This window comes from Curtobacterium sp. 1310 (assembly GCF_017834105.1).
In the GTDB taxonomy this organism is placed as follows: domain Bacteria; phylum Actinomycetota; class Actinomycetes; order Actinomycetales; family Microbacteriaceae; genus Curtobacterium.
Genome location: NZ_JAFICY010000001.1, coordinates 230,687 through 288,357, shown reverse-complemented (window position 1 = coordinate 288,357; position 57,671 = coordinate 230,687). Strand labels below are relative to the sequence as shown.

At 72.2% G+C, this 57,671-nt stretch carries 52 protein-coding genes (2 of these 52 running past the window's edge); 6 read left to right on the top strand and 46 right to left on the bottom strand.

Annotated elements, in window-relative coordinates:
• On the top strand, positions 1-525 hold the 3' portion of the coding sequence (locus JOD95_RS01300; RefSeq protein WP_209682471.1) for an HdeD family acid-resistance protein. 48 nt of this gene lie to the left of the window's left edge; 525 of the gene's 573 nt are visible here — the last part of the coding sequence; its start codon lies off the left edge, out of view; it ends in the stop codon at positions 523-525.
• An 88-nt stretch (positions 526-613) separates the two neighbouring features.
• On the opposite strand, the gene JOD95_RS01295 is transcribed toward JOD95_RS01300, so the two are convergent.
• From JOD95_RS01295 to JOD95_RS01205, 19 genes are all read right to left on the bottom strand, one after another.
• Entirely contained in the window at positions 614-1,690 is a 1,077-nt protein-coding gene (locus JOD95_RS01295) for a VIT1/CCC1 transporter family protein (RefSeq protein WP_066654492.1), read from the bottom strand.
• A 325-nt stretch (positions 1,691-2,015) separates the two neighbouring features.
• Positions 2,016-3,461, bottom strand: a complete 1,446-nt coding sequence (gene pyk / locus JOD95_RS01290) for a pyruvate kinase (protein WP_066654495.1) — start codon at positions 3,459-3,461, stop codon at positions 2,016-2,018.
• 139 nt (positions 3,462-3,600) lie between these two features.
• Positions 3,601-5,058, bottom strand: a complete 1,458-nt coding sequence (locus JOD95_RS01285) for a glutamate synthase subunit beta (protein ID WP_066654496.1) — start codon at positions 5,056-5,058, stop codon at positions 3,601-3,603.
• A gap of 95 nt (positions 5,059-5,153) precedes the next feature.
• Positions 5,154-9,629: a glutamate synthase large subunit gene (gltB, locus tag JOD95_RS01280; protein WP_245171223.1), complete on the bottom strand. Its 4,476-nt coding sequence runs from the start codon at positions 9,627-9,629 to the stop codon at positions 5,154-5,156.
• Between the two features lie 347 nt (positions 9,630-9,976).
• Positions 9,977-10,972, bottom strand: a complete 996-nt coding sequence (gene lgt, locus JOD95_RS01275) for a prolipoprotein diacylglyceryl transferase (RefSeq protein ID WP_209682468.1) — start codon at positions 10,970-10,972, stop codon at positions 9,977-9,979.
• 202 nt (positions 10,973-11,174) lie between these two features.
• The gene (gene trpA, locus JOD95_RS01270; protein ID WP_209682465.1) at positions 11,175-11,978 is read right to left on the bottom strand and encodes a tryptophan synthase subunit alpha; all 804 of its coding nucleotides are present in this window, start codon (positions 11,976-11,978) and stop codon (positions 11,175-11,177) included.
• Positions 11,975-13,189, bottom strand: a complete 1,215-nt coding sequence (trpB, locus tag JOD95_RS01265) for a tryptophan synthase subunit beta (RefSeq protein ID WP_066654498.1) — start codon at positions 13,187-13,189, stop codon at positions 11,975-11,977. The genes trpA and trpB overlap by 4 nt, the downstream gene beginning before the upstream one ends.
• A 62-nt stretch (positions 13,190-13,251) precedes the next feature.
• Positions 13,252-14,052: an indole-3-glycerol phosphate synthase TrpC gene (gene trpC / locus JOD95_RS01260; protein ID WP_066658277.1), complete on the bottom strand. Its 801-nt coding sequence runs from the start codon at positions 14,050-14,052 to the stop codon at positions 13,252-13,254.
• A gap of 13 nt (positions 14,053-14,065) precedes the next feature.
• A complete protein-coding gene (locus tag JOD95_RS01255; RefSeq protein WP_066654504.1) occupies positions 14,066-14,305 on the bottom strand; it encodes a DUF6704 family protein in 240 nt (79 codons plus the stop codon).
• Positions 14,302-15,006 carry a Trp biosynthesis-associated membrane protein gene (locus tag JOD95_RS01250; protein ID WP_066654506.1) on the bottom strand — a complete coding sequence of 235 codons (705 nt, stop codon included), beginning with the start codon at positions 15,004-15,006 and terminating at the stop codon, positions 14,302-14,304. Before JOD95_RS01250 ends, JOD95_RS01255 begins: the two co-directional genes overlap by 4 nt.
• Entirely contained in the window at positions 15,003-16,547 is a 1,545-nt protein-coding gene (locus tag JOD95_RS01245) for an anthranilate synthase component I (RefSeq protein ID WP_066654508.1), read from the bottom strand. Before JOD95_RS01245 ends, JOD95_RS01250 begins: the two co-directional genes overlap by 4 nt.
• Entirely contained in the window at positions 16,544-16,993 is a 450-nt protein-coding gene (gene hisI, locus JOD95_RS01240; RefSeq protein ID WP_066654510.1) for a phosphoribosyl-AMP cyclohydrolase, read from the bottom strand. The genes JOD95_RS01245 and hisI overlap by 4 nt, the downstream gene beginning before the upstream one ends.
• Before the next feature lie 40 nt (positions 16,994-17,033).
• Positions 17,034-17,831, bottom strand: a complete 798-nt coding sequence (gene hisF, locus JOD95_RS01235; RefSeq protein ID WP_066658289.1) for an imidazole glycerol phosphate synthase subunit HisF — start codon at positions 17,829-17,831, stop codon at positions 17,034-17,036.
• A gap of 20 nt (positions 17,832-17,851) precedes the next feature.
• Positions 17,852-18,691 carry an ATP phosphoribosyltransferase gene (gene hisG / locus JOD95_RS01230; RefSeq protein ID WP_066654512.1) on the bottom strand — a complete coding sequence of 280 codons (840 nt, stop codon included), beginning with the start codon at positions 18,689-18,691 and terminating at the stop codon, positions 17,852-17,854.
• Positions 18,692-18,766: 75 nt separating this feature from the next.
• Positions 18,767-19,030 carry a phosphoribosyl-ATP diphosphatase gene (locus tag JOD95_RS01225; protein ID WP_058726551.1) on the bottom strand — a complete coding sequence of 88 codons (264 nt, stop codon included), beginning with the start codon at positions 19,028-19,030 and terminating at the stop codon, positions 18,767-18,769.
• Between the two features lie 92 nt (positions 19,031-19,122).
• Entirely contained in the window at positions 19,123-19,782 is a 660-nt protein-coding gene (rpe, locus tag JOD95_RS01220; protein WP_066654514.1) for a ribulose-phosphate 3-epimerase, read from the bottom strand.
• Positions 19,783-19,791: 9 nt separating this feature from the next.
• Positions 19,792-20,667, bottom strand: coding sequence for an Abi family protein (locus JOD95_RS01215; protein WP_307810340.1), 876 nt, complete (start codon positions 20,665-20,667; stop codon positions 19,792-19,794).
• 183 nt (positions 20,668-20,850) lie between these two features.
• Positions 20,851-22,416, bottom strand: coding sequence for an RsmB/NOP family class I SAM-dependent RNA methyltransferase (locus JOD95_RS01210; protein ID WP_066654518.1), 1,566 nt, complete (start codon positions 22,414-22,416; stop codon positions 20,851-20,853).
• Positions 22,413-23,348, bottom strand: coding sequence for a methionyl-tRNA formyltransferase (locus JOD95_RS01205; RefSeq protein ID WP_066654520.1), 936 nt, complete (start codon positions 23,346-23,348; stop codon positions 22,413-22,415). The genes JOD95_RS01210 and JOD95_RS01205 overlap by 4 nt, the downstream gene beginning before the upstream one ends.
• Before the next feature lie 93 nt (positions 23,349-23,441).
• Between JOD95_RS01205 and JOD95_RS01200 the strand changes: the two genes are divergently transcribed.
• On the top strand, positions 23,442-23,897 hold the full coding sequence (locus tag JOD95_RS01200; RefSeq protein WP_174234689.1) for a DUF4383 domain-containing protein: 456 nt from the start codon (positions 23,442-23,444) through the stop codon (positions 23,895-23,897).
• Between the two features lie 94 nt (positions 23,898-23,991).
• Here the strand turns inward: JOD95_RS01200 and JOD95_RS01195 are convergent, their stop codons facing one another.
• The 16 genes from JOD95_RS01195 to JOD95_RS01120 all read right to left on the bottom strand — a co-directional run bounded on the left by JOD95_RS01195 (position 23,992) and on the right by JOD95_RS01120 (position 42,771).
• On the bottom strand, positions 23,992-25,173 hold the full coding sequence (locus tag JOD95_RS01195) for a glycine C-acetyltransferase (RefSeq protein ID WP_066654521.1): 1,182 nt from the start codon (positions 25,171-25,173) through the stop codon (positions 23,992-23,994).
• Complete coding sequence (gene tdh / locus JOD95_RS01190; protein WP_066658292.1) at positions 25,173-26,225, bottom strand: L-threonine 3-dehydrogenase; 1,053 nt, start codon at positions 26,223-26,225, stop codon at positions 25,173-25,175. The genes JOD95_RS01195 and tdh overlap by 1 nt, the downstream gene beginning before the upstream one ends.
• Positions 26,226-26,381: 156 nt before the next feature.
• A complete protein-coding gene (locus JOD95_RS01185; RefSeq protein ID WP_066654522.1) occupies positions 26,382-28,364 on the bottom strand; it encodes a hypothetical protein in 1,983 nt (660 codons plus the stop codon).
• Between the two features lie 7 nt (positions 28,365-28,371).
• The gene (gene metK / locus JOD95_RS01180; RefSeq protein ID WP_066654523.1) at positions 28,372-29,586 is read right to left on the bottom strand and encodes a methionine adenosyltransferase; all 1,215 of its coding nucleotides are present in this window, start codon (positions 29,584-29,586) and stop codon (positions 28,372-28,374) included.
• A gap of 5 nt (positions 29,587-29,591) precedes the next feature.
• A complete protein-coding gene (rpoZ, locus tag JOD95_RS01175) occupies positions 29,592-29,855 on the bottom strand; it encodes a DNA-directed RNA polymerase subunit omega (protein WP_022906709.1) in 264 nt (87 codons plus the stop codon).
• Positions 29,856-29,970: 115 nt separating this feature from the next.
• Complete coding sequence (gene gmk / locus JOD95_RS01170) at positions 29,971-30,864, bottom strand: guanylate kinase (RefSeq protein ID WP_066658295.1); 894 nt, start codon at positions 30,862-30,864, stop codon at positions 29,971-29,973.
• Positions 30,865-30,920: 56 nt separating this feature from the next.
• Positions 30,921-31,805: an orotidine-5'-phosphate decarboxylase gene (gene pyrF, locus JOD95_RS01165; protein WP_081984888.1), complete on the bottom strand. Its 885-nt coding sequence runs from the start codon at positions 31,803-31,805 to the stop codon at positions 30,921-30,923.
• On the bottom strand, positions 31,802-35,080 hold the full coding sequence (carB, locus tag JOD95_RS01160; protein ID WP_209682462.1) for a carbamoyl-phosphate synthase large subunit: 3,279 nt from the start codon (positions 35,078-35,080) through the stop codon (positions 31,802-31,804). Before carB ends, pyrF begins: the two co-directional genes overlap by 4 nt.
• Complete coding sequence (gene carA / locus JOD95_RS01155; protein WP_209682459.1) at positions 35,080-36,309, bottom strand: glutamine-hydrolyzing carbamoyl-phosphate synthase small subunit; 1,230 nt, start codon at positions 36,307-36,309, stop codon at positions 35,080-35,082. Before carA ends, carB begins: the two co-directional genes overlap by 1 nt.
• Positions 36,309-36,851 (bottom strand): hypothetical protein, encoded by a 543-nt coding sequence (locus JOD95_RS01150; protein ID WP_209682457.1) that lies wholly within the window; start codon positions 36,849-36,851, stop codon positions 36,309-36,311. Before JOD95_RS01150 ends, carA begins: the two co-directional genes overlap by 1 nt.
• Positions 36,852-36,867: 16 nt before the next feature.
• Positions 36,868-38,241: a dihydroorotase gene (locus JOD95_RS01145; protein ID WP_209682454.1), complete on the bottom strand. Its 1,374-nt coding sequence runs from the start codon at positions 38,239-38,241 to the stop codon at positions 36,868-36,870.
• Entirely contained in the window at positions 38,238-39,200 is a 963-nt protein-coding gene (locus JOD95_RS01140) for an aspartate carbamoyltransferase catalytic subunit (protein ID WP_066654539.1), read from the bottom strand. Before JOD95_RS01140 ends, JOD95_RS01145 begins: the two co-directional genes overlap by 4 nt.
• Entirely contained in the window at positions 39,197-39,793 is a 597-nt protein-coding gene (pyrR, locus tag JOD95_RS01135; RefSeq protein WP_209682451.1) for a bifunctional pyr operon transcriptional regulator/uracil phosphoribosyltransferase PyrR, read from the bottom strand. The genes JOD95_RS01140 and pyrR overlap by 4 nt, the downstream gene beginning before the upstream one ends.
• A gap of 57 nt (positions 39,794-39,850) precedes the next feature.
• The gene (gene nusB, locus JOD95_RS01130) at positions 39,851-40,336 is read right to left on the bottom strand and encodes a transcription antitermination factor NusB (protein WP_209682449.1); all 486 of its coding nucleotides are present in this window, start codon (positions 40,334-40,336) and stop codon (positions 39,851-39,853) included.
• 11 nt (positions 40,337-40,347) lie between these two features.
• Positions 40,348-40,911, bottom strand: coding sequence for an elongation factor P (gene efp / locus JOD95_RS01125; RefSeq protein WP_058729119.1), 564 nt, complete (start codon positions 40,909-40,911; stop codon positions 40,348-40,350).
• 171 nt (positions 40,912-41,082) lie between these two features.
• The gene (locus JOD95_RS01120; protein WP_209682446.1) at positions 41,083-42,771 is read right to left on the bottom strand and encodes an AarF/ABC1/UbiB kinase family protein; all 1,689 of its coding nucleotides are present in this window, start codon (positions 42,769-42,771) and stop codon (positions 41,083-41,085) included.
• A gap of 126 nt (positions 42,772-42,897) precedes the next feature.
• On the opposite strand from JOD95_RS01120, the gene JOD95_RS01115 reads away from it, so the two are divergent.
• Together JOD95_RS01115 and JOD95_RS01110 are read left to right on the top strand one after the other, a co-directional pair.
• Positions 42,898-43,206, top strand: coding sequence for a hypothetical protein (locus tag JOD95_RS01115; RefSeq protein WP_209682443.1), 309 nt, complete (start codon positions 42,898-42,900; stop codon positions 43,204-43,206).
• A complete protein-coding gene (locus JOD95_RS01110; protein ID WP_209682440.1) occupies positions 43,203-43,385 on the top strand; it encodes a hypothetical protein in 183 nt (60 codons plus the stop codon). Before JOD95_RS01115 ends, JOD95_RS01110 begins: the two co-directional genes overlap by 4 nt.
• Before the next feature lie 17 nt (positions 43,386-43,402).
• On the opposite strand, the gene aroB is transcribed toward JOD95_RS01110, so the two are convergent.
• The 9 genes from aroB to JOD95_RS01065 form a co-directional block, all read right to left on the bottom strand.
• The gene (aroB, locus tag JOD95_RS01105) at positions 43,403-44,500 is read right to left on the bottom strand and encodes a 3-dehydroquinate synthase (RefSeq protein WP_200884091.1); all 1,098 of its coding nucleotides are present in this window, start codon (positions 44,498-44,500) and stop codon (positions 43,403-43,405) included.
• Positions 44,497-45,183: a shikimate kinase gene (locus JOD95_RS01100; protein ID WP_307810339.1), complete on the bottom strand. Its 687-nt coding sequence runs from the start codon at positions 45,181-45,183 to the stop codon at positions 44,497-44,499. Before JOD95_RS01100 ends, aroB begins: the two co-directional genes overlap by 4 nt.
• Positions 45,180-46,415 carry a chorismate synthase gene (aroC, locus tag JOD95_RS01095; protein ID WP_066658306.1) on the bottom strand — a complete coding sequence of 412 codons (1,236 nt, stop codon included), beginning with the start codon at positions 46,413-46,415 and terminating at the stop codon, positions 45,180-45,182. Before aroC ends, JOD95_RS01100 begins: the two co-directional genes overlap by 4 nt.
• Positions 46,416-46,470: 55 nt before the next feature.
• The gene (mltG, locus tag JOD95_RS01090; RefSeq protein ID WP_245171055.1) at positions 46,471-48,051 is read right to left on the bottom strand and encodes an endolytic transglycosylase MltG; all 1,581 of its coding nucleotides are present in this window, start codon (positions 48,049-48,051) and stop codon (positions 46,471-46,473) included.
• A gap of 89 nt (positions 48,052-48,140) precedes the next feature.
• Entirely contained in the window at positions 48,141-48,584 is a 444-nt protein-coding gene (gene ruvX / locus JOD95_RS01085) for a Holliday junction resolvase RuvX (RefSeq protein ID WP_066658313.1), read from the bottom strand.
• An 8-nt stretch (positions 48,585-48,592) separates the two neighbouring features.
• Complete coding sequence (gene alaS, locus JOD95_RS01080; protein WP_209682437.1) at positions 48,593-51,250, bottom strand: alanine--tRNA ligase; 2,658 nt, start codon at positions 51,248-51,250, stop codon at positions 48,593-48,595.
• Positions 51,251-51,306: 56 nt separating this feature from the next.
• On the bottom strand, positions 51,307-51,489 hold the full coding sequence (locus tag JOD95_RS01075) for a hypothetical protein (RefSeq protein WP_066654557.1): 183 nt from the start codon (positions 51,487-51,489) through the stop codon (positions 51,307-51,309).
• Positions 51,490-51,625: 136 nt separating this feature from the next.
• The gene (gene rpsD, locus JOD95_RS01070; protein WP_066654559.1) at positions 51,626-52,255 is read right to left on the bottom strand and encodes a 30S ribosomal protein S4; all 630 of its coding nucleotides are present in this window, start codon (positions 52,253-52,255) and stop codon (positions 51,626-51,628) included.
• A gap of 236 nt (positions 52,256-52,491) precedes the next feature.
• Positions 52,492-53,904 (bottom strand): replication-associated recombination protein A, encoded by a 1,413-nt coding sequence (locus tag JOD95_RS01065; RefSeq protein ID WP_209683326.1) that lies wholly within the window; start codon positions 53,902-53,904, stop codon positions 52,492-52,494.
• A 129-nt stretch (positions 53,905-54,033) separates the two neighbouring features.
• Between JOD95_RS01065 and JOD95_RS01060 the strand changes: the two genes are divergently transcribed.
• Both JOD95_RS01060 and JOD95_RS01055 read left to right on the top strand, forming a co-directional pair.
• Entirely contained in the window at positions 54,034-54,846 is an 813-nt protein-coding gene (locus JOD95_RS01060) for a peptidylprolyl isomerase (RefSeq protein WP_209682435.1), read from the top strand.
• A 149-nt stretch (positions 54,847-54,995) separates the two neighbouring features.
• The gene (locus JOD95_RS01055; RefSeq protein WP_200884092.1) at positions 54,996-56,228 is read left to right on the top strand and encodes a DUF349 domain-containing protein; all 1,233 of its coding nucleotides are present in this window, start codon (positions 54,996-54,998) and stop codon (positions 56,226-56,228) included.
• Between the two features lie 241 nt (positions 56,229-56,469).
• On the opposite strand, the gene JOD95_RS01050 is transcribed toward JOD95_RS01055, so the two are convergent.
• The gene (locus JOD95_RS01050; RefSeq protein WP_209682432.1) at positions 56,470-57,432 is read right to left on the bottom strand and encodes a bifunctional riboflavin kinase/FAD synthetase; all 963 of its coding nucleotides are present in this window, start codon (positions 57,430-57,432) and stop codon (positions 56,470-56,472) included.
• An 8-nt stretch (positions 57,433-57,440) separates the two neighbouring features.
• Positions 57,441-57,671, bottom strand: the 3' portion of a protein-coding gene (locus JOD95_RS01045) for a hypothetical protein (protein ID WP_066654565.1). It continues 210 nt past the right edge of the window; the window shows 231 of its 441 coding nt (coding positions 211-441); its start codon lies off the right edge, out of view — the gene reads right to left on this strand; it ends in the stop codon at positions 57,441-57,443.

Below are 57,671 nucleotides of genomic sequence, written 5' to 3'. Positions count from 1 at the left end.
GCCGTCGTCGCGATCGTGCTCGGCATCGTGGCCGTCGTCTGGCCCGCGCCGTCGATCGTGCTCGTCGCCCTCGTCTTCGGCGTCTACCTCGTGGTCGCCGGCACGATGCGCGTGGTCGCCGCGGTCCGCGGGCACGGGACGTCCGCGGTGTGGCGGTGGACGGCGGGTGCCGTCGGCGGGCTCGTCGGGGTGGCGGGACTCGTCGCGCTCCTCGCTCCCGCCGTCCCGCTCCTCGTCTACGCGGTGCTGGCCGGGGTGGGGTTCCTCGTGGAGGGCGTCGCCGCGCTCGTCGGTGCCGTCGTGGGCCACCCCGGTTCCTCGCGATCGCCGACCGTGGTGAGCGGCCTGCTGTCGTGCATCGGCGGCGTGGTCGTGCTCGTCGCGCCGGTGCTCGCGCTGTCGGTCTTCACGGTGTTCTCCGGCATCGCGCTGATCGGCGTCGGCGCGGCCGCGCTCCTCCTGCTGCCGCCGCGCGCTGCGGTCCGCCGTGAGGCGGTCGGCACCGGTCGCACCGACCGGCGATGAGGGTCGCCAGCCCCGACGACCGGTGACCGCCGACCGGGTGCCGACTCCGCGCTGCCGGTCCCGAACAGCAGGCCTGGCCGGGTGACGGCTACGCGCTGCCCGTCCCGAACAGCAGGCCGAGGCCGTACGTCACGACGGCGGCGCCGAAGCCGATCGCGAGCTGGCGCAGCGCCCGCCGCAGCGGCGACGCGCCGCTGAGCACGCCGACGACCGCGCCGGTGCCGAGGAGCGCGATGCCGACCAGCACGGCCGCGAGCACGATCGCCGGCCAGCCCTCGAGCCCGAACAGGTACGGCAGCACGGGGATGATCGCGCCCGAGGCGAAGAAGCAGAAGCTCGACACCGCCGCACTCGTGCCGCTCCCCACCGCCTCGTGGTCGTCGGTCGCGGCGGCTGCCGAGACCGTTCGACCGCCGAGGACCTCGGCCGCGTGCTCCTGTGCCGCGGCCTCGTCCATGCCACGAGCCCGGTAGACCAGCGCGAGCTCGTTCGCGTCGACGTCGAGGTCGGCGACCGCTCGCCCGGCCTCGGGGTGCGGTGCGGAGGCGTCGAGCAGCTCGCGCTGGGACCGCACCGAGACGTACTCCCCCGCCCCCATGGACAGCGCGCCGGCGAGCAGCCCGGCGATGCCGCTGAGCAGCACGAAGTGCCGGTCGGCGCCCGAGGCACTGATGCCGATGATCAGCGCGAGGTTCGAGACGAGTCCGTCGTTGGCGCCGAACACCGCTGCGCGGAAGGTGCCGGACAACCGCATGCGCCCGCGGTTCGCGAGGCCGCGGACGACCTCGCCGTGGATCCGCTCGTCGGCCGCCATGCGCGCGGTCGCGTCGTCGTCGTCGGCGTAGGGCGAACGATCCTCGGCGCGCTGCATGAGCGCCAGGACGAACACGGAACCGAACCGCTTCGCGAGCGCGGCGAGGACCCGGGTGCGGAGGCTGCCGCGGAGCGGCCGCCCGACGTCGTCACCGAGCAGGTCGAGCCAGTGCTGCTCGTGACGGCCCTCGGCGTCGGCGAGTGCGGCCAGGATCTCGCGTTCCTCACCGGTCCTGCGGGTCGACAGGTTCCGGTAGACCGCGGCCTCCGCCCGCTCGTCCGCCAGGTAGCGGCGCCAGCGGCGGACGTCCGCTGCGGTGGGTGCGGTGGGGCGGTCGTCCTGGAGGCTCACAGCACCGATCCTGCCCGCTCGGCCCGACACGTGGTCGCGCCGCACCGCGGGTGGCCGGTCCCTGCGTGTCGAGACCACCGAGGACCGGGCGAGACGCCGCCGTCCCCACGAGACGCCGCCGTCCCGACGAGACGCCGCCAGATCCGGCGGCGTGTCGCTCGCTCCGGCCCGTCTCGCGGCGACGCCGGCGTGTCGGCACGCCGGTGACTCGACGCGACGCACGGGCGGACACGCGACAGGGCGCGGACCGGAGGCCGTGCGCGGTGTTGCGCCGTGCCTCCCGTCCGCGCCCTGTCGGCGTGGTGACCGGGTGCGGTGACCGGTGTCAGTCCCGCACGTAGGCGGGAGCCGCCTCGGCGTGCGCGTCGCCGACGCGGTGCACGCGCAGGTCGTTCGTCGAACCCTCGAGTCCGGGGGGCGAACCGGCCGTCACGATGACCCGGTCGCCGGGGGCGGCGAGGCCGTTCGCGAGCAGCACGTCGTCGACCTGCGAGAACAGCTCGTCGGTGTGCGTCTTGCGCTCCACGAGGAACGAGCGGACGCCCCAGGTGAGCGCCATGCGGCGACGCGTGGCCTCGTTCGGGGTGAAGGCGATGATCGGCAGGCCGTGGCGCAGTCGGGACATGCGGCGGGCCGAGTCGCCGGACTCGGTGAAGACGCAGAGGTACGACGCCTCGGTGAACTCGGCGATCTCGACCGCGGCGAGCGTGATCGCGCCACCGAGCGTGCGCGGCTTCGTGCCGAGCGGCGCGATGCGCTCGAGGCCGTGGTCCTCGGTCGACTCGACGATGCGGGCCATGGTGCGGACCGTCTGCACCGGGTACTCGCCGACGCTGGTCTCGCCCGAGAGCATGACGGCGTCCGCGCCGTCGAGGACGGCGTTCGCGACGTCGGAGGTCTCGGCGCGGGTCGGGATCGGCGACGAGATCATCGACTCGAGCATCTGCGTCGCGACGATGACCGGCTTCGCCATGCGGCGGGACAGCTCGACGGCGCGCTTCTGCACGATCGGGACGGCCTCGAGCGGGAGCTCCACGCCGAGGTCACCACGGGCGACCATGATGCTGTCGAAGGCGTCGATGATCTCCTCGAGGGCGTCGACGGCCTGCGGCTTCTCGACCTTGGCGATGATCGGGAGGCGCTTGCCCTCCTCGTCCATGATCTCGTGGGCGCGGACGACGTCCGAGGCGTTGCGGACGAACGACAGCGCGATGAGGTCGGCGCCCTGACGGATCGCCCAGCGGAGATCCGCCTCGTCCTTCTCGCTCAGCGCGGGGACGTTGACGGCGACGCCGGGCAGGTTGATGCCCTTGTTGTTCGAGACCGTACCGGCGACGACGACCTCGGTGCGGACACGAACGCCGTCGGTGTCGAGCACGCGCAGGCGCACACGGCCGTCGTCGATGAGCAGCGGGTCACCGGGCTTGACGTCCTGCGGCAGGCCCTTGAACGTCGTGCCGCAGATCTCCTTCGAGCCGGGGACGTCCTCGGTCGTGATCGTGAAGACGTCACCGACCGCGAGCTCGTGCGGACCGTCGGCGAACTTCGCCAGACGGATCTTCGGACCCTGCAGGTCGACGAGGATCGCGACCGGCTTGCCGAGGTCCTCCGCGGCGCGACGGACGTTCTCGTAGTTGGCCTCGTGGACGCTGTAGTCACCGTGGCTGAGGTTGAGGCGGGCGACGTCGACGCCCGCTTCGATGATCTCCTTGACGGTCTCGTAGTCCGACGTAGCCGGACCGAGCGTCGAAACGATCTTTGCGCGTCTCAATGGATTCCTTCGTGTGGTGGGTGGTGCCGGTTTCCGCGCTGTGGGGCCGCGCGGAACGAGAGCAGGCCACCAGCACCCTATCGAGTGCCGGTGGCCTGCTGCTCATCGGTGGACCGGTGTTCCGGGGGCGTTCACGGCGTCAGACCGTGAGCGCGCGGTCGGTGGCCTTGACGGGCGCCGGCAGGATCGTCGAGCCCTCGAGGTACTCGTCGACCTTGGACGCAGCCGCGCGTCCCTCGGCGATGGCCCAGACGATGAGCGACTGGCCACGGCCGGCGTCGCCCGCCACGAACACGCCCGGCTCGTTCGTCGAGTAGTCGGCCTGGCGGGCGACCGCGCCCGACACCGTGGCGGGGAGCCCGAGCTGCGGCTCGATCGTGTCGGTCTCCGGACCGGTGAAGCCCATCGCGATGAGCACCAGGTCGGCGGGGATCTCGCGCTCGGTGCCCGCCTTCGGCACGCGCCGGCCGTCGAGGTACTCGGTCTCCGCGACCCGGAGCGCGCGGACCTCGCCGGCGGCGTTGCCGAGGAACTCGACGGTCGACGCCAGGAAGTGCCGCTCGCCGCCCTCCTCGTGGGCGCTCGTGACCTCGAACACCGTCGGGAACATCGGCCACGGCTGCTCGGACGGACGTTCGAGCGGCGGCTGCTTGCCGATCGCCAGGTTCGTCACGCTCAGGGCGCCCTGACGGTGGGCCGTGCCGATGCAGTCGGCGCCGGTGTCGCCACCGCCGATGACGACGACGTGCTTGCCCTCGGCGGTGAGCTGGTTGTCGACGGTGGTCCCCGCGTTCGCCTTGTTCTGCTGGACGAGGTAGTCCATCGCGTAGTGGACGCCCTCGAGGTCGCGCCCCGGGATCGGCAGGTCGCGCGGCACCGTGGCGCCCGTCGCGACGACGACCGCGTCGTAGCGGGACTTCAGGTCGTCCCAGGTGATGTCGACGCCGATCTCCACACCGGCGCGGAAGCGGGTGCCCTCGGCCTGCATCTGGGCGAGGCGCGCGTCGATCTGGCGCTTCTCCATCTTGAAGTCCGGGATGCCGTAGCGCAGCAGGCCGCCGATGCGGTCGTCGCGCTCGTACACGGCGACCGTGTGCCCGGCGCGCGTGAGCTGCTGTGCGGCAGCGAGACCGGCGGGGCCGGACCCGACCACCGCGACGGTCTTGCCGGTCAGGCGCTCCGGCGGGTGCGGGGTGACCCAGCCGTTCTTGTACGCCTCGTCGATGATCGAGACCTCGACCTGCTTGATCGTGACCGGCGGCTGGTTGATGCCGAGCACGCAGGACGCCTCGCACGGGGCCGGGCAGAGCTTCCCGGTGAACTCCGGGAAGTTGTTGGTCGCGTGCAGACGCTCGATCGCCTGTCGACCCTCACCGCGCCAGGTCAGGTCGTTCCACTCCGGGATGAGGTTCCCGAGCGGGCAGCCCTGGTGGCAGAAGGGGACGCCGCAGTCCATGCAGCGACCGGCCTGTCGCTTCAGGGCACCGGACTCCTGCTGCTCGTAGACCTCCTTCCAGTCCATGAGGCGCACGGGCACGGGACGGCGGGGCGGGAGCTCGCGCTCCTGCACCTTGAGGAAGCCCTTCGGGTCAGCCATGGTTCGCCTCCTGCTCGGTCTGGGTCTGGACGGGGGTGTGGGTGTGGATGTCCGCGTCGGTCGGGATCGGGGTCCGCACGGCGGCCCGGGTCGTGTCAGCCACCGGTGACCTCCAGGATGCGGTTCCAGACGACGGTGCCGTCGGGGTCGAGGCCCTCGTCGACCGCCTGCTGGCGGGTCGCGAGCACGGCGGCGTAGTCCCGCGGGAGCACCTTGACGAAGTCGCCGAGGTCGCTGGAGTCGAGCAGGTCGCCGGCCACGGTCGACCCGGTCTCGGCGAGGTGCTGCCGGAGCAGGTCGGTGACGATCTCGACGTCGGCGCTGTCCAGTTCCTCGAGCCGCAGCTCACCGGTCGCCAGCGCGTCGGCGTTCACGTGTTCCCGACGGAGGCCGCGCACGTACGCGGTGCCGCCGGACATACCGGCGCCGAGGTTGCGTCCGGTCTCGCCCAGGATCAGTGCGAGCCCGCCGGTCATGTACTCGAGTGCGTGGTCGCCGACGCCCTCGACGACCGCGGTCGCGCCGGAGTTGCGGACGAGGAAGCGCTCGCCCACGATGCCGCGGATGAACATGCTGCCCTGGGTCGCGCCGTAGCCGATGACGTTGCCGGCGATGACGTTCTCCGACGGTTCGAACGCCGACTCGGTGTCCGGACGGACGACGATGGCGCCGCCGGACAGGCCCTTGCCGACGTAGTCGTTGCTGTCCCCGACCAGGCGGAGCGTGATGCCGGCGGGCAGGAACGCACCGAGGGACTGCCCGGCCGAGCCGCGCAGCGTGATGTCGATCGACCCTGCGGGCAGGCCGTGCTCGCCGTGCCGCAGCGTGACCTCGTGGCCGAGCATGGTGCCGACCGCGCGCTCCGTGTTGCGGATCGGCAGGTCGAGCGCGACGGAACCACCGTGCTCCAGCACGTCCGCCGTCTGCTGGACGAGCTGCACGTCGAAGTGCTCGTCGAGCTCGTGGTCCTGCTCACGCAGGTGGCGTCGGGGCTCGTCGCGGCCGAACTCCGGTCCGTGCAGCACCGGCGCGAGGTCGAGACCGGAGGCCTTCCAGTGCTCGACGGCACGGTCGGTGTCGAGCGCGTCGACCTGCCCGATCGCCTCGTCCAGCGTGCGGAAGCCGAGCTCCGCGAGGAGCTCCCGGACCTCCTGCGCGATGAACTCGAAGAAGTTGACGACGAACTCCGGCTTGCCCGTGAAGCGCTTCCGGAGCTCCGGGTTCTGCGTCGCGACGCCGACCGGGCACGTGTCCAGGTGGCAGACGCGCATGAGGATGCAGCCCTCGACGACGAGCGGAGCCGTCGCGAAGCCGTACTCCTCGGCGCCGAGCAGCGCCGCCACGACGACGTCACGGCCGGTCTTCATCTGCCCGTCCACCTGCACGACCACCCGGTCGCGCATGCCGTTCAGCATCAGGGTCTGCTGGGTCTCGGCGAGACCGATCTCCCACGGGGTGCCCGCGTGCTTCAGCGAGTTGAGCGGGGACGCGCCGGTGCCACCGTCGTGGCCCGACACGAGCACGACGTCGGCCAGCGCCTTCGTCACGCCCGCTGCGACCGCGCCGATGCCGGACTGGCTCACGAGCTTCACGTGGACGCGCGCGGCCGGGTTCGCCCGCTTGACGTCGAAGATCAGCTGCTTGAGGTCCTCGATCGAGTAGATGTCGTGGTGCGGCGGCGGCGAGATGAGTCCGACGCCGGCGGTGGCGTGCCGCGTGCGGGCGACCCACGGGTACACCTTCGTCGGCGGCAGCTGCCCGCCCTCGCCCGGCTTCGCGCCCTGCGCCATCTTCAGCTGGATGTCGGTCGCGTGCGTCAGGTACATGCTCGTGACGCCGAACCGACCGGAGGCGACCTGCTTGATCGCACTGCGACGCTCGGGGTCGAGCAGACGCTCGACGTCCTCGCCGCCCTCGCCCGTGTTCGAGCGCGCACCGAGGCGGTTCATCGCGATCGCGAGGGTCTCGTGGGCCTCTTGTGAGATCGACCCGTAGGACATCGCGCCGGTGTTGAACCGCTGCACGATCGACTCGATCGGCTCGACCTCGTCCAACGCGATCGGCTTCCGGACGCCGTGACGGAACCGGAACAGACCGCGGAGCGTCATGAGCTCCTCGGACTGGTCGTCGACCGCCTGCGAGTACTCGCGGAAGATGTCGTACCGACGGGCACGGGTGGCGTGCTGGAGCCGGAACACCGTGTCCGGGTTGAACAGGTGCGGCGGACCCTCACGGCGCCACTGGTACTCGCCGCCGGTCTGCAGCCGCTCGTGCGACAGCACGGCGCCGTCCTGCGGGTACGCCTGGGCGTGCCGCTCGGCGTTCTCCTTGGCGATGACCTCGATCCCGACGCCACCGAGGATGGACGACGTCCCGGTGAAGTACCGGTCGACGAACTCCTGGCTGAGCCCGACCGCCTCGAACGCCTGGGCGCCGGCGTAGCTGGACACCGTCGAGATGCCCATCTTCGACATGATCTTGAGCACGCCCTTGCCGAGCGCCTTGATGACGTTCCGGACGGCCTGCTCCGGGGTGATCCCGGTGATCATCCCCGAGCGCACGAGGTTCTCGCAGGTCTCCATGGCCAGGTACGGGTTGATCGCCGAGGCGCCGTAGCCGATCAGGGTCGCGACGTGGTGGACCTCGCGCACGTCGCCGGCCTCGACGATGAGGCCGACCTTCATACGCTGCTCGGTGCGGATGAGGTGGTGGTGCACCGCAGCGAGCAGCAACAGGCTCGGCACGGGTGCCTGCTCGGCGTTGCCGTCACGGTCGGACAGCACGATGAACTGCTTGCCCGACTCGATCGCCTGGTCGACCTCGTCGCAGACCGCGGCGATGCGCTTCTGCATCGCCTTCTTGCCCGCGTCGACGCGGTACAGGCCCTTGATCGTCACCGTTAGGTGGCGACCGGACTCCGTCTCGAAGTGCTGGATCTTCGCGAGCTCGTCGTTGTCGATCACCGGGAAGTCGAGCACGATCTGCTTCGCGTGCTCGGGCCCGGCGCTCAGCAGGTTGCGCTCCGGCCCGAGGCCCATGCCCATCGAGGTGATGACCTGCTCGCGGATCGAGTCCAGCGGCGGGTTCGTCACCTGCGCGAACTGCTGCGTGAAGTAGTCGAACAGCAGGCGCGGGCGCTCGGAGAGCACGGCGATCGGCGTGTCCGAGCCCATCGCGCCGAGGGGCTCCGCACCCGTCTGCGCCATCGGGCGGAGGAGGATGCGGACCTCTTCCTCCGTGTAGCCGAACGCGCGCTGTCGCCGGGTCACCGACGCCGGGGTGTGGACGATGTGCTCGCGCTCCGGAAGGTCGCTCAGGTTGATGCGCCCCTCGTCGAGCCACTGCGCCCACGGCCCCGCGGTCGCCAGCTCGCGCTTGACCTCGTCGTCCTCGATGATCCGCCCGGCCTCGGTGTCCACGACGAACATCCGACCCGGACGCAGGCGGCCCTTGCGGACGACCTTGCCCGGCGGCACGTCGATGACGCCCGTCTCCGAGCCCATCACGATGAGGCCGTCGTCGGTCACCAGGAATCGCCCGGGACGCAGGCCGTTGCGGTCGAGCGTCGCGCCGACGACCGCGCCGTCGGTGAACGTGATGGCCGCAGGGCCGTCCCACGGCTCCATGAGCATCGAGTGGTACTCGTAGAACGCCCGCAGGTCGGGGTCCATCCCGACCTGGTTCTCCCAGGCCTCCGGCACCATCATCGACACCGCGTGCGGCAGGCTGCGGCCGGTCAGCGTGAGCAGTTCGAGGGTCTCGTCGAACGACGCCGAGTCGCTCGCGCCCGGGCTGACGATCGGCAGCAGCGGTGCGAGGTCGCCGAGCAGCTCGCTCTCGAGCTGCGACTGGCGCGCCCGCATCCAGTTCCGGTTGCCGCGGACGGTGTTGATCTCGCCGTTGTGGGCGAGCGTCCGGAACGGTTGCGCCAGCGGCCACGACGGGAAGGTGTTCGTCGAGTAGCGGGAGTGCACGATCGCGAGCTTCGAGGCGAAGCGCTCGTCGCTGAGGTCCGGGTAGAACGGCTCGAGCTGGAGCGTCGTGACCATGCCCTTGTAGACCATGGTGCGGCTCGACAGCGACATGAAGTAGACCTCGACACCGTGCTCCGCGCGCTTGCGCAGTCGGAAGGCCTGCCGGTCGAGGGCGATGCCGCTCCAGGCGGCGCCGTGCACGTCGTGACGGGTGGAGGCGACGAACAGCTGCTCGAACGCCGGCATCGCGGCGCGCGCGAGCGTCCCGAGGACCTCCGGCCGCACCGGGACCGCACGCCACCCGAGGACCTTCAGGCCCTCCTCGCGGGCCAGGCGCTCGACCGCACCCTTCACCGCGTGGCGCTCGTCCTCGTCGACGGGCAGGTAGGCCGTCCCGACGGCGTACTCCCCCGCGGCGGGCAGGTCGAACGGCACCTCGTCGCGCAGGAACGCGTCCGGCACCTGGCACAGGATGCCCGCGCCGTCACCGGTGCCCGCGTCGGAACCGACGGCACCGCGGTGCTCGAGGTTCCGGAGTGCACCCAGCGCGGCGTCGACGATGTCGTGCCCCGCGGTACCGCGGAGCGTCGCGACCATCGCGAGGCCGCAGGCGTCCTTCTCGTTCGCCGGGTCGTACGCACCGGTCGCCTCGGGCACGGCCGAGAATCGTCGGTGCGCCGGCTGCAGGGAGCGCGTCGAACGGGGGGCAGGGTCTGGCTGGAGCGCCATGGGGAACCGTCCTCACGAGGGAGTGGAACAGGGACGTCGGTGGCCCGGTGGTGCGTTCCGCCCGAGCGGGCGGACCTGGTGCCCGTGCGCGTCGCCGTGGAGGGTGCGCAGACGACGCGCGAGGTGGCGGGGCCGCTCGTGGCGACCCGACCGTTCGGATGGTGCCCCGCGGCCGGCGGGTGCCGTCCGAGGAGCCGGTGCTGCCGGTCGCGGAGTTACCGCGCGCGGCCTGCTGCTGGGACCGGATCGGCATCGTCGGCGACCGCCGGAGCGTCGTCGTCGTGTTCCGACCAGGTGTCGTCCGAGTCTACATCGGAGGACCGACGCGGCTCGCGACCCGGCAGGTACGGGCTGGGCTCGTTGCCGGTGTGCCGACGGTTCTGCACGAGGAAGATCACGATGCCGAGCAGGATCGCGGCGAAGGACATCCAGACGTTCGTGCGGATCCCGGCGAAGGTCTCGCTCGTGTCGACGCGGATGGACTCGAGGACCGAGCGACCGGTGCCGTACCAGATCAGGTAGAGCGCCATGACCTTGCCCCACTGCAGCCGGAACCGCTTGTCGAGCAGCAGGATCACGACGACGCCCACGACGTTCCAGATGATCTCGTAGAGGAAGGTCGGGTGGAACAGGGTGCCCTCGGGCAGCCCCTTCGGGAACGCCGCGTTCGACGACTCGATCTCGAGCCCCCACGGCAGGCTCGTCGGCATGCCGAAGAGCTCGTGGTTGAAGTAGTTGCCGAGGCGACCGAACGCCTGGGCGAGCAGGACGCCGGGAGCGATCGCGTCGATCAGGGTCGAGAAGCGCAGGCCCACCTGACGGCACCCGATGTACGCACCGACCGACCCGAGGATGAGCGCGCCGAAGATGGCCAGCCCGCCCTCCCAGATGTAGAGGAACGAGAGCGGGTCACGCCCCGGCCCGAAGTAGTCGCTGACGTGGCTGAACACGTGGAACAACCGACCGCCGATGATGCCGGCGGGCACCGCCCAGATCGCGATGTCGATGATGATCCAGCGCTCGACCCCGCGGGCGTTGAGCCGCCGGTTCGCGAGCACGACGGCCGCGACGATGCCCAGCAGGATGCAGATCGCGTACGCGTGGATGCGGAAGTCGAGCGGCAGCGACCACCCGAAGACGTCGCGCAGCCAGGCGGTCAGGTCGAAGTACTGCCACGCGGTGCTCGGGCTCGGGATGCTCAGGAGGGGCATGGAGGTGCTGTCGCCTTTCGGTGCTGGACGGCCGCGGTGCCGCTGGAGGGTCGGCCCCGCTCACTGTAGCGCGGGAACCGCGCCGACCAGGAACGGGGTGGTTCGACCTGTGGGAACTGGGAGCACGGTGCACGGGAGGCGCGGGGCCGGTGCGCCGGTCGACCCACTGACACCGCGCCTCCCGTCCGGACCGGTGCTCGCCTCAGCTGCGCGCGGCGCCGCTGGTCAGGTCGGCCGCGCGGTCCGCGACCCCCTGCACGCCGAGGTCGGCGAGGGCGCGCACGAAGGCGGACCCGACGATCGCCCCGTCGGCGTACTCGAGGACCTCGCGCACCTGGTCTGCCGTCGAGATGCCGAGGCCGACGCACGTGCGCTCCACACCGGCGTCGCGCAGTCGCGACACGACGGTGCGGGCGGCGGTGTCGACGCCGACGCGGGCGCCGGTGACGCCCATCGTCGACACGGCGTAGACGAAGCCGCGGCTGGAGCGGACCGCCTGCTCCATGCGGGTGTCCGTCGAGGACGGCGCCGCGAGGAAGACCCGGTCGAGCCCGGTGCGCTCGGAGGCGTCGATCCAGGCGCGACCCTCGTCCGGGATGAGGTCCGGGGTGATGAGCCCGGACGCCCCGGCCGCGACGAGGTCGTCGGCGAACCGGTCGACCCCGTACCGGAGCACCGGGTTCCAGTAGGTCATGACGAGCACGGGCACGTCGACACGGCTCGTGATCTGGTCGACGGCGTCGAAGACCTGCGCGACACGGAAGCCGTTCGCCAGGCTCTCCTCCGCGGCGCGCTGGATCACCGGACCGTCCATCACCGGGTCGGAGTACGGCAGGCCGAGCTCGATGACGTCGACGCCGTTCTCGGCGAGGGCGACCGCCGCGTCCACGCTCGTCTGCAGGTCGGGGAAGCCGGCGGGCAGGTACCCGACGACGGCTCCGGCGCGCTCGGCGTTGGCGGTGTCGATCGTCGTCGCGACCGAGGTGGAGCGACCGGGGTTCGTCACAGCTGCACCGCGTTCTCGTCGAGGATGCCGAAGTAGCGACTGGCGGACGCGACGTCCTTGTCACCACGTCCGGACAGGGACACCAGCACGACGCCGTCGGGGCCGAGCTCCTTGCCCAGCTTGATCGCCCCTGCGAGCGCGTGCGCCGACTCGATGGCCGGCAGGATGCCCTCGGTCCGGCCGAGCAGGCGGAAGGCCTCCATCGCCTCGGCGTCGGTGATCGGCGAGTACTGCGCGCGGCCGATCGAGGCCAGGTAGGCGTGCTCGGGACCGACGCTCGGGTAGTCGAGGCCCGCCGAGATGCTGTGGCTCTCGATGGTCTGGCCGTCCTCGTCCTGCATGAGGTACGACATCGTGCCCTGGAGGACACCGGTGCGCCCGAGCGAGATGCTCGCGGCGTGCCGCCCCGTCTCGATGCCGTCGCCGCCGGCCTCGAAGCCGTGCAACCGGACCGACTCGTCGTCGAGGAAGGCCTCGAAGATGCCCATCGCGTTCGAGCCGCCGCCGACGCACGCGGCGACGGCGTCCGGCAGGCGACCGATGCGGTCGAGGACCTGCTGTCGGGCCTCTTCGCCGATCACCTTGTGGAACTCGCGGACCATCTCCGGGAACGGGTGCGGCCCCGCGACGGTGCCGAGCAGGTAGTGCGTCGAGTCGACGTTCGCCACCCAGTCGCGCAGCGCGTCGTTGATGGCGTCCTTCAGCGTGCGCGAACCCGTCTCGACCGGGATCACCTCGGCACCGAGCAGCCGCATCCGCGCCACGTTCAGTGCCTGGCGCTCGGTGTCGACGGCGCCCATGTACACGACGCAGTCCATACCGAAGAGCGCAGCGGCGGTGGCCGTCGCGACGCCGTGCTGCCCGGCTCCCGTCTCGGCGATGAGCCGGGTCTTGCCGAGCCGCTTCGCGACGAGGGCCTGACCGAGCACGTTGTTGATCTTGTGCGAACCGGTGTGGTTGAGGTCCTCGCGCTTGAGGATGATCCGGGCACCACCGGCGTGCTTCGCGAACCGCGGCGCCTCGGTGATGATCGACGGGCGGCCGGTGTACTCGCGCTGGAGCGTGTCGAGCTCCTCGCGGAACGCCGGGTCCGCCCAGGCCGCGCGGAAGGCGGTCTCGAGCTCGTCGAGCGCGAGCACGAGCGACTCGGGGACGAAGCGTCCGCCGAAGTCGCCGAAGTACGGGCCCTGCAGGTCACGGAGTGAGGTCACGGTGGGTCTCCCGGGGTGTTCGGACGCCCCGGTGTGCGGGGCGACCGGTGGGACGGTGTCGGTCAGGCGCGCGGGCGGCCGGAGCCGTCCGCGGCGGCGATGAACGACGCGAGGGTGGTGGCGGGGTCCGCGCCCGTGACGAGCGCCTCCCCCACCAGGACGACGTCGGCACCCGCTGCGCGGTAGTGGGCGACGTCGGCGGGCGCGGCGACGGCCGACTCGGCGACGCGCACGACCCCGTCGGGGATGCGGTCGGCGAGGGAGCCGAAGAGGTCGCGGTCCAGCGAGAAGTCGGTGAGGTCGCGGGCGTTGACGCCGAGGATCCGCGCGCCGGCGTCGAGGCCACGGGAGACCTCGTCACCGGAGTGGGCCTCGACGAGCACGCGCATGCCGAGCTGCTCGGCGAGCTCGTGCAGCTCCACGAGCTGTCGCTGCTGGAGCGCCGCCACGATGAGCAGCACCAGGTCGGCACCGGCGGCGCGGGCCTCGAGCACCTGGTACGGGTCGGCGATGAAGTCCTTGCGCAGCACCGGCAGCGACACGCGCGCCTTCACCGCCTCGAGGTCGGCGAGGCTGCCGAGGAACTTCCGCCCCTCGGTGAGCACGCTGATCGTCGACGCTCCGCCACGCTCGTAGTCGGCGGCGAGGGCGGCCGGGTCCTCGATGGGCGCCATGGAGCCGCGCGACGGGCTCGCACGCTTGACCTCGGCGAGGATCTTCACGCGGTCGCCGGGCGACAGGAAGTCGAGGGCGTCGAGCGGCGACGCCACCCGGTCCAGGTCGCGCTCGACGTCCGAGAGCGGACGGTCGACACGACGGGCGGCGGCGTCCTCGAGCGCGCCCGCGACGAGGGTCTCGAGCACGTTCGGCACGGGACTACTCCGCGTGGTGCTTGGCGACGTACTTCGGACCGTTGACGCCGTAGCCGGCCTTCGCCATCACGGCGCCGACGACGAGGCCGATCACCACGACGACGGCGGACGCCCAGACGCCCCACGCCAGGTCGAACCAGAAGAACAGCGTGCCTGCCGCGAAGCCGATCAGCATGATCACGACGGCGGTCCAGGCGGCGGGCGAGTGGCCTTCGCCGAGTTCTGCGGGCTCAGTGTTGCTCACGGTGCTCCTCGTTCTGCTCCGGCGCCGTCGTCCGATCGGCGCCGATCCGATCCTACCGTGTCGGTCGTGGGCGGTTCCCCCACCGCACCGTCCCCGGCGGTCGGGTCGTCACCCGCGCTGAGGTCGTCCCAGTCGGTGATCGCGTCGCGTTGGGTCGGGGCGGCCGCACGGGCGTCGGCGGCGGCCCCGGCGGTCGCCGCGGCGTACTTCCGGGTCGGCCCGGGCCACTGCCGCTGCACCACGAACACGACGATCCCGAGCACCACGGCGAGCACGCCACCCGCGATGCCGACGGCGGGCCACGCGGTGACGTCGACCCGGTCGACGACCTGGCGCACCGCGCCGGTGTCGCTGACGCCCGCGACCTCGCCCACCGCGCCCTTCGACGCCGCGACGGGGTCCGCCAGGGCGCCGATGCCGGTCGCCACGACGGCGATGCCGAGCAGCACCTCGACGGCCGCGAGCACGACGCGCAGCACACGGCCGGCGATCGTCAGCGCGAGGAACAGCGCCAGGCTCGCGATCGCGAGCGCCGTGTACTGCGGGACGACCGCGGCACCGTCCGCCACCACGCGCGGCACCACCGCGGTGCCGGCGTGCAGGTGCACCGTGAACCACGTCTGGGTCCACGACAGCATCACGATGCCGGCGACCGCGAGGCCGGCGACGACGACGAGCGGGCGGGAGCGCCGGGCCGTCACGCGCGCACCTCGCGCATCCGGTTCGCGGTCGCGACCGCGCGCAGCGGGGCGGCCGCCTTGTTCACGGCCTCCTCGTGCTCGGTGCGCGGGTCGGAGTCGGCGACCAGGCCGGCACCGGCCTGCACGCGTGCGACCCCGTCCTTGATGAGCGCCGTACGGATGGCGATCGCCAGGTCGGCGTCGCCGGCGAAGTCGAAGTAGCCGACCACGCCCGCGTACGCTCCGCGCTTCGCCGGTTCCAGCTCGTCGATGATCTCGAGCGCACGCGGCTTCGGTGCCCCCGACAGGGTGCCGGCCGGGAAGGTCGCGCGGAAGACGTCGATCGCCGACGCCCCCGGTCGGACCGATCCCTCGACGCTCGACACCAGGTGCATGATGTGGCTGAAGCGCTCGACGGTCATGAACTCGGTCACCGCGACGGTCCCCGGCTCGCACACCTTCTGCAGGTCGTTCCGGGCGAGGTCGACCAGCATGAGGTGCTCGGCGCGCTCCTTCGGGTCGGCGAACAGCTCGTCACCCAGGCGGACGTCCTCGACCGGGCTCGCGCCGCGTGGGCGCGAGCCGGCGATCGGGTGGGTGATCGCCCGCCCGTCCTGCACCTTGACCAGGGCCTCGGGCGAGGCGCCGACGATCCAGAAGCGCTCGTCGGCGCTGTCCGCCAGCGCGAGGAAGTACATGTACGGGCTCGGGTTCAGTGTCCGGAGCACCCGGTAGACGTCGAGCGGGTCGGCGGTGACGTCGTGGTCGAACCGCTGCGAGACGACGACCTGGAAGACGTCACCGTCGCGGATGAAGTCCTTGGACCGCTCGACCGCGGCCATGTAGTCCTCCGGCGACGTCCGGTGGCGCGGGGTCGGCTCGGCGATCTCGAACGCCTCGGCGACCGTCGCCGCGCTCGGCTGCACCAGGTCCGCCTGCATCCGGTCGAGCCGGGACTGCGCGTCGGACCACATCGTGTCCGGGTCGTCGGTGCCGTCGTTGAGGACGCTCGCGACGAGGAGCACGAGGCCGGTGCGGTGGTCGAGCGCCGCGAGCTCGGACACGAAGGCGAGGGCCTGCCCGGGCACCTCGAAGTCGGCCGCGGGCACGTTCGGCAGGTGCTCGAGCTGCCGCACGGCCTCCCACCCGATGAACCCGACCGTGCCGCCGACCAGGGGCGGGGTGCCGGGAACGCGGGGCGTCGCCCACCGGTCGTGCAGGCGGGCGAGGACGTCGAGGGGGGCGCCGTCGAGCGAGCCGACGGCCCGCGACGCCGGGATGCCGGTGTCGATCCAGGACGCCCGGTCGCCGTCCTGGGTCAGGACGCCGAAGCTCCGGACGCCGACGAAGGACCAGCGCGACCACAGGCCGCCCTGGCCGGCGGACTCGAGCAGGAACGAACCGGGGCGACCGTCCGCCAGCTTGCGGTACACACCGACCGGCGTCTCGCTGTCGGCGTAGAGCGCGCGGACGACGGGGACGACGCGGTGGCCGTCGAGCAGGTCGTCGAAGGCCTGCCGGGAGGTCGTGCGCGGCTCCTCCGCGCGGCTCGCGCCGGTCATCGGATCGCCTCCGCGGTCGTGGTCGCCGACGTCGGGTCAGTCGCGTCCGTCCCGGCCTGCGCCGGCGCGGCCTGCACCGGCGCGGTCGCGGTCACGGGCTCGAGCGGGTCGACCTCGAAGCAGCTGTGCGCACCGGTGTGGCAGGCGGCCCCGACCTGCTGCACGGTGACGAGCAGCGTGTCGTCGTCGCAGTCGAGTGCGGCAGCCCGGACGTACTGCGCGTGCCCGGACGTGTCGCCCTTGCGCCAGTACTCCTGTCGGGAGCGCGACCAGAAGGTCACGCGGCCCTCGGTCAGGGTGCGGCGGAGGGCTTCGCGGTCCATCCAGCCGAGCATGAGGACGTCCTTCGAGGACTCCTCCTGCACGACTGCGGGGAGCAGGCCGTCCGCACCGAACCGTGCGCGGTCGAGGACCGCTTCCGTGCTGGTGCTGGTGCTGTCGGTCATGAGACTCCTAGCCTACGGCGGGGTGTCGGCGGACGGGGTGTCAGCGGACGGGCTGGCCGGCGGCGCGCAGCGCCGCCTTGACGTCCCCGATGGTCATCTCGCCCCGGTGGAAGACGCTGGCAGCGAGCACGGCGTCCGCGCCCGCCTCGACGGCCGGGGCGAAGTGCTCGAGGCGACCGGCGCCTCCCGAGCCGATGACCGGGACCGACGACACCGCACGCACCGCGGCGATGAGCTCGAGGTCGAAGCCGTGCTTCGTGCCGTCCGCGTCGATCGAGTTGACGAGCAGCTCGCCCGCGCCGCGCTCGACGCCCTCGCGTGCCCACGCGATCGCGTCGAGGTCGGACTCGGTCCGTCCGCCGTGGGTCGTGACGACGAAACCGGAGGGCATCCGGTCCGAGCGCTTGACGTCGAGCGACAGCACCACCGCCTGCGCGCCGAAGCGGTCGGCGATCTCGCTCACGAGCTCCGGCCGCGCGATCGCCGCGCTGTTGACGCCGATCTTGTCCGCGCCGCACTGCTGCAGGCGGGAGACGTCGTCGACGCTCCGGACGCCACCGCCGACGGTGAGCGGGATGAAGACCTGCTCCGCCGTGCGCGTCACCGTCTCGAACATGGTCGCGCGGTTCTCGACCGTGGCACCGACGTCGAGGAAGGTCAGCTCGTCGGCACCCTGCTCGTAGTAGCGGGCCGCGAGCTCGACCGGGTCCCCGGCGTCCTGCAGGTCGAGGAAGTTGACGCCCTTGACGACGCGACCGCCGGACACGTCGAGGCACGGGATGACCCGGACCGAGACGCCACCGGCGACACCGGCCGCGCCGCTGTCGGGTCCGGTCACGTCGGCTCGCACCGCGTCGTTCACAGGCGTGCGGCGTGGATCGGGCTGACCAGGATGGCGCGCGCACCGAGGTCGTACAGCGCGTCCATGATGAGGTTCGCGTCCTCGCGCGGGATCATCACGCGGACGGCCGACCAGTCGCGGTCGTGCAGCGGGGAGACCGTCGGCGACTCGATGCCCGACGCCACCGCGGTGGCCTGCTCCAGCAGGTCGGTCGGGATGTCGTAGTCGAGCATGACGTAGCCGCGGGCGACGAGCACGCCCTGCAGGCGGCGACGCAGGACGTCGATGCCCGGGATGCGCTCGTCGTTGGAGATGAGCAGCGCGGTCGACTCGAGGATCACCGGACCGAAGATCTCGAGCCCGGCGGCACGGAGCGTGCTGCCGGTCGAGACGACGTCGGCCACGGCGTCCGCGACACCGAGGCGCACGGCGCTCTCGACGGCGCCGTCGAGCTTCACGAGGGTCGCGGTCACCCCGTGCCGGGCGAGGAACTCGCCCACGAGTCCCGGGTAGCTCGTCGCGACGCGGACGCCGTCGAGGTCCTGCAGCTCGGTGAACCGGCCGGGCGTCCCGGCGAACCGGAAGGTCGAGTCGGCGAACCCGAGCGCGTCGACCTCGTGCGCCGCCGACCCGGAGTCGAGCAACAGGTCGCGGCCGGTGATGCCGACGTCGAGTGCGCCGGAGCCGACGTACGTCGCGATGTCGCGCGGACGGAGGAAGAAGAACTCGACACCGTTGCGCTCGTCGAGCAGGTGGAGCGCCTTCGGGTCGCGGCGACCGGCGTACCCGGCCTCCTTGAGCATCTCGGAGGCGGTCTCGGACAGCGAACCCTTGTTGGGCACGGCGATGCGGAGCATCAGGTGGTCTGCTTTCTGCTGGAGGTCGGGACGGCTGCGGGTCGCGGTGGCGCTCGGTGAGCGCGACACGCGTTCCTACAGATGTCGCCAGACGTCCGCCGGGGTGAGCCCCTTCGCGACCATGAGCACCTGGAGGTGGTAGATCAGCTGCGAGATCTCCTCCGAGGTGCGCTCGTCGCCCTCGTACTCAGCCGCCATCCAGACCTCGGCGGCCTCCTCCACGATCTTCTTGCCGATCTGGTGCACGCCGGCGTCCAGTTCGGCGACGGTGCCGGAGCCCTCGGGGCGCGTGCGCGCCTTCTCGGTCAGCTCCGCGAACAGGTCGTCGAACGTCTTCACGGGGACCAGGCTACCGTCCTGCGCGGCTGCACCGGACGCACCGTCCGGACGGGAGGCGCCGGTCGCCCCCGACGCGCCGCCCACCTGGGCGGTCACGCGCGTGCCGCCGCAGCCGCCTCGCGCAGGTCGGCGATGCGCTGCGCGGGCTCACCGCCGTAGACGGCGGATCCGGCGACGAGCGTGTCGGCGCCGCTGCGGACCGCCTCGGGCACGGTGTCGACCGCGATGCCGCCGTCGACCTCGAGCCAGACGTCGAGCCCCGAGGCGTCGACTGCGCCACGGGCGTCGGCGAGCTTCGGCATGACGGAGGGCATGAACGACTGCCCGCCGAACCCGGGCTCGACGGTCATGAGCAGGATCATGTCGTACGCGTCGAGGTGGTGGAGCACCTGCGTGATCGGGGTGCCGGGCTTCACGGCGACGGCGGCGCGGGCACCGTTCGACCGGATCGCCGCGGCGGTCGCCACCGGGTCGTCGGCGGCCTCGAGGTGGAACGTGACGCTCGAGGCACCGGTCTCGGCGTACTTCGGCGCCTGGGTGTCGGCGTCGGTGATCATGAGGTGCACGTCGAGCGGCACCGGCGAGACGTCCTGCAGGCGCTGCACGATCGGCAGGCCCAGGGTGAGGTTCGGCACGAAGTGGTTGTCCATCACGTCGACGTGCACCATGTCGGCGCTCTCGATGCGGTGCAGCTCCCGCTCGAGGTTGGCGAAGTCGGCGGACAGGATGCTCGGCGAGATGCGGATCGTCACCCGGCAACCCTACCGAGCGCCGCTGCCCGTCCAGACGGCGGTCTCCCACTCCAGCGGGGCTCCCGTGTCGGAGAACGGGACGAGCGGCACGGTCGGGAACTCGCGCAGGACACCGGTGAGCTGCGTCGCGGTCCCCAGTCCGCTCCGGACACGGAGGTACTGCACCAGGGTGAGCTGCCCGTACGTGCGGTTCATCGATGCGCGTGCGGTGTCCAACGAAGGGTCGGCGCCGACCGGGGGCAGCTTCGGTCGGATGGCGTACGCGCGGTTGAACAGGCGTCCGTGGTGGGCACATGCGTTGCGCACCACGTTGAGCGCGCGCAACCACGAGGTCAGCTGCGGTGCTCGGAGACCGAACCGTCCGCTCACCTCGGTCTGGACGCTCGGCGGCGCGAAGCCGAGCAGCCTCGAGACCGTCCCCCAGTCCATCACCTCGACCGCGGCCCACACCGGCAGGACTCCCCCGTACCCGGACCGGTGGTGCTCGACGAACTCCTCCCGGCTCCTGGCGACCTCACCGCGGTGCCGCTCCAGCCAGTTGCGGTGGCCGTCGCCGGCGCGTGCCAGCGGACCGAGCAGATCGGGACGCAGATGGGCGCTCGGGTGGAGCCGCCCGAGTGCGTGCCCCAGCGCGGCTCTCAGTGCGAGCTCGACCGGAGCGAGGGCGTCGAACACCGTCGTCCGCAGACGCTCGTCGAAACGGTGGAGCGCGAGGACGTCCTCGAGGTGGGTCCCCGGGCGGAAGCGATCACCCCGCGCACCGCCCGTGGTCTCGCGGAACGCGTACCAGTAGCCACTCAGCCGGTAGTAGTTGACGAGGCGCAGTTCGCGGACGGCGGCGTCCTCGTCGGGCACGTGCATCCCACGTCCTCGCAGGAGTGCCACCTGCTCTCGGTACGGCCGGAACGGCTTGGGTTCCACAGCGGGCCTCCCCCGGGCCGAGAACGAAGAGGACCGGCCCTGGACCTGCTCTCGCAGGCGGAACCGGTCGTGTTCCTCCAACATATCAGATCGTTCCTGGGCCGACAACCCGCGAGCAGACGCCGAGGTTGCGTGTTGCGGGAGGGGTCAGGGGCGACGACGGAAGAGTGCGACGAACATCGCGTCGGTGCCGGTCCGGTGCGGCCAGAGCTGCGCCGTCGGACCGTCGGCGACCTGCGGGTCCCGGGCCGCCACCGACCGGACCACGCCGGCGGTGTCGAGCTGTTCGAGCACGTCGCCGTGCCGCTCGAGCAGCGCGTCGACCTGCCCGCGCGTCTCGGCCAGGTGCGGCGAGCACGTCACGTACGCGAGCGTGCCACCCGGGGCGAGTGCACGGACCGCCGCATCGAGCAGCTCGGCCTGCAGCGCCGCGAGCTCGGGGACGTCCTCGGGCTGCTTGCGCCACCGCGCCTCGGGACGCCGACGGAGCGCGCCGAGGCCCGTGCACGGAGCATCGAGCAGGATCCGGTCGAACAGCTCGTCGCCCGGCTTGCCGAAGCGCCGTCCGTCGCCCTCGACGACCGTGACGGTGTCGTCACCCGCCACGGTGGACAGGGCCTTGCGCACGAGTCCGGCGCGGGCGGGCACGAGCTCGTTGGCGACCAGGGACGCTCCGCCCTGGGCGGCCTCGGCGGCGAGGAGCGCGGCCTTGCCCCCGGGCCCGGCGCACATGTCGAGCCACCGCTCCCCCGGACGGACGGCGGACGACCGCGTGAGGGCGAGGGCCGCGAGCTGCGACCCCTCGTCCTGCACCCGGAGCCGACCGGCGGCGACGCCGGGGACCCGTGCGGGGTCGCCGGTCGTCCCGCGGATGCCGACCGGGGACACCGGGCCGGCGTCGGCCCCGGCGACCCGGCCGGGAGGCGCGGTGCCGGTCTCGTCGTCGGCTCCGGCTCCGTCGTCGGTGCGGGGCTGCTCGTCGGCTCCGGCCCCGCCGTCGGCTCCGGCCCCGTCGTCCGCTCCGGATCCGTCCTCAGCAGCGGTCGCCGTCGCGGTGCGGACGTCCTCGTCGGTGGCGAGCCCGGGCAGCGCGACGAGCTGCACGCGGGGCGCGACGTTGTCGGCCGCGAGCAGGGCAGCGAGCTCGTCCCGCGACCGCTCGGCCGCCAGGGCGTCACGGAGTGCGGCGACCACCCACGACGGGTGCGACCAGCGGGTGGCCAGCAGCGCGTCGCCGCTCCGACCCTCGGTCACCAGGGCGTCCCACTCGTCGTCGGTCCTCGCGGCGACCTTGCGCAGGACCGCGTTGACGAAGCCGGTGGCCCGGCGGGCGCCGACCTCGCGTGCGAGCTCCACGGTCGCCGAGACCGCCGCGTGCGTGGGTGTGCGCATGCCGAGCAGCTGGTGCACGCCGAGGCGCATCACGTCGAGCACGTCGGACTCGATGTTGTCGACCCGGCGACCGGATGCGACCCCGACGATCGCGTCGTAGCGGCCGAGCATGCGGATCGACCCGTAGGTGAGCTCGGTGGCGAAGGCGGCGTCGCGGGCGGACAGACCGGCGCGACGGATGCGCGTGGGCAGGAGCAGGTTGGCGTAGGCGTCGTCGACCTGCACCGCGCGGAGCACGTCGAACGCGACCCGCCTGGCGCTGGTCGGACGGGGGCGACGGTCGCCGCGCGACCGCCGGGAGGACTGCTGCGCCGCGCTCACGAGAGCACCACGCCCTCGAGCGAGCCGAGGCCGCGTGCCCACGCGGCGCCGTCCATCGCCTTCTTGCCGGCGGGCTGGACCTCGGTGAGCACGAGCGGGACGTCGGCCGTGCCGACGAGGAGTCGTCCGTCGACCAGTGCGAGCGCACCGGGCGCGAGGTGCGGGGTGGAGGAGGCCGCGCCTCCCGGCAGGAGCGCGCTGCGGAGCAGCTTCACCCGCGTCTCGCCGAGGTGGGCGAACGCGCCGGGCTCGGGCGTCACACCGCGGACGCGGGCACGGACGGCCACGGCCGGCTCCGTGAAGGCGACGTGCGCGTCGTCGGCGGTCGGCTTCGGGGCGAGGGTCACCGTCCCGGACTGCTCGGTGGCGACCGCGCTGCCGTCGGCCAGGGCGTCGACGACCCGCAGGACGGTGTCCGCTCCGGTCTCGGCCATCGCGGCGAGGACCTCACCGCTGGTGGCGTCCGGGTCGATCGTGAACGGGTCGGCGGCGTACACGGGACCGGCGTCGAGCGCCTCGACGAGCTGGAAGACGGTCGCGGCGGTCCGGGTGTCGCCCGCCATCACGGCACGCTGGACGGGTGCGGCGCCGCGGTACGCCGGCAGCTCGGAGAAGTGCAGGTTGACCCAACCGAGACGTGGAGCGTCCAGGGCGGGACGACGGAGGAGCGCACCGTACGCGACGATGACGCCGAGGTCGGCCTGCAGTTCGACCAGCTGCGCGGTGACGGCGTCGTCCACCCGGGTGGCCTCGATGACGGGCAGTCCGAGCTCCTCGGCGACCTGCGCCACCGGGGTCGGCGTGAGGACACGCTTCCGACCCTGGGGTGTCGGGGGTCGGGTGAGGACGGCCGCGATCTCGTGGTCGGAGGCGGCGAGACGTCGGAGGGTGGGGACGGCCGCAGCGGGGCTGCCGGCGACGACGAGACGCATGGGGTCCATCGTCCCACGGCCGACGGTGTCCGACGCGCGCGGGACGCTGCCGGCCGGGAACGGACTGCGAGCGGGCTGGGTAACGTCCGGACCATGAGTGACGTCACCACCTCCACCAACCGCTACGCCGGCTCGTCGATCCAGAAGGTCGCGCTCGTCGTCGGCATCGTGTTCCTGCTCGTCGGGATCGCCGGGTTCGTGCCGGGGCTGACCTCCGGCGACCTCGGCGGTGCCGGGCACCACTCGATGGCGATGCTGCTCGGGATCTTCCAGGTGTCGGTCCTGCACAACATCGTGCACCTGCTGTTCGGCGTCGTCGGCCTCCTCGCGGCGAACCGGGCGACGGGGTCGCGGATGTACCTCGTGATCGGCGGCGTCGTCTACTTCGTGCTGTGGGTCTACGGCCTGTTCACGGCGGGCACGATGTCCGGCGCGAACTTCGTCCCGCTCAACTGGGCGGACAACTGGCTGCACCTGGTGCTCGCGATCGGCATGGTCGCGCTCGGCGTCGTCTTCCCGCGGGAGCGCCGCCGTCCGGTCGGCGCCTGACCCGGGGCCGAACCCGCTGGACGCAACGTCGGCGGCTCCTCGCAGCGGTACTCCCCTGCGAGCGGCCGCCGTCGTTGCGTTCCGCGGGAGGTCGTCAGGCGTCGACGGCGGCGCGGGCCCCGACGAAGGCGTCCACGCAGCGGCGCACCTGCTCCTCGGTGTGCGCCGCGGAGAGCTGCACCCGGATCCGGGCTCTCCCCTGCGGCACCACCGGGTAGCTGAACGCCGTCACGTAGACGCCCCGCGCCTGCATCTCGTCCGCGATCCGCGCGGTACGGCCGGCCTCGTGGAACATCACGGGCACGATCGGGTGCTCCCCCGGCAGCAGCTCGAAGCCCGCGTCCGACATGAGCGTCCGGAACGTCCTGGCGTTGGCTGCGAGCCGGGCGCGGGCGTCGTCCGACCGTTCGACGAGGTCGAGCGCCGCGACGGTCCCCGCCGCGATCACCGGCGCGAGCGAGTTCGAGAACAGGTACGGGCGTGAGCGCTGCCGCAGCAGGTCGACGATCTCCCGGCGCGAGGCCACGTACCCGCCGGACGCCCCGCCGAGCGCCTTGCCGAACGTGCCGGTGTAGACGTCGACGCGGTCCGCGACGCCGCACAGCTCGGGGGTGCCCCGCCCGTGCTCGCCGACGAACCCGACGGCGTGCGAGTCGTCGACGATGACGAGTGCGTCGTACCGCTCGGCGAGGTCGCAGATCTCGGCGAGCGGCGCGATCGAGCCGTCCATGGAGAAGACGCCGTCGGTGACCACCGCGCGGAACCGGGCCGACGATGCGGCGGCGAGCTGCGCCTCCAGGTCGGCCGTGTCGCGGTTGCGGTACCGGAACCGCTGCGCCTTCGAGAGCCGGATGCCGTCGATGATCGACGCGTGGTTGAGCTCGTCGGAGATGATCGCGTCCTCCGGGCCGAGCAGCACCTCGAACAGCCCACCGTTCGCGTCGAAGCACGACGAGTACAGGATCGCGGCCTCGGTGCCGAGGAAGCCGGCGACCCGACGCTCGAGGTCGAGGTGCAGGTCCTGCGTGCCACAGATGAACCGCACGCTCGCCACCCCGTAGCCCCAGCGGTCGAGGGCGTCCTTCGCCGCGTCGACGAGGTCGGTCGAGTCCGCGAGCCCGAGGTAGTTGTTCGCACAGAAGTTGAGCAGGTCGGTGCCGTCCGCCGCGATCGCCGCACGCTGCGGACCGGCGATGCCGCGCTCGCGCTTCGTCAGCCCCGCGGCCTCGATCCCGGCGAGCTCCGTCGCCAGGTGGTCCTTGATCGCGCCGTACATCAGGTCTCCGTCCAGTCGATGACGACCTTGCCGCCGTCCGCGCTCGCCGCCGCGGCGAACGCTGTCTCCCAGTCGCGCGCCGGGTGGCACGCCGACACGATCGAGCCGATGCGCTCGCGCAGGACCGCACTCGTGGCGAGCATCGAGCTCATCGCCTGCCACGTCTCGTACATCTCACGGCCGTAGATGCCCTTCACCGTGAGCATGTGCGTGACGACCTTGGCCCAGTCCACCGCGATCGGGCCGCTCGGCAGCCCGAGCATCGCGATCCGCCCCCCGTGGTTCATGTTCTCGACCATCGCGGGCAGCGCGGTCGGGGCGCCGGACATCTCGAAGCCGACGTCGAAGCCCTCACGCATGCCGAGCCGCTCCTGAGCCGCACGGACCGTGGCCGCCCCGTCGTGACGCACGTCCACCCCGAGGTCGGCGCCCATGCCCTCCGCGAGGCGCAGCCGCTCCGTGCTGACGTCCGTCCCGACGACGAACCGCGCACCGGCGTGTCGGGCCACCGCGATCGCCATGAGGCCGATCGGTCCGCACCCGGTGACCAGCACGTCCTCGCCGACCAGGGGGAACGCGAGCGCGGTGTGCACGGCGTTGCCGAGCGGGTCGAAGAGGGCACCCACCTCGGGTTCGACGGGGCCGTGGTGGACCCACACGTTCGTGCCCGGCAGCGTCAGGTACTCCGCGAACGCGCCGTCGCGCTGCACGCCGAGCCCCTTCGTGCGGATGCACATCTGCCGACGTCCGGCGCGACAGTTCCGGCAGGTGCCGCAGACGACGTGCCCCTCGCCGGACACGAGGTCGCCGACGGCGACGTCACGCACGGCGGCGCCGACCTCGACGACCTCGCCGGAGAACTCGTGGCCGGGCACGAGCGGTGCGGTCACGGCCGACGCGGCCCAGTCGTCCCACCGCTCGATGTGCAGGTCGGTCCCGCAGATCCCGGTCCGCAGCACGCGGACGAGGACCTCGTCCTCGGTCGGGACCGGCACCGGCCGGTCGGTCATGATCAGTCCCGGACCGGCGTCCGGCTTCCAGAGCGCCCGCATCGGCGTCACCTCGTCACTTCGTCGTGCGTGTGGTGTGGTCGTCGGCGGCTCGTGGCCACCACCGACCAGCCTGGCACACCGTCCGGACGGACGGGAGGCTCGGTGCGCGCCCGGCGCGTCGCGGCACCTCGACTCCGTGGGCGCGTCCGCGGCGGGTCAGACCTCGGTGAACGGCTCGGCGTCGTCGAGTCGCACGCGCAGGGTCGGCGCCGCGCGACGTCGGTTGCCGCCCGGGAGCACCCGGCGCGTCGACGAACGACGGATGACCTCGGCCTTGAGCGTCGCCGCGACCTCGGCCCCGTGCGCGTAGGCGAAGCGCACGATCGCACGGACCGTCCCGGGCACCGGGTCGTCGGGTACCGGAACCGGCCCGAGCACCGCCCCGACCACCGCGTCACCGAGGGCCTCGACCGCCTCGGTCACCGCCTCGTCCGTACCGGTGAGCGTCGCCACCCGGACGGCCGGCGGGAAGTGCAGGGCCCGTCGGTCGACGAGCTCGTCGTGCGCCGGCCCGTCGAGCCGCCAGAGGGCCATCGCCGTGGCGAGCTTGCCGCCGATGCCGACGAGGTACACCTCGGCGCCGGGTGCGCCCTTCGCGGCGGCGTTCGTCCAGAAGCGGAGCACGTCCTCCTGCACCCGGAGGCCCTCGCGGGCCAGGAGCCGTTCGCCGTCGAGCAGCAGTACGCACGCGTACCCGCCCGGCGCGCTCGGCTCCGCGCCGCGTGTGGCGACGACGACCGCGGGGCGGGCGGGGACCTCGTCGAGCGGTCGGGAACCGTCCGCCACCACGATCCGGGTGCCGGGGAACGCCCGGCCGAGCTCGTCGGCGGTCCGCTGGGCCCCCTGCCCGACGGGCTTGAGCCGCCCACCGCCGCACGTCGGGCACCGGAACCCCACGGCGAGGGCACCGCAGAACCGGCACTGCGGGGTCGCGTTCCGGTGCGGGCTCCCCAGGGGGCCGCCACACACGCGGCAGTGCGCGCGTTCCCCGCAGTCGGCGCAGACCAGCCCGGTGCCGAAGCCCGGGTTGGCGACCTGCACGAGGACGGGCCCGTGCTGGCTGGCCTCCCGCGCGGCGCGCCACGCCGTGCTGGGGATGCGGGCCTGGGCCGCGAAGCCCTCGGCCCCCGCCTGCTGCGCGGTCGGGATCACCTTCGGCGTCGGTACCCGGTACGGCGCGAGCTCCTGGAGCCAGTGCAGCTCGACGAGCCGCTGGACGTCGGTCGACCTGGCGTGCGCGACGAAGAGGAGTGCGGCGCCGGACTGCGCGGTCCGCACGAGGGCGACGTCGCGCGTGTGCACGTACGGGGCCCGCGGCTCGACGAAGGACGCGTCGCCGTCGTCCCACATCGCCACGAGCCCGAGCTCGGACGCCGGTGCGAACGCCGCGGTCCGGTTGCCGATGGCCACGACGGCGTGCGTCCGCGCCTGCAGCAGCGCCTTCGCACGCTGCCCGTTCGTCTGCTTGGCGTCGAACCGGACGACGCGCTCCGGCGGGAGCACGGCGAGGAGCGCGCGTTCGAGGTCCGTGACGTCGCGGAAGTCCGGGACCGCGAGCACGGCCGACTGCTCGCGGGCGACGACGTGCGACGCCGCCTGTGCGAGCGTCGCGGCCCAACCGGGCACCCACACGGGGTCGTCGACGGTCCCGAGGTCGACCGGGTGGGGCACGGCGTCGACCGCAGCCCGTCCGTGGTCGGCGAGCAGGGCCTCCAGGACGCCCTCGGCGTAGCCCGTCACCGGGGTCGGCTCGACTGTCGGCGGTGACCACGAGGTGTCGCGGGCGAGCCAGGCCTTCTCGGCACGGACCTGACGGGTCGGCACGGCGAGCCGGAGCACGTCGGAGGCGACACCGGCGGCGCGGTCGGCGACGGCACGCGCGAGCGTCCAGATCTCCGGGGCCAGCACGGGCACCGGTGACACGACCTGTTCGACGGGACTGAGCTCCCCCGGCCAGTCTCCCTCGGAGACGACCTCGACGACGTACGCGTCGGACATCCGGGCGCCGGTGCGCAGCGGCACCTTGACCCGGACCCCCGGCACGCAGTCGTCCTCGAGCTCGGCCGGCACCCGGTAGTCGAACAGACGGTCCAACTGCGGGAGCGGCGAGTCGAGGACGACGCGCGCGACGGTGGTCACACGGCGCCTAGACGGCGGCGGTGACGAGTCCTGCTGCGGCGCGGAGCTCCTCGACGCGGTCGAGCTGCTCCCAGGTGAAGCCCGGCAGCTCGCGGCCGAAGTGGCCGTACGCCGCGGTCTGGGCGTACCGGGGCTTGAGCAGGTCGAGGTCGCGGATGATCGCGGCGGGACGCAGGTCGAACACCTCGGTGATGGCGGCCTCGATCGTGGCGTCGTCGACGTGTCCGGTGCCGAACGACTCGACGTACAGACCGACGGGCTTCGCGCGGCCGATCGCGTAGGCGACCTGGACCTCGAGCCGGTCCGCGAGCCCCGCGGCGACGGCGTTCTTCGCGACCCAGCGGAGCGCGTAGGCGGCCGAGCGGTCGACCTTCGACGGGTCCTTGCCGCTGAACGCGCCGCCACCGTGGCGGGAGGCCCCGCCGTACGTGTCGACTATGACCTTGCGTCCGGTGAGTCCGGCGTCACCCTGCGGGCCGCCGATCTCGAAGCGACCGGTCGGGTTCACGATCACGTCGACGTGCGACGAGTCGAGGTCGACCAGGTCGAGCACCGGACGGATGACGTGCTCCGTGATCTGCGCGGTGAGCTCGTCGAGCGTGACCGCGGGCGAGTGCTGCGTGGAGAGGACCACCGTCTCGACGGTCTTCGGCACGACGCCGTCGTAGCCGACGGTGACCTGGGTCTTGCCGTCCGGGCGGAGGAAGTCGAGCTGCCCGCTCTTGCGGACCTCGGCCAGCCGCTCCGCCAGGCGGTGCGCGAGCCAGATCGCGACGGGCATGTACTCGGGCGTCTCGTTCGTCGCGAAGCCGAACATGATGCCCTGGTCGCCGGCGCCCTGGCGGTCGAGCTCGTCGATGCCCGCGCCGGACCGGCTGTCGAGCGACTCGTCGACGCCCTGGGCGATGTCCGGCGACTGCGCGCCGATCGACACCTCGACACCGCAGGTGCGGCCGTCGAAGGAGACCTCGGACGAGTTGTACCCGATGCCCGTGATGACGTCGCGGACCAGCTTCGGGATCTCGACGTAGCCGGACGTGGTGACCTCGCCCGCGACGTGCACGAGCCCGGTGGTGACCATCGTCTCCACGGCGACGCGCGCGTGCGGGTCGACCGCGAGCAGGGCGTCGAGGATCGTGTCCGAGATCTGGTCGCAGATCTTGTCGGGGTGCCCCTCCGTCACCGACTCGGACGTGAAGAGGCGCAGGTTGGTGCCGCTCACCGGGGTCAGTCGGTGGGCTGCTGCTGCTTGGTGACGGTCAGCTTGTCCTCGTTGATCTCGTGCAGAGCGACGGACAGCGGCTTGTCGTCGATCGTCGAGTCGACGAGCGGACCGACGTTGTCGAACAGCGACCCCTCGTGCAGGTCGGCGTAGTAGTCGTTGATCTGACGGGCGCGCTTCGAGGCGAAGATGACGAGCGCGTACTTCGACTCCACCTTGGCGAGCAGGTCGTCGATGGGCGGGTCGATGATGCCCTGGGGGTTGGCCATGGTGTCTCCTGTCGGCTGCGGGTGCGTGGGGCGCGGGTCCGACCGGATCGGACCGCCCGACCGCGGTCGGGCTGCGCGGGCGCGACGCCGAGGAGGCGCGCGCGGGTGCGCCGTGTCAGGGCGCAGAGAACAAGTCTACGACCTCGCGTGCCGCGGTGCCGACATCCGAGTTCACGATGCGCACGTCGAACTCGTCCTGCGCGGCCAGTTCGACCTTCGCGGTCTCGAGTCGGCGTGCCTGTTCCTCGGCGGACTCGGTCCCGCGTCCGATGAGCCGTCGGACGAGTTCCTCCCACGTCGGCGGCAGCAGGAACACGAGCACGGCCTCGGGCATGGCGTCGCGGACCTGCCGAGCACCCTGCAGGTCGATCTCGAGCAGCACCTTGTCGCCGGCGTCGAGCGCGCGGTCGATCGGCGGCCGTGGCGTGCCGTACCGGTAGGAGTTGTGCACCACGGCCCACTCGAGCAGCTCGCGGTCCCGGATCATCCGGTCGAACTCGGCGTCGTCCACGAAGTAGTAGTGCACGCCGTCGACCTCGCCCGGGCGGGGCTTCCGGGTCGTCGCCGACACGCTGAGGTCCACGTCGGGGAAGTGCTCGCGGATGTGCGCGCTCACGGTGCCCTTGCCGACGGCGGTCGGTCCGGCAAGCACGACGAGCTTCGACGCACCGCGCTTCCGGCCGCGGGCGGCGAGCCAGTCGGCCAGGGCGGAGCGCTGCCGGGTGCCGAGCCCGCCGAGCCGCTTCGACGGGGCGATGCGGAGCTCCCCCATCACGGCCTCGGCACGCGCCGGGCCGATCCCGGACATGCTCGTGAGCAGATCGCGCACGCGCAGCGACTTCTCGGCGGGCAGGTCCGCGTCGGACCACGCGGCGCGAGCGACCTCGAGGGCGCTGCGCTCCCCCGACGCCACCTGCGCCTTGACGGCAGCACGGGCGCGCCGAGCGGCGACTGCCGCGCGGGCGGCGGCGACGCGGTCGACCTCCGGCGGGTTGCGGTGCGCGGGCAGGTCGCTGCGGTCCGGGGTCCCGGAGCCGGGCGTCTGGTCCGTGGGCGTCTGGTCCGTCACGCGGCGGCCCCGAGTGCGGCGTGGATGCGGTCCACGCGGTCCTGCACCAGCGCGGCGACCCCGTCCGGGCCGTCGGTCAGCAACCCGCGCGACTCGTTCACCAGGACCTGCTCGGCCCGCGCACCGTACCGGGCGCGCAGGTCCTCGATCCGGGCACCCTGGGCACCGAAGCCCGGGGCGAGCACCGGCGCGTTGCCGATGGCGCCCGCGTCGATGCCGAAGTCGTCGAGGTCGAGGGTGGCGCCGAGCACGAGCCCGACGTCCCCGAGCGGCTGCTCGCCGCCGGTCCGGTTGTCGTCTGCCACAGCAAGGACGATACCGGCAGCGACGGACCGTCCGGCACGCGGCCCCTCGGCGAGCACGGCCGTCTGGAGCACGCGCGCCTCCGGATTGCTCGTCGCCGCGAGCACGAAGACGCCCGCACCGTTCCGTCGGGCGACGTCGACCGTGCCGGCGAGGGACCCGTACCCGAGGTACGGCGAGACCGTCATCGCGTCCGCCCGGAACGGCCCGTCGCGGTCGAGCCACGCGAGCGCGTAGTCGTCGCCGGTCGAGCCGATGTCGCCCCGCTTCACGTCGGCGACGACCAGGAGGCCCGCATCGCGTGCCCGACGCAGGGTCGCGTCGAGCGCGCGGTAGCCGGGGACCCCGGCCGCCTCGAAGAAGGCGATCTGCGGCTTCACGATCGCGGCGCGGCCGGCGGCCGCGTCGACCAGGGTCGCGCCGAAGGCGGTGAGGCCCTGCTCGTCGCGGCCGAGCCCCCACGCCGCCAGGGTGGCGGCGTGGGGGTCGATGCCGACGCACAGGGGAGAACGCTCCCCCACGGCGGCGGCGAGGCGGACACCGAAGGAGGCCGGGCCTCCCGTCCGTCCGTCGCTCACCAGGTCGCGCGCTCGAGCGCGTAGTCCTGCAGGCTGCGGGCGCTGAGCGGGGTGCCGATCGTCTCGATCGCGGCGACGGCCGCACCGAGCTGCGCGATCGTCGTGAAGAGCGGCTTGTCCGCGGCGACCGTGGCCGCACGGATCTCGTAGCCGTCCGCACGACCGGCGGCGCCGGAGGGCGTGTTGATGACGATGTCGACCGCGTCGCGGGCGAGCAGGTCGACCACGCTCTCACCGCCCTCGCTGTACTTGCCGACCAGGGTGACCTCGATGCCGTTGCGGCGCAGGACCTCGGCGGTCCCCTCGGTCGCGGTGATCGTGAAGCCGAGCTGCTGCAGGCGGTGCACGGGCAGGACGACCTGGCGCTTGTCGGTGTCCGCGACGCTCACGAAGACCGTGCCGCTCGTCGGCAGGCCGCCGTACGCGGCGTCCTGCGACTTGAGGAACGCCCGCGGGAAGTCGCGGTCGATGCCCATCACCTCGCCCGTGGAGCGCATCTCGGGGCTGAGCACCGAGTCGACGACCTGGCCGTCGTGGGTGCGGAAGCGGCGGAAGGGCAGCACGGCCTCCTTGACGGCGACCGGTGCCTGCGGCGGCACCGAGGAGCCGTCCCGCTCCGGCAGCATCCCCTCGGCGACGAGCGCGTCGATCGAGGTGCCGGTCATCACGCGGGAGGCCGCCTTGGCGAGCGGGATGCCGAGTGCCTTCGACACGAACGGGACCGTGCGGCTGGCGCGCGGGTTCGCCTCGAGGACGTAGAGCACGCCCGCACCGATCGCGAACTGCACGTTCAGCAGGCCCTGCACGCCGATGCCGCGGGCGATCTTCTCGGTGGCCTCGACCACGCCGCGGATCTCCGCCTTGCCGAGTCCGACCGGCGGCAGGGTGCAGGCCGAGTCGCCGGAGTGGATGCCGGCCTCCTCGATGTGCTCCATGATGCCGCCGACGTAGAGCCGCTCGCCGTCGAAGAGCGCGTCGACGTCGATCTCCACCGCGTCGTCGAGGAACCGGTCGACCAGCAGCGGCAGGTCCGGACCGATGATCGCCTGGTCGGCCATCCGGTCGAAGTAGTCCGCCAGGGCGGCCGGGTCGTAGACGATCTCCATGCCGCGTCCGCCGAGCACGAAGGACGGGCGGACGAGGACCGGGTAGCCGATCTCCTCGGCGACCGCGGTCGCGCTCGCGAGGTCGTGGGCTGTGCCGTTCCGCGGTGCGAGCAGCCCGGCCTGCTCGAGGATCGCGGCGAACTGGCCACGCTCCTCGGCGGAGTCGATCGCGCTCGGGGTCGTGCCGAGGATCGGGATGCCGACGGCCTCGAGGGGCTTCGCCAGGCCGAGGGCGGTCTGCCCGCCGAGCTGGACGACGACGCCGACGAGCTCACCGGAGGCCGCCTCGGCCTCGATGACCTCGAGGACGTCCTCGGTGGTGAGCGGCTCGAAGTAGAGCCGGTCCGAGGTGTCGTAGTCGGTGGAGACCGTCTCGGGGTTGCAGTTGATCATGATCGTCTCGTAGCCGGCGTCGCTCAGTGCGAACGAGGCGTGCACGCACGAGTAGTCGAACTCGACGCCCTGACCGATGCGGTTCGGGCCGGAGCCGAGGATGACGACCTTCTTCCGGTCGCTCGGGGCGACCTCGGTCTCGGCGTCGTACGACGAGTAGTGGTACGGCGTGAGGGCCGGGAACTCACCGGCGCAGGTGTCCACCGTCTTGAAGACCGGGCGGATGCCGAGCGCGTGACGGGCGTCGCGCGCCTCCTGCTCGGAGATGCCGCGCAGGGACGCGATCTGGGCGTCGCTGAAGCCGTGCTCCTTCGCCCACCGCAGGGTGTCCGCGTCGAGCGTCTCCGCAGCACGCACCTCGTCGGCGACCTCGTTGATGAGGACGATCTGGTCGATGAACCACGGGTCGATCTTCGTGGCCTCGAACACCTCGTCCGCGGTGGCGCCGGCGACCAGGGCCTGCTGCACGGTCACGATGCGGCCGTCGGTCGGCACCTGGGCCTTCGACAGCAGCGCGTCCTTGTCGAGCTCGGCCGCCGGGGTGTCCCAGTGGAAGCTCGACCCGCGCTTCTCGAGGCTCCGCAGGGACTTCTGCAGCGCCGTTGCGTAGTTGCGGCCGATGGCCATCGCCTCGCCGACGCTCTTCATGGTGGTGGTCAGGGTGGCGTCGGCCGCCGGGAACTTCTCGAACGCGAACCGCGGGGTCTTCACGACCACGTAGTCGAGCGTCGGCTCGAAGCTCGCCGGCGTCACACGGGTGATGTCGTTCTCGATCTCGTCGAGGCGGTACCCGATCGCGAGCTTCGCGGCGATCTTCGCGATCGGGAAGCCGGTCGCCTTCGACGCGAGCGCGGACGAGCGCGACACGCGGGGGTTCATCTCGATGACGATCAGGCGCCCGTTCGACGGGTCCACGGCGAACTGGATGTTGCAGCCGCCGGTGTCGACACCGACGCGACGGATGATGTCGATGCCGATGTTCCGCATGTTCTGGTACTCGCGGTCGGTCAGCGTCAGCGCCGGGGCGACGGTGATCGAGTCGCCCGTGTGCACGCCCACGGGGTCGACGTTCTCGATCGAGCAGATCACGACCGTGTTGTCGAAGTTGTCCCGCATGAGCTCGAGCTCGTACTCCTTCCAGCCGAGGATCGACTCCTCGAGGAGCACCTCGGTGGTCGGGCTCGACTGCAGGCCGTCGCCGACGAAGCGGACGAGCTCCTCCTCGTTGTACGCGAAGCCGGAGCCGAGACCACCCATCGTGAAGGACGGCCGGACGACGAGCGGGTAGCCGAGGTCCTGCGCGAACGCCTTCGCCTCGTCCAGCGTGTGCGCGATGTGGCTGCGGGCGACGTCGGCACCGGACTCGAGCACGAGCTCCTTGAAGAGCTGGCGATCCTCGCCGCGCTGGATGGCGTCGACCTTGGCGCCGATGAGCTCGACGTCGTACTTGTCGAGGATGCCCTCGGAGTCGAGCTTGATCGCCGCGTTGAGCGCCGTCTGCCCGCCGAGCGTCGGCAGGACCGCGTCCGGGCGCTCGATCTTGATGATCTCCTCGAGCGAGGCGCTCGTGATCGGCTCGATGTACGTCGCGTCGGCGAAGTCGGGGTCGGTCATGATCGTCGCCGGGTTCGGGTTGACGAGGATGACCCGGACGCCCTCGGCGCGGAGGACGCGGCACGCCTGGGTGCCGGAGTAGTCGAACTCGGCGGCCTGACCGATGACGATCGGGCCCGAGCCGATGACGAGGACGGAGTTGATGTCTGCGCGCTTCGGCATCAGTTGCTGCTTTCGTTCTGCGCGGCCGACGCGCCGGCGTCGGTCGTCGGGTCGGCTGCGGGGGTCGTGGCGGTGGCGGTCGCCGCGTCGAGCGGCTCCCCGTCGCGTCGCGCACGGACCAGGTCCGCGAACCGGTCGAACAGGTACATGGAGTCGTGCGGGCCGGCCGCCGCCTCGGGGTGGTACTGCACGCTGAACGCGGGCACGTCGAGCGCGCGGAGGCCCTCGACCACGTCGTCGTTCAGGGAGTAGTGCGAGACCTCGACCCGCCCGAACCCGGCCGGCGACTCGAGCACCTCGCCCAGGGGCGCGTCGACCGCGAAGCCGTGGTTCTGGCTCGTGATCTCGACCTTGCCGGTGGCGGTGTCGAGCACGGGCTGGTTGATGCCGCGGTGGCCGAACGGCAGCTTGTACGTGCCGAAGCCGAGCGCGCGACCGAGGAGCTGGTTGCCGAAGCAGATGCCGAAGAACGGGCGGCCGGTCCGCAGGGACTCCTGCAGCAGGGACACCTGCGCGTCGCTCGCGGCGGGGTCACCCGGGCCGTTCGAGTAGAACAGCGCGTCCGGGTCGAGCTGCTGCAGCGCCTCGGACGTGATGTCCTGCGGCACGACGTGCACCTCGAACCCGCGCTCGGCGAGGTAGCGGGTGGTCGAGGCCTTGACACCGAGGTCGAGCACGGCGAGCCGGCCGATCTGCTCGCCGACGGCGGGGACCACGTAGGTCTCCGGGGTCGACACGATCGACGAGAAGCTCGCGCCGGTCATCGCGGCCTGCTCGCGCACGGCCCGGAGCTGCTCCTCGGCGGACAGGTCCGCGTCGGCGCCGCTGAACACGCCGCCCTTCATGGCGCCGGCGTCGCGGATCCGGCGGGTGAGCGCGCGCGTGTCGATCCCGGAGATGCCGACGATGCCGTCGCGCACCAGGTGGTCGTCCAGCGTCGCGTTCGCGCGGTGGTTCGACACGACGCGGCTGGGGTCGCGCACCACGTACCCGGCGACCCAGATGCGACGGGACTCGGGGTCCTCGTCGTTGACACCGGTGTTGCCGATGTGCGGCGCGGTCTGCACCACGATCTGTCCGGCGTAGGACGGGTCGGTCAGCGTCTCCTGGTAGCCGGTCATGCCGGTGGCGAAGACGACCTCTCCCAGGGATCGGCCTCGGGCGCCGTACGCCCGTCCGTCGTAGCGGGTGCCGTCCTCGAGGACCAGTACGGCCCGTTCGCGTGTCATCAGTTCGTCCCTTCGCCCGCGGTGTGCGGGTGTTCGTGCGTCGTCGTCAGTCCCTGCAGGGCGGCGAGTGCTGCTGCGCCGCCCTCCGGGAACCGGAAGTAGGTGTCGAGGTCCGTCGCTGCTGCGGCGCCGGTCGCCGTCCATCGCAGACGGACCAGTCCCCCGGGTTCGACCACGCGGTCGATGGCCGCGGTGGCCCGGTCGGCGCCGCGGACGGCGGTCGCGGCGATCCACCGGTCCTCGGCTCCGGCGTGGTGCAGGACCACGCCGGTGTCGTGCACGGTCACGCCGCCGCGGCCCCGGAACCCGAGACCGCCTGCCATGATCCGCTCGAGCGGCGCGTCGGCGCGGGTCGTCGCGACCGTGAACCCGTCCCACGACCCGACCGCCGGTCCCAGCCCGGTCGGGACCGGGACCGGAGGCACGGCTGCCGTCTGCGCGCGGGTCCGGGTCCGCCAGGTGCGCGCCATCGCGACGAACAGCGCGGCCACCAGGAGCAGGATCGCCGCTCCGGTCAGCCAGCGCAGCGCGTCGCCGCTCACCGTGTCACCGCCCGGCTCACGCGGACGCCGCCTTCGTCGACCGCGCCGACGGGGTCGCGGCTGCGGCCGCGGCGACGGTCTCGGTGTCGACGAGCACGCCGTCGAGCAGCGTCGGGTAGCCGTGGTGGAAGGTCGCGACCACCCTGCCGGGCAGCCGCATGCCGAGGTACGGCGAGTTCTGCGACTGGCCGTGCAGGTCGTCGACCGAGAACTCCCGCACCGCCGCGGGGTCGTACAGCGTCAGCTCGGCGGGGGCACCCTCGGTGATGCGCTGACCGTGCCCCTCGACCTGGCCGATGCGCGCCGGTGCCTCGGACAGCACGCGGGCGACGTCGGCCCAGTCGAGCCGGCCGTCCTCGACCACGGCGGCGTGCACGACGCTCAGCGCGGACTCGAGCCCGACCATGCCGTTCGCCGCGGCCGGCCACTCGCAGCACTTCGCCTCGGCGGTGTGCGGCGCGTGGTCGGTCGCGACGATGTCGATCGTGCCGTCGGCCAGTGCTCCGCGCAGCGCGTCGACGTCCTCGCGGGAGCGCAACGGTGGGTTCACCTTGTACCGGGCGTCGTACCCGGGTGCGCCGTCGATCCCCGCGATGAGGTCCTCGGTCAGGGTCAGGTGGTGCGGTGTGACCTCGGCGGTGACGTCGATGCCGCGGGACTTCGCCCAGCGGATCACCTCGACGCTGCCGGCGGTCGAGACGTGGCAGACGTGCAGCCGTGCGCCCACGTGGTCGGCGAGCAGGACGTCGCGGGCGATGATCGCCTCCTCGGCGACGGCCGGCCACCCGGCGAGCCCGAGCTCCGACGAGAGCCGGCCCTCGTTCATCTGCGCGCCGATCGTCAGCCGGGGCTCCTGCGCGTGCTGTGCGAGCACACCGCCGAAGCCCTTGACGTACTCGAGCGCCCGGCGCATGAGGAGCGGGTCCGACACGCAGGAGCCGTCGTCCGAGAACACCCGGACCCGGGCGCGCGAGGTCGCCATCGCGCCGATCTCGGACAGGTGCGTGCCCTGCAGCCCCTGGGACACCGCGCCGATCGGGCGGACCGTCACGTACCCGGCGTCGTCGCCGAGCGCCTGCACCTGCTCGACCACACCGGCGGTGTCGGCGACCGGCGACGAGTTCGCCATCGCGTTCACCGCGGTGAAGCCGCCGGCTGCCGCGGCCCGCGAGCCGGTCAGGACGGTCTCCGACTCCTCGGAGCCGGGCTCACGGAGGTGCGTGTGGAGGTCCACGAGCCCGGGCAGGGCGAGCAGACCGTCCGCGTCCACGACCGTCGCGCCGACCGTGTCGAGACCGGAGCCGACCGCGGTGATGCGTCGTCCCTCCAGGCGGATGTCGGCACGCGAGCCGTCGACCAGCTGGGCGCCGCGGATGAGGTGGGCGGTCATGCGACGGGCTCCTTCGGTTCGTGCTCGCCGGTCAGGGCGAGGTACAGGACGGCCATGCGGACCGACACGCCGTTGGCGACCTGCTCGACGACGGTCGAGCGCGGGTCGTCGGCGGCGACGCCGGCGATCTCCAGGCCGCGGTTCATCGGGCCCGGGTGCATGATCAGCGTGCGCTCCGAGAGGGCCGCCGCCCGTGCCGCCGTCAGACCGAAGTGCCGCGTGTACTCGCGCGGGTTCGGGAAGAACGCGTCGTTCATCCGCTCCTGCTGGATGCGGAGCAGCATCACGACGTCCGGGTCCTCCCCGAGGGCGGCGTCCAGGTCGTGGTGCACGGCGGCGCCGAACGGACGGTCGACCGCGGGCAGCAGCGTGGGCGGCGCGGCGAAGGTCACCTCGGCACCGAGCGTGCGCAGCAGCCAGGCGTTGCTCCGGGCGACACGGCTGTGCAGGACGTCGCCGACGATCGCCACGCGGACGCCGTCGAGCGCCCGGCCGCGGCTGTCGGTGCCGTGGATCCGTCGGCGCATCGTGAAGGCGTCGAGCAGGGCCTGCGTCGGGTGCTCGTGCGTCCCGTCACCGGCGTTCACGACCGGGACGTCGATCCAGTCGGCCTCGGCGAGGACCCGCGGGGCTCCCGACGCCGGGTGGCGCATGACGATGCCGTCGATGCCCATCGCACCGAGGGTCTGCACGGTGTCCTTCAACGACTCGCCCTTCGAGACGCTGGAGCCCTTCGCCGCGAAGTTGATGACGTCGGCGGAGAGCCGCTTGGCGGCTGCCTCGAACGAGATGCGGGTCCGGGTCGAGTCCTCGAAGAACAGGTTCACGACGGTCTTGCCGCGGAGGGCTGGGAGCTTCCGGACCTCGCGGGTGTTGACCTCGGCCATCTCCTCGGCGACGTCGAGGATCCGGACGGCCTCGGCGCGCGACAGGTCGGCGGTGGAGAGGAGGTGCTTCACGGGGCGACCCCCTGCTCGTGCCGCGTCGTCTCGTGCTGCGTCGGCTCGTGCTGCTCGATGACGACCTCGTCGGTGCCGTCCGTCTCGGTCAGGCGCAGCGTGACCCGCTCGTCGGCGGCCGTCGGCAGGTTCTTGCCGACGTGGTCCGCCCGGATGGGCAGTTCGCGGTGGCCGCGGTCGACGAGCACCGCGAGCCGCACCGCCCGGGGCCGGCCGATGCCCTGCAGGGCGTCGAGCGCTGCCCGCACGGTGCGACCCGAGTAGAGCACGTCGTCGACCAGCACGACGACCTTGCCGTCGATGCCGCTCGTCGGGATCGTCGTGCGGTGCGGCGCACGACCGATGCCGTGGCCGAGGTCGTCCCGGTGCATCGTGACGTCGAGCGTGCCGAGCCGCTGGTCGCGGTCCGCTGCCCACTCGGGTTCGATGTCGGCAAGGACGCGGTCGAGCCGCTCGGCCAGGACGGCACCCCGTGTCGGGATGCCCAGGAGCACGAGGTCCGAGGCGCCGTGGTTGGCCTCGAGGATCTCGTGCGCGATGCGTGTCAGAGCACGCGTGATGTCGGGGTGTTGCAGGACCGTTCTGGTGCCCACGCCGACCTCCTTCCCCGCCTCACCGGACGGACTTAAAGGATGCTGACGTGGACAACCCTACTCGGACTCCTGGTCCCCCGCGACAGTCCGACCGGACGGTACGGCGGCCTCGTCGGCGCTCCGACCGGACGGTGCACGGCCGCCCGCGACGGCGCCGAGGACGCCGTTCACGAAGCCGGCCGAGTCCTCCGTCGAGAGCGACTGCGCGAGCTCGACCGCCTCGGCGATCGCGACCGCGTCCGGGACCTCCGGGTTGTACCGGAGCTCCCAGACGCCCATCCGGAGGATGCAGCGGTCGAGGACGGGCATGCGGGCGACGGACCACCCCTGCGCGTGCTCGACGATCACCTTGTCGATCGCAGCGCGGTCGTCGTCGATGCCGGTGACGATCTGCCGGGCGTAGTCCCAGCTCGAGGCGCGCTCGGGCTGGTCGAGGTGCCGGACCGTCTCGGTCGCCAGGACGTCCGCGATCGGGAGCTCACGCACCTCGGCGACGTAGAGCATGTCGAGGGCGCGCTTGCGGGCCTTCGAACGAGCACTCATGTGGTCGGCGCCTAGTTGTTGACGCGGCCGAGGAAGCTGCCGTCGCGCGTGTCGATCTTCACGGTGGTGCCGTTCTCGAGGTACAGCGGCACCTGGATGCGGTGACCGGTCGCGATGATGGTCGCGTCCTTCGTGCCACCGGAGGAACGGTCGCCCTGCAGGCCCGGCTCGGTCTCGACCTCGGTGACGATCGACGTCGGGAGCTCGATGTACAGCGGGTTGCCCTCGTTCATCGCGATGGTGACCATGGCGGACTCGAGCAGGTAGTTCTTGGCGTCGCCGACGACGGTCTCCGACACGGGGACCTGGTCGTACGTGTCGGTGTCCATGAAGACGTAGGACTCGCCGTCCTGGTACAGGTACTGGTAGTCGCGGCGGTCCACGGTCGCGGTGTCGATCTTCGCGCCGGCGTTGAACGTGCGGTCGACGACCTTGCCCGAGACGACGTTCTTGAGCTTGGTGCGGACGAAGGCGCCGCCCTTGCCCGGCTTCACGTGCTGGAACTCGACGACCGACCAGAGCTGCCCGTCGATGATGAGAACGGCGCCGTTCTTGATGTCAGTGGTACTCGCCATGGGTCTTCCGTTCGATGGTGTTGTGAAGGTCTCCCGGACGTGCGTCCGGTCCCGGCGACGGCGGGGTGTGCCCGCGCCGACGCCCCGTCGAGTGTAGCGGACGGGCACGGACCGGCCGGGGCGGGGCGCAGTGCGGGCGGCGGCGCGGCTGCCCGGCCGACCACCCGTGGGTCACCGCCGGCGTCGAGCCCGCCACGCGTCGATCGCGGCCCACACCAGCAGCACCACGGCAGTACCGCCCAGGATCCCGCCCGCGGCACCGGTGGAGAGCACAGCCGTCGGCCGCGCCGGCGAGGCGAGGTACACGATCGCCAGCACGCCGGCACCCGCTCCGAGCAGGACGAGCAGGACGCGCCGGACCAGACCGGAGACCACCTCGCGGTCCCGCCGGTCCGAGAACAGCCGGATGTTCACCGCGAACCTGCCGGTCTCGAGCGCCTCGGTGATCCGGTCGACCCGTCGGGGCAGCTTGCGCGCGGCCGACACCACGCCGAAGAGCTCACGGACCGCGAGGTCCCGGACCGCTCGCGGTCGGAGCTGGTCGCGGATCTGCCGCCTCGCCAGGTCGCGGGACTCCTCGAGCAGGTCGAACGACGGCGCGAGGCTGCGCAGGGTCCCCTCGAAGATCGCCAGCGCGCGGGCCGCGGCGACGAAGTCCGGCGGCGGCTTGAGCCGGTAGCGCCCGAACACGGCGACGGCGTCGTCCACCGTCTCGACGCCGATCCGCGCACCGGGCCCGAGCTCGTCCGCGACGAACGCGGCGATGTCCCGGCGGAAGTCCGGCTCGTCCTCGACGTCACGCACCGGGGCCATGCGCATCACCGCGTCCGCGATCCGCTCGGTGTCGTCCTGGATGTACCCGGCGAGCAGGTCCTGCACGGTGCTCCGCAGGCCCGGGTCGAGCCGGCCGACGGACCCGAAGTCGATCAGGGCCGGGCGGCCGTCGGGCAGCAGCACGACGTTGCCCGGGTGCAGGTCAGCGTGGTAGATCCCGTCGAAGACGATCTGCCGGAGGAAGGCGTCGAGGACGGCCCGCATCGGGGCGTCGAGGTCCTGACCGCCCCCGGCGGCCCGGACCACGCTGAGCGTCTCGCCCTCGAGGAACTCCATCACCATCACCCGACGCCCGGAGAGGTCGCGGTACGGCTCGGGGTAGGCGACCGCGTCCGGTCGGGCGCTCCGCGCCTGCGCCGCACGCAGTGCGGTGAGGTTCCGCATCTCCGACGTGAAGTCCACCTGCCGCACGAGGTCGTCGGCGTACTGCTGCGCGACGTCCGCGACGCCGACCTGTCGTGCCTCGGTGCTCGTCCGGGCCAGGAACCTGACGACCCGCAGCGCGATGTCGACGTCGCGCCGGACCGCGGCGTCGATCCCGGGTCGCTGGACCTTCACGGCGACGACGGTGCCGTCACGGAGGGTGGCCCGGTGCACCTGCGCGATGGACGCAGCGGCGACCGGTTCGGTGTCGAAGGACGCGAACACCTCGTCGACGGGCGCGCCCAGCTCCTCCTCGAGGAGCGCCGCGACCTCGACCGCGTCGGCGGGGCGGACGCTGCGCTGCAGGTGCGCGAGCCCCTCGGTCCACTCGTCCGGCAGCAGGTCGTCGCGCGTCGACAGGAGCTGTCCCATCTTCACGAACCCGCCGCCCGCCTCCTCGAGGGCGCGACGCAGGTGCTCGGCCTGCCGCCGCCGCAGGTCCGACGTCCCCGGGTCGCGTGAGAAGTCGAGCCGTCGGAACGGCACCAGTTCGTGGCGCCGGGCGATCGACAGGAGTTCGGCGAAGCGTCGGGCACGGGTACGCATGCTGCCGACGGCGGCGTCCTGCTGGCCGAGGTCGCTCAGGCGGGGCGGGGTGGGCACCGCACCAGTCTGCTCCCCGGGCCTGCGGGCCTGCCCCGTTCCTGCACAGCCGGGAGGCACGGTTCACCGCCCACAGGTCGGCTGACCGGACGCGTCAGGTCAGGTCCACTGCACGACCCTCGTGGCATGGACACTGCACGCACCACCGCCGCGATCGCTGCGACGGCGTCGATCGCCGCTGCCGTCGTCAGCTGGTTCGGCGCGTTCCAGGCGCGACGCACCGCGGTACGCCACCACGCCTGGGAACGGTTCACATGGGCGCTCGAGCAGCGTCCCGGTGACCGTGCACACGACATCTCAATCGCTGTGCTCCGGCACCTCGCGACCGTAGCGTGGTGGTCGAAGGCCGACCGCCGGCTGGCGCACCGGGCACTGCGCCGACAGTCGCAGAGCGGCTACCGAGCAAGCACACCCACAGGAGAGGACCTCGGATGATGCGGATCTTCAAGCCACTCCCCGACGCGCTCGACCCTGACCGCGACGACGACGAGTACTGGGCGTGGGAGAACGGCGCCACACTCGACGAGTTCCGCGAATGGGAGCGAACCGGTGTGCTCACCCTCTCCATGCGGCTCAGGTGGTGGTGGCGTCGGACTCGTCCGACGCTCCGCTGATCTGGCGGGCGGACCCGCTAGACGCCGACCTCCTGGTACGCGGTGAACAGCAGGTGGTCCTCCGGACCCTCGAGGGTGGCGGGCTTGCCGACCCCGTCGAGGATGATGAAGCGCAGCATGCCCGCTCGTGCCTTCTTGTCGCGCCGCATCGTCGCGAGCAGGCCCTCCCAGCGACCGAGGCCGTAGGTCGTCGGCAGCTCCAGCGACTCGAGGATCGAGCGGTGCCGGTCGACGGTGGCGTCGTCCAGGTGGCCCGTCAACCGGGCGAGCTCCGCGGCGAACACCATGCCGACGGACACCGCCGCGCCGTGTCGCCACTGGTAGCGCTCGGCGTGCTCGATCGCGTGCCCGAGGGTGTGCCCGTAGTTGAGGATCTCCCGTCGACCCTGCTCGGTGAAGTCCTCCGACACCACTTCGGCCTTCAGCGCGATCGCGAGCTCGACCACGCGGCGGAACTCGGGCGTCGTCGGGTCGGTGACGCGGGCGACGTCGGCCTCGATGACGTCCAGGATCTCAGGGACGGCGATGAAGCCGGCCTTCACGATCTCGGCGAACCCGGTGAGCACGTCGTTCCTCGGCAGCGTCCGGACGAGGTCGAGGTCGGCGACCACCGCGCGCGGGTGGTGGAACGCCCCGACCAGGTTCTTGCCCTCGTTGGTGTTGATGCCGGTCTTGCCGCCGACGCTCGCGTCGACCAGCCCGAGCACGCTCGTCGGCATCGCCAGGAACGGCACCCCGCGCAGCCACGTCGCCGCGACGAACCCGGCGAGGTCGGTGACGGCTCCCCCGCCGAGCCCGATGACGGCGTCGGTCCGGGTGAAGTCCGCCTGTCCCATGACCTGCCAGCAGAACGCGGCGACCTCGACGCGCTTGGCGGCCTCGGCGTCCGGGACCTCGGCGATCAGTGCGTCGAGACCGGCTTCGACGAGGACGGCACGCAGCTCGTTCGCCCGCGCTCCCAGGGTCGGTGCGTGCACGATGAGCACCTTCGCAACGCGGGGTCCGAGCAGCGACGGGACCGAGCCGGACAGGTCGTTGCCGACCACGACGAGGGACCCGCCCTCGCCGCCGACCCGGATCTCGGTGGTGCCCTCGGGCAGGTTCGACGCGGTCACGGTGTCCCTCCGGTGGTGTGCTCCTGGTCGGAGCCGATGTGCTCCTCAGCGGAGTCGGTGCGCTCCTCGGCGGAGTCGGTGCGCTCCTCGGCGGAGCCGGTGCGCTCCTCGCCGGAGCCGGTGCGCTCCTCGCCGGAGCCGGTCTGCTGCTCGGTCACCCACGCGACGACGTCCCGGACGACGTGCGACATCGGGCGGCGCGACGTGTCGAACGTCGCGTGTGCGAGCTCGGCGTAGGTCGCCGCCCGCTCGTCGGCGATGGTCTGCCACGCGTCGATCCCGCCCTGCGCGAGGAGCGGCCGGTCGGTCCCCGCGATCCGGGCTGCGACGGCCTCGGGTGACACGGTGAGCAGCACGACCCGGGCGCCACGCAACGCAGCACGGGTGTCCGGGTGCGTCACGGCTCCCCCACCGACGGAGACCACACCGCCGGTCGCGACGGCTGCGCGCACGGCTTCGGCCTCGAGCGCGCGGAACGCCGGCTCACCGCGGTCGGCGAAGATCCCCGGGATCGGGCCGTGCTCCCGCGCGATCACGCGATCGGTGTCCGTGAACGGCACGCCCAGGGCCTTGGCGACGCGCTTGCCGACGCTCGACTTGCCGGCCCCCATCGGCCCGATCACGACGACCGGCGCACCGGTGCCCGCGAGACCGCCGGTGGTCGACGCGTCGGCGCCGCTCACCGGACGGTCGTGGGCTCGGCCGCGCGCGACTCAGCGCCGTCCGTCCGGCGGGTGCGCAGGGTCTCCGGCAGGGCCGCCAGGTACGCGTCGAGGTTGCGCTTCGTCTCGGTCAGGCTGTCGCCGCCGAACTTCTCGAGCACGGCATCGGCGAGCACGAGCGCGACCATGGCCTCGGCGACGACGCCCGAGGCCGGTACCGCGCAGACGTCGCTCCGCTGGTGGTGGGCGGCCGCGTCCTCGCCGGTGGCGACGTCGATGGTGTGCAGGGCGTGCGGCACGGTCGCGATGGGCTTCATGCCCGCGCGGACACGGAGCACCGTCCCGGTGGACATGCCGCCCTCGGTCCCGCCGGCGCGGTCGCTCGTCCGGACGATCTCGCCGTCCTCGCGGTACAGCTCGTCGTGCGCCTCGGACCCACGGCGTCCCGCGGTGGCGAACCCGTCGCCGACCTCGACGCCCTTGATCGCCTGGATGCCCATGATCGCCGCGGCGAGTCGTGCGTCGAGACGACGGTCCCAGTGCACGTGGGAGCCGAGCCCCGGCGGGACGCCGTAGAACAGGACCTCGACGACCCCGCCGAGGGTGTCGCCGTCCTTCTTCGCCGCCTCGACCTCGGTGACCATCCGCGCGGAGGTCTCCGGGTCGGCACAGCGGAGCTGGTCCTCGTCCAGGCGGTCGACGTCGTCGGGCAGGGGCAGCGGCGTGCCGTCGGGCACGCGGACGGTGCCGACCTGCAGGGTGTGCGCGATCGAGCGGATGCCGAGCTCGGCCAGGAAGGACTTCGCGACCGCGCCGAGGGCGACCCGCGCCGCCGTCTCGCGAGCGGACGCGCGTTCGAGGATCGGTCGGGCCTCGTCGAACCCGTACTTCTGCATGCCGACCAGGTCGGCGTGTCCGGGACGCGGTCGGGTCAGGGGCGCGCTGCGACCACGGGACATCTCGGTCGACTCGACCGGCTCGGGGCTCATGACCTCGACCCACTTGGGCCACTCGGTGTTGCCGATGCGGATGGCGATCGGGCTGCCGAGCGAGTACCCGTGGCGGACGCCGCCCGAGACGTGGAGCTCGTCCTGCTCGAACTTCATCCGCGACCCGCGCCCGTAGCCGAGCTTCCGACGCGCGAGGTCGGCGCGGATGGACTCGAACGACACCGGGACGCCCGCGGGCAGGCCCTCGAGCATCGCGATGAGTTCGGGTCCGTGGGACTCACCAGCGGTCAACCAACGAAGCATGTCGACCATCCTCCCACAGGGTCCGGTCGTGCGACGCGACCGGACCGCCGCGCGCCTACTGGTACTCGGGGTGTGCGCGGAGCCAGGCCTGGAACTGCTTCACGGCCACCTGGTGCTCCGCGTACGTGTCCGAGAAGACGGTCTCACCCGTGTCGAGGTCGACCGTCACGAAGTAGAGCCACTTCCCGTCGGCCATGTTCGTGACGGCCTTGATGGCCAGGTCGCCGGGGTTCGAGATCGGTGCCGGGGGCAGACCCTTGTGCACGTAGGTGTTGTACGCGTTGCCCGCGTCCGCTCGCTCCTCGTCGGTCGTGGTCACCTTGTGCGTGTTGCCCGTCCCGTAGGCGACGGTCGCGTCCGACTGCAGCGCCATGTCGATGTCGAGCCGGTTCTGGAACACCCGCGCGACCTTCGGGTAGTCGGCAGCCAGGCCGGCCTCCTTCTGCACGAGCGAGGCGAAGACGACGACCCGCTCCTGGTCGCCCTCGGCCACGCCGGCGGCGGCCAGGTGCTCCTTCATCGTGTCGACCATCGACTGGAAGTACTGCTTCGCGGTCCACCCGGGGTTGATCGGGTACGTCGCCGGGAAGAGCCATCCCTCGAGCGTCGTCACGCCGGACGGGAGCCCGTACGCCTGCACGTCCTTCGCCGCTGCACTGACCTCGGCCTCGGTCAGCCCCGCCTTCGAGACCATCCCCGCCTCGATGTCCTGCAGCGCGGTCCCCTCGGGGATCACGATCGAGGCCTGGACGCGGTTGTCGGAGTCCTTGAGTGCGTCGAGCGCGGCCTTCGAGCTCATCTCCTTCTTGAGCTCGTACGAGCCCGGCTGGAACGAGACGTCCGGTGAGGTCAACAGCAGCTTGTAGAACACCTTCGAGCTCTTCACGACACCGCTGCGCTGCAGGGTCTTCGCGACGTCCTCGCCGATGTCGCCCTGCTTGATGGTCACGGTGACCTTGCTCGTCCCGTCGCCGGTGTAGTCGTCGGGCTCACTGGACCCGCCGATCGCACTGAGCACCTGCTGCACCTTGGGTGCGGCGAAGGCGTACGCGCCGACGCCGCCGCCCAGGACGAGGGCGACGATCACGATGCCCGCCACGAGCGGGCCACGTCGCCGCTTCGGCCGCGGTTCGCGTGGCGGCCGGGAGGCTCCCCCGCCTCCGGCACCACGCCCACGTCCGCCTCCGGTACCGCCGGTTCCCCGGTCGGCTCCGGCAGGCCCGCCCGCGGCGGCAGCGGAACCGTCGACGACGCCCGCGTCACGCGTGGCCCGGCCCGGGCCGGCCTCGGCCCGCGCCGCACGCACCGCCTGCGCATCGGGCGCCCGGAGCTCCCCGGTCAGGAGTGCTCGGACGTCCGGGTGGAGCTCGTCGTCCGACCGCGCGACCGGGGCGTCCGCCGGCGATGCCGGTCGCGTCGCCGCCGTCGAGGGCTGCGACGCCGGGTCCTGGTCCGCCGGACGACGACCGTCGGTGTCCTCCGCCGGCGCCCGCCGCGCCCGCTCGGACTCGGCTGCACGCGCCTCACGACGGGACATCGGTCGGTCGGGCTCGGCGTCGGGGTCGGTGGGGCGACGTCGCCGCCCTGCGTCGTCACCGGGCGCGATGATCGCGTCCCAGTCCAGGTCGTCTGCCAAGGGATCCTCGGTCTCTCGGGTCGGGGGCTCCACCTGGGCCCCGTCGGTCCGGGAACGACGGTCTCCCGACCCGTCCCGGGGCCGGTCGGTCAGGGGAGCGTTGCGCCGGGAGCGGCGCTGGACGCACGCTCGTGGTCGAGCGCGTGTTGCAGGATGATAACAGCGGCCGCTTGGTCGATCACGGCGCGGGACTTCTTGGTGTTCTTCCCGGCCTGGTGCAGACCGCGCTGCGCCGTCACCGTCGAGAGCCGTTCGTCGACCAGCCGTACGGTCCGGTGCTCGGCCAGCCGCTCCGCGAAGCCCCTGGCATCGGCGGTCGACGGGGTGTCGTCACCCGACATCGAGAGCGGCAGCCCCACGACGATCTCGAGCACGTCGTACTCGTCGGCCAGTTCGACGATCCGGCGCACGTCGGTCGCCTGGGCCCGGGGCACCGTCTCGACCGGGGTGGCCAGCAGGCCGTCGCGGTCGCAGACCGCGACGCCGATGCGGGCCTTGCCGACGTCGACGCCGAGCCGGCGGCCCGGACGCACCGGCACGATCAGCCCGCCAGTCGTGCGGTCACGGCGCGCAGCGCCGCGGGCAGCGCCGCCGCATCGGTGCCACCGCCCTGGGCGAGGTCGGGCTTGCCGCCGCCACCGCCGCCGAGGACACCGGCTGCCTCCTTGGCGAGGGGACCCGCCTGCATGCCGGCCGACCGCGCCGCGTCGTTCGTCGCGACGATCACCACGGGCTTGCCGCTGATCACGGCACCGAGCACCACGACCGCGGCACCGTCCCCGAGCTGACCGCGCACGCCCGTCGCGAGGGCACGCAGGTCGTCCCCGGACTGCAGGCCGTCGACCGTCTCGGCGACCACGGTGACCGCGCCGACCGTCTCGGCCCGGCGTGCGATCGACGGCACCCGCTGCTGCAGGTTGGCGGACTCGAACTCGGCGATCCGCTTCTGGGCGGTGCGCAGGTCCTCCATCAGGCCCTGCACGCGGGTCGGCAGGTCCTCACGGGGAGCCTTCAGCGCACTCGAGAGCTGCGACACGATCGTCCGCTCGACGGCCAGGTCGCGGAAGCCCTCGAGTCCGACGAGGGCCTCGACGCGACGGTTGGTCGAGCCGACGCTCGACTCCCCGACCAGGTTGACGAGGCCGACCTGCGCGCTGGAGGCGACGTGGGTGCCACCGCAGAGCTCGCGCGACCACGGACCACCGATGTCGACCATGCGGACCTCGGCGCCGTACTTCTCGCCGAACAGCGCCTGCGCACCGAGCGCCTTGGCCTCGTCGAGCGGCAGCACGCGCGTCTGCACCGCGAGGTCCGAGCGGATCGCCGCGTTCACGACCTCCTCGATCTCCGAGCGGGTGGCACCGGAGACCGGCTGCGACCAGGAGAAGTCGAGGCGCATGTAGCCCGACTTGTTGTACGAGCCGGCCTGCAGGGCCTCCGGTCCGAGCACGTCGCGCAGCGCCGCGTTGACCAGGTGCGTCGCCGAGTGCGCCTGGGTCGCGCCGCGGCGGTACTCGCCGTCGACGACCGTCGTGGCGGCGTCACCGACGCCGACCTCGCCGGAGCGGACCTGCACGGTGTGGCTCCAGAGCCCGGCGACCGGGCGCTGCACGTCGAGCACCTCGAGGTCGAAGCCGTTGCCGACGATCGACCCCTGGTCGGCGTCCTGACCGCCGGACTCGGCGTACAGGGACGTCTCCCCGAGGATCACCTCGGCGATGTCACCGGCGACGGCGCGGTCGACGCTGACGCCGCCCACGATGATGCCGAGCACGGCGGACTCGGCCTCGAGCGCGTCGTAGCCCAGGAAGACCGTCTCGCCCTTCGCGCGGAAGGCGCTGTAGACACTGAGGTCGGCGAGGGCGGTCTTCTTGCTCTTCGCATCGGCCTTGGCGCGGGCACGCTGCTCCGACATCAGGGTCTCGAACGCCCCGCGGTCGACCCGGACGCCGGCCTCGTCCGCCATCTCCATCGTCAGGTCGATCGGGAAGCCGAACGTGTCGTGGAGGAGGAACGCGGTGTCGCCGCCGATCGAGGGGGCACCGTCCTGCTTCGCGCGCTCGACCGCGACGTCGAGGATCGTGGTGCCCTGCGCCAGCGTGCGGAGGAACGTCTCCTCCTCCGCGTAGGCGATCCGGGCGATCCGGTCGTAGTCACCGGCGACCTCCGGGTAGGCCTCGCGCATGGCGTCGCGCGACGCCGGGAAGAGCTGCGGGAAGGTCGCACCCTCGACGCCGAGCAGGCGCATGGCGCGCACCGTGCGGCGGAGCAGACGGCGGAGGATGTACCCGCGGCCCTCGTTCGACGGGGTGACGCCGTCCGCGATGAGCATGAGCGACGACCGGACGTGGTCGGCGATGACCCGCATCCGGACGTCGTCCTCGTGCACGGCGCCGTACTGACGGCCCGAGATCGCTGCGGCGCGGTCCAGCACCGGACGCACCTGGTCGATCTCGTACATGTTGTCGACGCCCTGCTTGATGAAGGCGACGCGCTCGAGCCCCATGCCCGTGTCGATGTTCTTGTTCGGCAGTTCGCCGGTGATCGTGAAGTCGTACTTCGACCGGACGTCGGCGATCTGGTACTGCATGAACACCAGGTTCCAGATCTCGACGTAGCGGTCGTCGTCGGTCGCCGGGCCGCCGTCGATGCCGTACTCCGGGCCGCGGTCGAAGAAGATCTCGGAGCACGGGCCGGCGGGTCCGGGCTGCCCGGTCGACCAGTAGTTGGTGTCCTTGCCGAGGCGCTGGATCCGGTCGTCCGGCAGCGACGAGTGCTGCTTCCAGAAGGCGATCGCCTCGTCGTCGTCCTCGTAGACCGTGACCCACAGGTCGTCGGCCGAGAACCCGAGGCCGCCGTCCGACTCCGGCGTCGTCAGGAACTGCCAGGCGTACTGGATCGCCTGCTCCTTGAAGTAGTCCCCGAAGGAGAAGTTGCCGTTCATCTGGAAGAACGTGCCGTGCCGAGGGGTCTTGCCGACCTCCTCGATGTCGTTGGTCCGGATGCACTTCTGCACGCTCGTCGCGCGCGGGTACGGTGCGGGGACCAACCCGGTCAGGTACGGGATGAACGGGACCATGCCGGCGACCGTGAAGAGCAGCGACGGGTCGTCCGAGACGAGCGACGCGGACGGGACGACGGTGTGTCCGCGGTCGCCGAAGAACTGGAGCCAACGGCGGCGGATCTCTGCGGTCTGCATGGTGCTTCCTGATTCAGGTCGGCGGAGGGTGCGTGGGAGCTGGGGCGCGGTGACGCTCAGGCGTCGGTGCGGAGTTCGGCCTCGCGGGAGCGGTACCCGTCGGCGACGGCGTCGGTGAACGCCTTCGTCCTGGCGTTCACGTCCGCGAAGAGGCGGGCGCCGCCGGGTGTGTTCGCGATCCGGTGCGCGGCGGCGAAGCCGATGACGACGCCGACGGCGACGAAGAACAGCTGCTTCACGGTGCCTCTCCCTCTCCCTCTCGCGCACGCGAGCGGTGCGTGCCCGAACGAGTGTAGTGGCGTGGGACGGCCGGGACGCCGAACGGCGGGCCGTCCTCCTGAGAGGACGACCCGCCGTTCGGGCGTGATCCGTGGATCAGCGAGCTGCGTAGTACTCGACGACGAGCTGCACTTCACAGGTCACGGGGACCTCGGCGCGCTTCGGGCGACGGACCAGGCGGGCCTGGAGCTTCTCGATCTCGACCTCGAGGTAGCCCGGGACCTTCGGCAGGACCTCGAGGTGACCACCGGCAGCGGCGACCTGGAGGGGCTCGAGGGACTCGGAGCGCTGCTTGACGTGGATCATCTGGCCCTCCTTCACACGGAAGGAGGGACGGTCGACGAGCTTGCCGTCGACCAGGATGTGACGGTGCACGATCAGCTGGCGCGCCTGCGCGGTGGTGCGGGCGAAGCCGGCACGCAGCACGAGGGCGTCGAGGCGCTGCTCGAGGAGCTCGACCAGGTTCTCACCGGTCAGGCCCTTCGTCTTGCGGGCCTCTTCGAAGACGATGCGGAGCTGCTTCTCGCGGATGCCGTACTGGGCGCGCAGACGCTGCTTCTCACGGAGGCGGACGGCGTAGTCGCTGTCCGCACGACGGCGGGTACGGCCGTGCTCACCGGGGCCGTAGGGGCGCTTCTCGAGGTAGCGGGCCGCCTTCGGCGTCAGCGGGATGCCGAGCGCGCGCGAGAGGCGGGTCTTGCTGCGGGTGCGTGACTTGGTAGACACAGGGTCCTTTTCTCTGTCTGAACTGAATGACTCGCCGGACACGGCACGCACTCGTGCGCGCGGTCCCGGCGACGGGATCCAGAGGGATGAGCCTGTGGGATCGGACGGCTACAGTCCGAACCTCTGTCCCCGTCCCGCCGGAGCGGGACTCTGTCCTCGGCGCAGCCGCACGCGAGGACCAGGACGTAGGCCCGTCAACGATAGCAGCATCGAGAGGCCCGGAGAAGCACCGGGCGTCACTCGCCGCGGGTGATCTTCCGGAGTCGCTCGAGCCGGGGCCCGACCTCACGCTCGTACCCGTTGCCGGTCGGCGTGTAGTACTCCGTGCCCTCGAGGGCGTCGGGCAGGTACTGCTGCCGGGCGACCCCGTGCTCGGCGTCGTGCGAGTAGACGTAGCCCTTGCCGTGCCCGAGCCGCTTCGCGCCGGGGTAGTGCGCGTCGCGCAGGTGCGCCGGGACGACGCCCATCCGCCCGGCCTTGACGTCCGCCACCGCCGCGTTCACGCCGTTGTAGGACGCGTTCGACTTCGGGGCCGTCGCCAGGTAGACCACGGCCTCGGCCAGCGGGATGCGCCCCTCGGGCATCCCGATGAGCTGCACCGCCTGCGCGGCCGCGACGGCGATCGGCAGGGCCTGCGGGTCCGCCATGCCGATGTCCTCGGACGCCGAGATGATGATGCGCCGTGCGATGAACCGCGGATCCTCGCCGGCCTCGATCATCCGTGCGAGGTAGTGCAGCGCGGCGTCGACGTCGCTCCCCCGGACCGACTTGATGAATGCGCTGATGACGTCGTAGTGCTCGTCGCCCTGTCGGTCGTACCGCAGCAGGGCACGGTCCACCGCGGCGGCCACCGTGTCGGCGTCGACCAGCGGCACCCTCTCGACGTCGTCGAGGGCGACGTCGAGGGCGACGTCGTCGCGCGGTTCGTCCTCGTCGTCGTCCGCATCGCCGGTGCGCGCCGCGATCGCGGAGGACGCGGCGGCCTCGAGCGCGGTGAGGGCCCGACGCGCGTCGCCGGATGACAGCCGGACGATCGCCGAACGAGCGTCGTCCCCGAGGACGACCGAGCCGCCCAGGCCCCTCGGGTCCTCGACTGCCCGGTCCACGAGCATGCCGAGGTCCTCGTCCGTGAGCGGCTTGAGGGTGAGCAACAGGGAACGGGAGAGCAGCGGGGAGATCACGGAGAACGAGGGGTTCTCGGTCGTCGCGGCGATGAGGATGACCCACCCGTTCTCGACACCGGGCAGCAGCGCGTCCTGCTGGGCCTTGCTGAAGCGGTGGATCTCGTCGAGGAACAGCACGGTGGTCGAGCCGTACAGGTCGCGGTGCGTGAGGGCCTTCTCCATGACCTCGCGCACGTCCTTCACGCCGGCCGTCACGGCCGAGAGCTCCACGAACTCGCGACCGGACTGCCGCGCGATCGCCTGTGCCAGGGTCGTCTTGCCGGTGCCGGGCGGACCCCAGAGGATCACCGACACCCCGCCGGGGTTCTCACGCGTCCCGGTGGCGAGCTGCACCAGCGGACTGCCCCGCCCGAGCAGGTGCTGCTGCCCCGCGACCTCGTCCAGGCTCGTCGGACGCATCCGCACCGCCAGCGGGACGGACCCCTGAGCCAACCCGGCGCGACCACCCGTCGTGGGCGCGCGCATGCCCGATCGATCCGCTGCCATGCTCCGATGGTAGGCCGGACCGCCGACGTGCTGCGTGCCTCCAGGCCGGGCGTCCCCCGCGGTCCGCTACGCTCGTCGGCACAGTCGACGAGAGGTCCGATCAGCACCGTGGCACCGAAGAACCAGGCGCGCGACAACCGCGAGGCGCGTGAGCGGCTCCGTCTGTACCAGGCCCGACAGGGCCTGCACGACCGGCAGCGACGCCGGAGGGTGCGGGACAACGTCGTCGGCGCGGGTGTGCTCGTGCTCGTGGCGGCGCTCGCCACCGGGTCGCAGCTCGCCTTCGCAGGATCGCGGGCCGGCGATGCACCGGACGCGAGCGCGAGTGCCACGTCCACCCCGACCCCGTCGGCGAGTGCGACGGCCGGCAACACCGGGAAGGTGCCGAGCAAGGGCATCGCGGACGGGGCGACCTGGACCGGCACGCTGACGCTGAACAAGGACGTCGAGCTCGGCATCGAGCTCGACGGCGCGGCCGCTCCGCAGGCGGCGAGCGTGGAGATCGACCTCATCCGGAAGCAGTTCTACGAGGGCACCACCTGCCACCGGTTGGCCGACAGCGCCGACTTCCGGTTCCTGCAGTGCGGCTCGGCGAACGGGGACGGCACGGGTGACGCCGGGTTCCAGTACGGCCCGCTCGAGAACGTCCCGAGCGACGGCCGCTACGCCGAGGGCACGCTGGCGATCGCGCGCGGCGCGTCGCCGTACTCGCAGTCCACGCAGTTCTTCATCGTCTACGGCGACACGACGCTCGACGCGTCGACGGGCGGCTACACCGTGGTCGGCAAGGTCACGAGCGGGCTCGGCGACCTGGAGCGCGAGATCACCTCGAAGGGCATCGCGTCGGCGGGGTCCGACGGCACCGGCGAGCCGGAGGTCGCCACGACGATCACCGGCGCGACCATCCGGAAGGACGGCTGACCGGACCGGGTCGCCGCGGACCCGGGTCCGCGGTCGTCCACAGCCCGCACGTCCCACTGGCCCCCGCGCCCCTCCGGTGCAATAGGCTGACGACCTGACCGTGCCGACGGGGACGTCGGTGATGCACGACCACGATCGAGGCGAGACCTGTGGGACCTGACGAAGCAACGACCTGGGGCCGGGTCGACGAGAACGGGACGGTGTACGTCCGGTACGACGACAGCGAGAAGGCTGTCGGCGAGTACCCGGACGCCACCCCGGACGAGGCCCTCGCGTACTTCGCGCGCAAGTACGCCGACCTCGAGGGGCAGGTGAAGATCGCCGAGCAGCGCGTCCAGCGTGGCGCCTCGGCGAACGACGTCGCCCGGACCGTCGAGCACCTGCGCACGCAGGTCGCCGAGGCCCGGGTCGTCGGCGACCTGAAGTCGCTCGAGAACCGTGTCGCGAGCCTGTCGGAGCAGGTGGGGTCGCTCACCAAGGAGCAGCAGGCGCAGGCGCAGCAGGCGCTCACGGACGCGCTCGCGTACCGCGCGTCCCTGGTCGAGGAGGCCGAGTCGCTCGCCGCCGTCGACCCGGCCCGCGCGCAGTGGAAGCAGATCACCGCGCAGCTCGACGACGTCTTCGCCCGCTGGCAGCAGCACCAGCACGACGGTCCGCGCCTGCCGAAGAACGACGCGAACGACCTCTGGAAGCGCTTCCGTGCCGCCCGCTCGACGGTCGACCAGCACCGCCGTGCCTTCTACTCGGAGCTCGACGCGCAGCACCGCGACGCGCGGAACCGCAAGCAGGAGCTCGTGCAGCAGGCCGAGGCGCTCGCGACCCGCGGGACGGACGGCATCCCGGCCTACCGCGAGCTGCTCGACGACTGGAAGCGGGCCGGGCGCGCCGGCAAGCGCCACGACGACGCACTCTGGGCACGGTTCAAGGCAGCCGGCGACGTGCTGTTCGAGCAGCGCCACGCCGAGGCCGCCGTCGAGAACGAGGAGTTCAGCGCGAACCTCGTCGCGAAGCAGGCCCTGCTGACCGAGGCCGAGCCGCTGCTGCAGCAGACCGACCGCGTCGCCGCACGCCGGACCCTGACGGACATCCAGCGCCGGTGGGACGAGATCGGCAAGGTCCCCCGCGGCGACGTCCGCCGGATCGAGGACCGCCTGCGCGCGGTCGAGGACCACGTCCGGAGCCTCGAGGACGAGCACTGGAAGGCCTCGGACCCGGAGCGCAAGGCGCGACAGTCCGGCCTCGCCAGTCAGCTCGAGGACGCCATCGGCAAGCTCCAGGCCGAGCTCGAGGCCGCACAGGCCTCCGGTGACGCCCGCAAGATCACGGCGGCGCAAGAGGCCCTCGACGCCCGCAAGATCTGGCTCGACGCCCTCGGGAGCTGATCAGCACCGCGCAGGACGCCCCGTGACCGTTGATCGGTCGCGGGGCGTCCTGCGTGGCAGCGTGCTGCGTGCTGCGTGCTGCGTGGCCGAGTCTCGGGCTGAACGACGGTGCTCGTGCTCGGACGCGCGAGACGTGTCGCTCAGGCCGAGACTCGCCCTCGGTTGGCCGAGACTCGCCCCTGGCCGGCCGAGACTCGCGCGGGGCTGGCCGAGACCCGCGCGGGGCGCGCCGAGCCCGGCGTCAGACCGGCGCGGGCAGTCCGAGCAACAGCCGGATGTCGAGGTCGTCCTGCCGCATCTGGGCCGCGAGCTCGTCCATCGACGAGAACGCGACCATGCCGCGGACGAACGACACGAACAGCACCGAGATGGTGTCCCCGTACAGGTCGATGTCGACGTCGAGCAGGTGCGCCTCGATCTGCTTCGCCGGGACGCCCTCGAACGTCGGGTTGTTGCCGACGGACACCGCCGCCGGGTACACCGTGCCCTCGTGCAGCACGCGAGCCGCGTAGACGCCGTCGGCCGGGACGAAGCCCTCGCACGCAGGGTCGAGGTTCGCCGTCGGGTACCCCATGGCCCGACCACGCTGGTTCCCGTGCACCACCGTGCTCCGGACCGCGTGCTCGCGCCCGAGCAGACGGGCAGCCTCGGCCACACGTCCGTCACCGAGCAGCTCGCGGATCCAGGTGGACGAGACGCGTCGCTCGTCAGCGGGGCGCACGTCGTCGCGCAGGTCGACGTCGTCGATGAGCTCGACGCGGAAGCCGTGCTGCTCCCCCAGTCGACGCAGGAGCGCGACGTCGCCGGCACCGCGGGCGCCGAACCTGAAGTCGCTGCCGACGAACACGAGCTCGGCGTGCAGGGTGCCGACGAGGATCTCGGAGACGAACGCCTCGGGGGCCTGCGACTGCAGGTCCTGGTCGAAGCGCAGCAGGAGCATGGCGTCGACCCCGATGCCCTCGAGGAGCTCGCGTCGCTGCGGGGTGCTCGTCAGCGCCGGCGGAACCCGTTCGGGGTCGATGACGCTGAGCGGGTGGCGGTCGAAGGTCACCACGGTGGACACCAGCCCGCGCTCACGGGCGGCGCGTTCGAGGTGCGCGATCACCGCCCGGTGTCCGACGTGGACGCCGTCGAACTTGCCGATGGTGACCGCACTCGGTCCGAAGCCCTGCGCCACGTCGGCGACGTCGTCGTAGTACTGCACGTCGATCCCTACTCGCCGACCGTCGCCGACGCGGCAGCGGGTCCGGCGACGGCGGTGCGGTGGTGCTTGCGGAGCCACCAGAGCCCGGCGATCGGGAGCACGAGCGGTGCGAAGAGGTAGCCGAGGCCGTAGTACGACCACACGGTGTCGTCCGGGAAGAGCTGACGGTCGAGGAGCGACAGGGTGCCGACGACCAGCACGCCGGCCATCTCGAACCCGATGGTCACGCAGGCGACGCG

What these genes read in the sequence shown, in the direction of transcription:
- JOD95_RS01285 (WP_066654496.1), bottom strand. Translation starts at nt 5,058, where the DNA reads ATGGCTGACCCGAAGGGCTTCCTCAAGGTGCAGGAGCGCGAGCTCCCG.
- gltB (WP_245171223.1), bottom strand. Translation starts at nt 9,629, where the DNA reads ATGGTCGCGACGCTCCGCGGTACCGCGGGGCACGACATCGTCGACGCC.
- lgt (WP_209682468.1), bottom strand. Translation starts at nt 10,972, where the DNA reads ATGCCCCTCCTGAGCATCCCGAGCCCGAGCACCGCGTGGCAGTACTTC.
- JOD95_RS01245 (WP_066654508.1), bottom strand. Translation starts at nt 16,547, where the DNA reads ATGACCGGCGCGAGCCGCGCGGAGGAGCCGCGCACGACCTCCCGGCAG.
- hisI (WP_066654510.1), bottom strand. Translation starts at nt 16,993, where the DNA reads ATGACCGACAGCACCAGCACCAGCACGGAAGCGGTCCTCGACCGCGCA.
- hisG (WP_066654512.1), bottom strand. Translation starts at nt 18,691, where the DNA reads ATGCTCCGCATCGCCGTGCCCAACAAGGGTTCGCTGTCCGAGACCGCC.
- JOD95_RS01205 (WP_066654520.1), bottom strand. Translation starts at nt 23,348, where the DNA reads ATGCGTCTCGTCGTCGCCGGCAGCCCCGCTGCGGCCGTCCCCACCCTC.
- JOD95_RS01200 (WP_174234689.1), top strand. Translation starts at nt 23,442, where the DNA reads ATGAGTGACGTCACCACCTCCACCAACCGCTACGCCGGCTCGTCGATC.
- JOD95_RS01195 (WP_066654521.1), bottom strand. Translation starts at nt 25,173, where the DNA reads ATGTACGGCGCGATCAAGGACCACCTGGCGACGGAGCTCGCCGGGATC.
- tdh (WP_066658292.1), bottom strand. Translation starts at nt 26,225, where the DNA reads ATGCGGGCGCTCTGGAAGCCGGACGCCGGTCCGGGACTGATCATGACC.
- rpoZ (WP_022906709.1), bottom strand. Translation starts at nt 29,855, where the DNA reads ATGGCCAACCCCCAGGGCATCATCGACCCGCCCATCGACGACCTGCTC.
- carB (WP_209682462.1), bottom strand. Translation starts at nt 35,080, where the DNA reads ATGCCGAAGCGCGCAGACATCAACTCCGTCCTCGTCATCGGCTCGGGC.
- carA (WP_209682459.1), bottom strand. Translation starts at nt 36,309, where the DNA reads ATGACACGCGAACGGGCCGTACTGGTCCTCGAGGACGGCACCCGCTAC.
- JOD95_RS01145 (WP_209682454.1), bottom strand. Translation starts at nt 38,241, where the DNA reads ATGACCGCCCACCTCATCCGCGGCGCCCAGCTGGTCGACGGCTCGCGT.
- nusB (WP_209682449.1), bottom strand. Translation starts at nt 40,336, where the DNA reads ATGAGTGCTCGTTCGAAGGCCCGCAAGCGCGCCCTCGACATGCTCTAC.
- efp (WP_058729119.1), bottom strand. Translation starts at nt 40,911, where the DNA reads ATGGCGAGTACCACTGACATCAAGAACGGCGCCGTTCTCATCATCGAC.
- JOD95_RS01115 (WP_209682443.1), top strand. Translation starts at nt 42,898, where the DNA reads ATGGACACTGCACGCACCACCGCCGCGATCGCTGCGACGGCGTCGATC.
- JOD95_RS01110 (WP_209682440.1), top strand. Translation starts at nt 43,203, where the DNA reads ATGATGCGGATCTTCAAGCCACTCCCCGACGCGCTCGACCCTGACCGC.
- aroC (WP_066658306.1), bottom strand. Translation starts at nt 46,415, where the DNA reads ATGCTTCGTTGGTTGACCGCTGGTGAGTCCCACGGACCCGAACTCATC.
- alaS (WP_209682437.1), bottom strand. Translation starts at nt 51,250, where the DNA reads ATGCAGACCGCAGAGATCCGCCGCCGTTGGCTCCAGTTCTTCGGCGAC.
- JOD95_RS01065 (WP_209683326.1), bottom strand. Translation starts at nt 53,904, where the DNA reads ATGCGCGCGCCCACGACGGGTGGTCGCGCCGGGTTGGCTCAGGGGTCC.